The 52247-nt window shown below is 59.5% G+C and carries 56 protein-coding genes and 1 tRNA gene (1 of these 57 running past the window's edge); 35 read left to right on the top strand and 22 right to left on the bottom strand.

The window, feature by feature from the left end:
- A partial coding sequence (locus tag J2D73_RS12575) for a hypothetical protein (protein WP_207881884.1) occupies nt 1-356 on the top strand: 356 nt, incomplete at its 5' end.
- Here the strand turns inward: J2D73_RS12575 and J2D73_RS12570 are convergent.
- From J2D73_RS12570 to J2D73_RS12555, 4 genes are all read right to left on the bottom strand, one after another.
- Nucleotides 331-621, bottom strand: a complete 291-nt coding sequence (locus J2D73_RS12570) for a hypothetical protein (RefSeq protein ID WP_207881883.1) — start codon at nt 619-621, stop codon at nt 331-333. The two genes, J2D73_RS12575 and J2D73_RS12570, sit on opposite strands and share 26 nt — an antisense overlap.
- A gap of 518 nt (nt 622-1139) precedes the next feature.
- Nucleotides 1140-1355: a hypothetical protein gene (locus tag J2D73_RS12565; RefSeq protein WP_207881882.1), complete on the bottom strand. Its 216-nt coding sequence runs from the start codon at nt 1353-1355 to the stop codon at nt 1140-1142.
- A gap of 410 nt (nt 1356-1765) precedes the next feature.
- On the bottom strand, nt 1766-2044 hold the full coding sequence (locus tag J2D73_RS12560) for a hypothetical protein (RefSeq protein ID WP_207881881.1): 279 nt from the start codon (nt 2042-2044) through the stop codon (nt 1766-1768).
- Nucleotides 2045-2087: 43 nt separating this feature from the next.
- Nucleotides 2088-2537 carry an Arc family DNA-binding protein gene (locus J2D73_RS12555; protein ID WP_207881880.1) on the bottom strand — a complete coding sequence of 150 codons (450 nt, stop codon included), beginning with the start codon at nt 2535-2537 and terminating at the stop codon, nt 2088-2090.
- 11 nt (nt 2538-2548) lie between these two features.
- On the opposite strand from J2D73_RS12555, the gene J2D73_RS12550 reads away from it, so the two are divergent.
- The 11 genes from J2D73_RS12550 to J2D73_RS12500 all read left to right on the top strand — a co-directional run bounded on the left by J2D73_RS12550 (nt 2549) and on the right by J2D73_RS12500 (nt 6647).
- Entirely contained in the window at nt 2549-2740 is a 192-nt protein-coding gene (locus J2D73_RS12550; protein WP_207881879.1) for an Arc family DNA-binding protein, read from the top strand.
- Between the two features lie 16 nt (nt 2741-2756).
- Entirely contained in the window at nt 2757-3602 is an 846-nt protein-coding gene (locus J2D73_RS12545; RefSeq protein WP_207881878.1) for a KilA-N domain-containing protein, read from the top strand.
- Complete coding sequence (locus tag J2D73_RS12540) at nt 3599-3841, top strand: hypothetical protein (RefSeq protein WP_207881877.1); 243 nt, start codon at nt 3599-3601, stop codon at nt 3839-3841. The genes J2D73_RS12545 and J2D73_RS12540 overlap by 4 nt, the downstream gene beginning before the upstream one ends.
- Before the next feature lie 116 nt (nt 3842-3957).
- Complete coding sequence (locus tag J2D73_RS12535) at nt 3958-4584, top strand: hypothetical protein (RefSeq protein WP_207881876.1); 627 nt, start codon at nt 3958-3960, stop codon at nt 4582-4584.
- Nucleotides 4584-4901 carry a hypothetical protein gene (locus tag J2D73_RS12530; RefSeq protein WP_207881875.1) on the top strand — a complete coding sequence of 106 codons (318 nt, stop codon included), beginning with the start codon at nt 4584-4586 and terminating at the stop codon, nt 4899-4901. The genes J2D73_RS12535 and J2D73_RS12530 overlap by 1 nt, the downstream gene beginning before the upstream one ends.
- A complete protein-coding gene (locus tag J2D73_RS12525) occupies nt 4889-5389 on the top strand; it encodes a hypothetical protein (RefSeq protein WP_207881874.1) in 501 nt (166 codons plus the stop codon). The genes J2D73_RS12530 and J2D73_RS12525 overlap by 13 nt, the downstream gene beginning before the upstream one ends.
- Nucleotides 5386-5649, top strand: coding sequence for a hypothetical protein (locus tag J2D73_RS12520; protein WP_207881873.1), 264 nt, complete (start codon nt 5386-5388; stop codon nt 5647-5649). Before J2D73_RS12525 ends, J2D73_RS12520 begins: the two co-directional genes overlap by 4 nt.
- A 39-nt stretch (nt 5650-5688) precedes the next feature.
- Entirely contained in the window at nt 5689-5892 is a 204-nt protein-coding gene (locus tag J2D73_RS12515) for a hypothetical protein (protein WP_207881872.1), read from the top strand.
- The gene (locus J2D73_RS12510) at nt 5885-6217 is read left to right on the top strand and encodes a hypothetical protein (protein ID WP_207881871.1); all 333 of its coding nucleotides are present in this window, start codon (nt 5885-5887) and stop codon (nt 6215-6217) included. The genes J2D73_RS12515 and J2D73_RS12510 overlap by 8 nt, the downstream gene beginning before the upstream one ends.
- Nucleotides 6214-6462 carry an Acb2/Tad1 domain-containing protein gene (locus J2D73_RS12505; protein WP_207881870.1) on the top strand — a complete coding sequence of 83 codons (249 nt, stop codon included), beginning with the start codon at nt 6214-6216 and terminating at the stop codon, nt 6460-6462. Before J2D73_RS12510 ends, J2D73_RS12505 begins: the two co-directional genes overlap by 4 nt.
- Nucleotides 6459-6647 (top strand): hypothetical protein, encoded by a 189-nt coding sequence (locus J2D73_RS12500; protein WP_207881869.1) that lies wholly within the window; start codon nt 6459-6461, stop codon nt 6645-6647. Before J2D73_RS12505 ends, J2D73_RS12500 begins: the two co-directional genes overlap by 4 nt.
- A 147-nt stretch (nt 6648-6794) precedes the next feature.
- On the opposite strand, the gene J2D73_RS12495 is transcribed toward J2D73_RS12500, so the two are convergent.
- Nucleotides 6795-6870 (bottom strand) — tRNA-Glu (locus tag J2D73_RS12495).
- A gap of 110 nt (nt 6871-6980) precedes the next feature.
- Nucleotides 6981-7289 carry a hypothetical protein gene (locus J2D73_RS12490; RefSeq protein WP_207881868.1) on the bottom strand — a complete coding sequence of 103 codons (309 nt, stop codon included), beginning with the start codon at nt 7287-7289 and terminating at the stop codon, nt 6981-6983.
- 47 nt (nt 7290-7336) lie between these two features.
- On the opposite strand from J2D73_RS12490, the gene J2D73_RS12485 reads away from it, so the two are divergent.
- On the top strand, nt 7337-8314 hold the full coding sequence (locus J2D73_RS12485; RefSeq protein WP_207881867.1) for an RluA family pseudouridine synthase: 978 nt from the start codon (nt 7337-7339) through the stop codon (nt 8312-8314).
- Between the two features lie 247 nt (nt 8315-8561).
- A complete protein-coding gene (gene rpoH / locus J2D73_RS12480; RefSeq protein ID WP_026397074.1) occupies nt 8562-9443 on the top strand; it encodes an RNA polymerase sigma factor RpoH in 882 nt (293 codons plus the stop codon).
- Nucleotides 9444-9478: 35 nt separating this feature from the next.
- Here the strand turns inward: rpoH and J2D73_RS12475 are convergent, their stop codons facing one another.
- Nucleotides 9479-10525: an aldo/keto reductase gene (locus J2D73_RS12475; protein ID WP_207881866.1), complete on the bottom strand. Its 1047-nt coding sequence runs from the start codon at nt 10523-10525 to the stop codon at nt 9479-9481.
- Between the two features lie 363 nt (nt 10526-10888).
- Here J2D73_RS12475 and J2D73_RS12470 point away from each other — a divergent pair, with 363 nt between their 5' ends.
- On the top strand, nt 10889-13213 hold the full coding sequence (locus tag J2D73_RS12470; protein ID WP_243429902.1) for a TonB-dependent receptor: 2325 nt from the start codon (nt 10889-10891) through the stop codon (nt 13211-13213).
- Complete coding sequence (locus J2D73_RS12465; RefSeq protein ID WP_207881865.1) at nt 13200-13847, top strand: tetratricopeptide repeat protein; 648 nt, start codon at nt 13200-13202, stop codon at nt 13845-13847. The genes J2D73_RS12470 and J2D73_RS12465 overlap by 14 nt, the downstream gene beginning before the upstream one ends.
- A 44-nt stretch (nt 13848-13891) precedes the next feature.
- Here J2D73_RS12465 and J2D73_RS12460 read toward each other — a convergent pair whose 3' ends face one another.
- From J2D73_RS12460 to accD, 4 genes are all read right to left on the bottom strand, one after another.
- Entirely contained in the window at nt 13892-15403 is a 1512-nt protein-coding gene (locus J2D73_RS12460) for a hypothetical protein (protein WP_207881864.1), read from the bottom strand.
- Between the two features lie 108 nt (nt 15404-15511).
- On the bottom strand, nt 15512-16561 hold the full coding sequence (locus J2D73_RS12455; RefSeq protein ID WP_207881863.1) for a hypothetical protein: 1050 nt from the start codon (nt 16559-16561) through the stop codon (nt 15512-15514).
- Between the two features lie 94 nt (nt 16562-16655).
- On the bottom strand, nt 16656-18005 hold the full coding sequence (locus J2D73_RS12450) for a bifunctional folylpolyglutamate synthase/dihydrofolate synthase (protein WP_207881862.1): 1350 nt from the start codon (nt 18003-18005) through the stop codon (nt 16656-16658).
- A 163-nt stretch (nt 18006-18168) separates the two neighbouring features.
- Nucleotides 18169-19104, bottom strand: a complete 936-nt coding sequence (gene accD, locus J2D73_RS12445; protein WP_207881861.1) for an acetyl-CoA carboxylase, carboxyltransferase subunit beta — start codon at nt 19102-19104, stop codon at nt 18169-18171.
- Nucleotides 19105-19556: 452 nt separating this feature from the next.
- Between accD and J2D73_RS12440 the strand changes: the two genes are divergently transcribed.
- The 4 genes from J2D73_RS12440 to J2D73_RS12425 all read left to right on the top strand — a co-directional run bounded on the left by J2D73_RS12440 (nt 19557) and on the right by J2D73_RS12425 (nt 24653).
- Complete coding sequence (locus J2D73_RS12440) at nt 19557-21593, top strand: NAD(+) synthase (RefSeq protein WP_207881897.1); 2037 nt, start codon at nt 19557-19559, stop codon at nt 21591-21593.
- A gap of 136 nt (nt 21594-21729) precedes the next feature.
- Nucleotides 21730-22305 (top strand): hypothetical protein, encoded by a 576-nt coding sequence (locus tag J2D73_RS12435; RefSeq protein ID WP_207881860.1) that lies wholly within the window; start codon nt 21730-21732, stop codon nt 22303-22305.
- Nucleotides 22302-22919, top strand: a complete 618-nt coding sequence (locus J2D73_RS12430; RefSeq protein WP_207881859.1) for a T6SS effector amidase Tae4 family protein — start codon at nt 22302-22304, stop codon at nt 22917-22919. Before J2D73_RS12435 ends, J2D73_RS12430 begins: the two co-directional genes overlap by 4 nt.
- Before the next feature lie 462 nt (nt 22920-23381).
- The gene (locus J2D73_RS12425) at nt 23382-24653 is read left to right on the top strand and encodes an autotransporter strand-loop-strand O-heptosyltransferase (RefSeq protein WP_207881896.1); all 1272 of its coding nucleotides are present in this window, start codon (nt 23382-23384) and stop codon (nt 24651-24653) included.
- A gap of 239 nt (nt 24654-24892) precedes the next feature.
- Here J2D73_RS12425 and J2D73_RS12420 read toward each other — a convergent pair whose 3' ends face one another.
- Nucleotides 24893-25729, bottom strand: a complete 837-nt coding sequence (locus tag J2D73_RS12420; RefSeq protein ID WP_207881858.1) for a hypothetical protein — start codon at nt 25727-25729, stop codon at nt 24893-24895.
- A 401-nt stretch (nt 25730-26130) separates the two neighbouring features.
- On the opposite strand from J2D73_RS12420, the gene argS reads away from it, so the two are divergent.
- The 7 genes from argS to serS all read left to right on the top strand — a co-directional run bounded on the left by argS (nt 26131) and on the right by serS (nt 33938).
- Nucleotides 26131-27918, top strand: coding sequence for an arginine--tRNA ligase (gene argS / locus J2D73_RS12415; protein WP_207881857.1), 1788 nt, complete (start codon nt 26131-26133; stop codon nt 27916-27918).
- The gene (locus tag J2D73_RS12410) at nt 27915-28853 is read left to right on the top strand and encodes an SPOR domain-containing protein (protein WP_207881856.1); all 939 of its coding nucleotides are present in this window, start codon (nt 27915-27917) and stop codon (nt 28851-28853) included. Before argS ends, J2D73_RS12410 begins: the two co-directional genes overlap by 4 nt.
- Before the next feature lie 4 nt (nt 28854-28857).
- Nucleotides 28858-29736, top strand: coding sequence for a segregation and condensation protein A (locus J2D73_RS12405; RefSeq protein ID WP_207881895.1), 879 nt, complete (start codon nt 28858-28860; stop codon nt 29734-29736).
- 506 nt (nt 29737-30242) lie between these two features.
- Complete coding sequence (gene scpB / locus J2D73_RS12400; RefSeq protein ID WP_341535088.1) at nt 30243-30974, top strand: SMC-Scp complex subunit ScpB; 732 nt, start codon at nt 30243-30245, stop codon at nt 30972-30974.
- A gap of 161 nt (nt 30975-31135) precedes the next feature.
- On the top strand, nt 31136-31846 hold the full coding sequence (gene tatB, locus J2D73_RS12395) for a Sec-independent protein translocase protein TatB (RefSeq protein ID WP_341535086.1): 711 nt from the start codon (nt 31136-31138) through the stop codon (nt 31844-31846).
- Between the two features lie 26 nt (nt 31847-31872).
- Nucleotides 31873-32634 carry a twin-arginine translocase subunit TatC gene (gene tatC / locus J2D73_RS12390; protein ID WP_207881855.1) on the top strand — a complete coding sequence of 254 codons (762 nt, stop codon included), beginning with the start codon at nt 31873-31875 and terminating at the stop codon, nt 32632-32634.
- Nucleotides 32634-33938 carry a serine--tRNA ligase gene (gene serS, locus J2D73_RS12385; protein WP_207881854.1) on the top strand — a complete coding sequence of 435 codons (1305 nt, stop codon included), beginning with the start codon at nt 32634-32636 and terminating at the stop codon, nt 33936-33938. The genes tatC and serS overlap by 1 nt, the downstream gene beginning before the upstream one ends.
- A gap of 17 nt (nt 33939-33955) precedes the next feature.
- On the opposite strand, the gene J2D73_RS12380 is transcribed toward serS, so the two are convergent.
- From J2D73_RS12380 to trxA, 4 genes are all read right to left on the bottom strand, one after another.
- Nucleotides 33956-34927, bottom strand: a complete 972-nt coding sequence (locus tag J2D73_RS12380) for a hypothetical protein (protein ID WP_207881853.1) — start codon at nt 34925-34927, stop codon at nt 33956-33958.
- Nucleotides 34924-35721, bottom strand: a complete 798-nt coding sequence (locus J2D73_RS12375; protein ID WP_207881852.1) for a hypothetical protein — start codon at nt 35719-35721, stop codon at nt 34924-34926. Before J2D73_RS12375 ends, J2D73_RS12380 begins: the two co-directional genes overlap by 4 nt.
- 8 nt (nt 35722-35729) lie before the next feature.
- Complete coding sequence (locus tag J2D73_RS12370; RefSeq protein ID WP_207881851.1) at nt 35730-37301, bottom strand: 2-isopropylmalate synthase; 1572 nt, start codon at nt 37299-37301, stop codon at nt 35730-35732.
- Between the two features lie 366 nt (nt 37302-37667).
- On the bottom strand, nt 37668-37994 hold the full coding sequence (gene trxA, locus J2D73_RS12365) for a thioredoxin TrxA (RefSeq protein WP_026397098.1): 327 nt from the start codon (nt 37992-37994) through the stop codon (nt 37668-37670).
- 247 nt (nt 37995-38241) lie between these two features.
- Between trxA and J2D73_RS12360 the strand changes: the two genes are divergently transcribed.
- Together J2D73_RS12360 and J2D73_RS12355 are read left to right on the top strand one after the other, a co-directional pair.
- On the top strand, nt 38242-39327 hold the full coding sequence (locus J2D73_RS12360) for a catalase family peroxidase (protein ID WP_207881850.1): 1086 nt from the start codon (nt 38242-38244) through the stop codon (nt 39325-39327).
- On the top strand, nt 39327-39872 hold the full coding sequence (locus J2D73_RS12355) for a cytochrome b (protein ID WP_207881849.1): 546 nt from the start codon (nt 39327-39329) through the stop codon (nt 39870-39872). Before J2D73_RS12360 ends, J2D73_RS12355 begins: the two co-directional genes overlap by 1 nt.
- A 2-nt stretch (nt 39873-39874) precedes the next feature.
- Here J2D73_RS12355 and J2D73_RS12350 read toward each other — a convergent pair whose 3' ends face one another.
- Both J2D73_RS12350 and J2D73_RS12345 read right to left on the bottom strand, forming a co-directional pair.
- Nucleotides 39875-40264 carry an ArsR/SmtB family transcription factor gene (locus J2D73_RS12350; protein WP_207881848.1) on the bottom strand — a complete coding sequence of 130 codons (390 nt, stop codon included), beginning with the start codon at nt 40262-40264 and terminating at the stop codon, nt 39875-39877.
- Nucleotides 40261-40911 (bottom strand): peroxiredoxin, encoded by a 651-nt coding sequence (locus J2D73_RS12345; RefSeq protein ID WP_207881847.1) that lies wholly within the window; start codon nt 40909-40911, stop codon nt 40261-40263. Before J2D73_RS12345 ends, J2D73_RS12350 begins: the two co-directional genes overlap by 4 nt.
- 96 nt (nt 40912-41007) lie before the next feature.
- On the opposite strand from J2D73_RS12345, the gene J2D73_RS12340 reads away from it, so the two are divergent.
- Nucleotides 41008-41934, top strand: coding sequence for an MBL fold metallo-hydrolase (locus J2D73_RS12340; RefSeq protein WP_207881846.1), 927 nt, complete (start codon nt 41008-41010; stop codon nt 41932-41934).
- Between the two features lie 99 nt (nt 41935-42033).
- The gene (locus tag J2D73_RS12335) at nt 42034-42807 is read left to right on the top strand and encodes a sulfite exporter TauE/SafE family protein (protein WP_207881845.1); all 774 of its coding nucleotides are present in this window, start codon (nt 42034-42036) and stop codon (nt 42805-42807) included.
- Nucleotides 42808-42836: 29 nt separating this feature from the next.
- On the opposite strand, the gene J2D73_RS12330 is transcribed toward J2D73_RS12335, so the two are convergent.
- Together J2D73_RS12330 and J2D73_RS12325 are read right to left on the bottom strand one after the other, a co-directional pair.
- On the bottom strand, nt 42837-43688 hold the full coding sequence (locus J2D73_RS12330; RefSeq protein WP_207881844.1) for a PhzF family phenazine biosynthesis protein: 852 nt from the start codon (nt 43686-43688) through the stop codon (nt 42837-42839).
- A 7-nt stretch (nt 43689-43695) separates the two neighbouring features.
- A complete protein-coding gene (locus tag J2D73_RS12325; protein ID WP_207881843.1) occupies nt 43696-44136 on the bottom strand; it encodes a UrcA family protein in 441 nt (146 codons plus the stop codon).
- 125 nt (nt 44137-44261) lie between these two features.
- Between J2D73_RS12325 and J2D73_RS12320 the strand changes: the two genes are divergently transcribed.
- Nucleotides 44262-45662, top strand: coding sequence for an aminotransferase-like domain-containing protein (locus J2D73_RS12320; RefSeq protein WP_207881842.1), 1401 nt, complete (start codon nt 44262-44264; stop codon nt 45660-45662).
- Between the two features lie 167 nt (nt 45663-45829).
- Here J2D73_RS12320 and J2D73_RS12315 read toward each other — a convergent pair whose 3' ends face one another.
- A complete protein-coding gene (locus tag J2D73_RS12315) occupies nt 45830-46630 on the bottom strand; it encodes a FecR family protein (protein ID WP_207881841.1) in 801 nt (266 codons plus the stop codon).
- Nucleotides 46623-47171: a sigma-70 family RNA polymerase sigma factor gene (locus J2D73_RS21270; RefSeq protein ID WP_207881840.1), complete on the bottom strand. Its 549-nt coding sequence runs from the start codon at nt 47169-47171 to the stop codon at nt 46623-46625. Before J2D73_RS21270 ends, J2D73_RS12315 begins: the two co-directional genes overlap by 8 nt.
- 242 nt (nt 47172-47413) lie before the next feature.
- On the opposite strand from J2D73_RS21270, the gene J2D73_RS12305 reads away from it, so the two are divergent.
- The 3 genes from J2D73_RS12305 to J2D73_RS12295 form a co-directional block, all read left to right on the top strand.
- Nucleotides 47414-49825 (top strand): TonB-dependent siderophore receptor, encoded by a 2412-nt coding sequence (locus tag J2D73_RS12305; RefSeq protein WP_207881839.1) that lies wholly within the window; start codon nt 47414-47416, stop codon nt 49823-49825.
- A gap of 102 nt (nt 49826-49927) precedes the next feature.
- Nucleotides 49928-51667: an ABC transporter ATP-binding protein/permease gene (locus tag J2D73_RS12300; protein ID WP_207881838.1), complete on the top strand. Its 1740-nt coding sequence runs from the start codon at nt 49928-49930 to the stop codon at nt 51665-51667.
- Nucleotides 51664-52247, top strand: the beginning of a protein-coding gene (locus J2D73_RS12295) for a thioredoxin family protein (protein ID WP_207881837.1). Its footprint extends 616 nt past the window's final position; 584 of the gene's 1200 nt are visible here — the first part of the coding sequence; its start codon is at nt 51664-51666; the stop codon falls past the right edge of the window. Before J2D73_RS12300 ends, J2D73_RS12295 begins: the two co-directional genes overlap by 4 nt.

The following is a 52247-nucleotide window of genomic DNA, read 5'->3' as shown; positions in this document are numbered from 1 at the left end:
AGCCCGGCGTGCGCGAGGCAGACAGCGTGACCGACGAGCAGATACAGGCGCTCACCGACCTTCGCGACGACATGCGCCTTGCGTCACGTATCGACCTAGGGAAGGCGAGGGGGTCTGACACCAACATCAATCTGACCACGACCGGGCGCGTGGCAGGTATGGCGCAGGGCTACGCGCCTAAGATTGCGGCCGGAGCGGCGGGCGCTCTGGAGGGCGGCGCGCTGGGCGGCCTGCTTGCGAGTGCGGCATCGAAGGTTGTCGAGAACCGTCTGCTTGGCCGCATCGCGAACACGCAGGCCAAGACCTATGACGCGCTGGATAACCGGCTACTCAATCCCTACGGGAGAGGAAACTGACGCCGTGGAGCATGCGCTCTTCCGCAGCTCGGCGTCGTTCGGAAATTGTCTGCCGGATATACCAAGGCGCGAGCGAGACACAAAAAACGGCGACTATCACCGGGGCCGTTCCTTCGGATAAGACGCTAATTCCATCTTTGCTGGTGGCGGCCAACACCACCATGGCAACGCCCGACCAAAACGCGAGGAAGGCTCCGGGCCAAACGCTACCGCGCACCCACCAGACGACGAATGCGAATATGGCGGCCAGATAGAGGAAGATCATGGCGGCGACCATACACCTATACGGGCGCATCCGCCACGAATTATGAAGAGCAGCATTGTGGTCTGCGCCTTATCTAAAGCTTGGATATATGCCAATGTCAGATTGTTCATTACTGCACAGACTGCATAGGAATTTTAAATGGACCAGACGGCACTGAAGAAAATCATCGAAGAATGCATGAGTGCAAACGGACTTGCGTCCCGACACTATCATACTGCCAAATTTTCAGTTGTTTTTGACCAATCACACGAGCCACTTATTCTGGTCTTCCATAGAGATTACGACGGAAATATATACGCTTATAAAGACGGCAATAATCTTTCGAGCAGAACATACATAAACACCAGCCGCATCCTATCTATTACTTTTCACGAGGCGGCATAGCCGCCAAGGGAATTATGAAGATACTTCCTCAACTCATTATGTTGGGGATGGAGGCGATCAGCACGAACCCCACGAAGCCGTAGAGAAGCGCGTGTTCGAGGAAGCTGTCGAATTGGTCGTGGGTCAATCAGGCATCACCACTCGAACTCCGCGAAGCGAGTGTTGATCTTATCGGCGGTCTCGAAGGACTCACCTAGGGATTGCTCGATCCGCTCGCGCGCTTCAGGGCTCATCTGCTCGTGATACTGCTCTAAAACGCTTTGCATGATGGCGATTGATCGCATCTGCGAGAGGCTAAGGCTGAATATTGCCTCAGCCATGTCCTGTGGGGTGGGCAGTTTATCCGTCATCCCCCACTTTTAGCTGGTACTTTGCCCGGAACGGAAGTAGAATCTGGGTATGACCGAAGACGAAAAAGTCAGCGCCGCTCGTGCTTATCAGGAGGGAACGCGGATTCTAGCTTCAATCGGAGGCTGCGAACCGTCTCGAGTGCTCGAACAAATGCGGCGTCGCGGTGTCCTCCCGATAGAACGACCCGGGTATGCAGACCGTTTTCGCAGGCGAGTATCGACTCTAGCGCGCCGCGCCGTCCATCTCTTCCGATAGAGCAAAGAGCTAGCGCCAATGCCTCGGACAGGGTGCGTGCTGCGAATGCTTCAGCGGCCACTATATCGAGGCGCTGCTTAAGTAATTCGATGGGGTCGGAGTTATCGCTCATCCCCCATCATCGTCACCCCGCAACGAGTCGGGTCAATGGGGGTTAGCGATCCCGCAGCTTGGCTTCAATCTCGTCCATGCGGCGGTCGATCTCGTTTTCGTAGCGCCCGAGCCGCCCCATGACTTCAGCCTTCATCATGGTTTCAAGATCGAGCGGCAGTTCGTTCGTGCGCCGGTTGAGGCGGTTGATATGCGCGGTGTTATCAGCGACCGCCTTCGTCAGTTCCGCCAGGGCGAGCTTCACTTCTGCCTTATCGCGCGCCATGTCGGAGCGGATCAGCTTCAACTGCTCAAGGATGAGGTTGGTCGGCTCGTCGGTCATGGGCGGAGTGTAGCACGGGGCTAGGGGCGGCGGGAGTGGGGGATTATTCTGCTATATTCTTTAAATCATTTATTTTATTTTTTAAATAAATAATGGTATCTTCTGCGCTTCTTATGTCAACCTCATAAAGTATAGACTCAAGATTACCCAATGGTTTTTGATCTTTAATTCGATTATCCCATTTCTCTACTAACCATTTTAATTTTGCCTCAGCTTGGAATAATTGAAGATCAAGATTATCTATTCTGTCTCTTGCTGCCCACGGCGACACTTCTTGTGCAAAACTTCTTTCCAATCGATGAACAATTTCAGCATTCATTGTCCTTCCGTTGGACGCGGATGATTGCTCAATCAGGTGCTTGAGCTGCTCAGGCGCTCTGAAGCGCATCATGGGATCGTCTCTGGCCATAGAGCACACCGTGATGCTTTTTTCCCCTTGCGGCAATGGCACCCGGTGTGCCACTCTCTGTTTTGCCGATGCTTCGTCGGCCATAAGGAAGGATCATGAAACCGAAAAAATGGACTCAGTTCAGGATGAGGATTCCGCCTGAACTGCACGACAAGCTGAAGCGTGATGCCAGTGCGGGCTATCGCACTATGAATGCTGAAGTCGTGATGATTTTTGAGAAGCACTTCGCAGAAACAGAAAAGGCGTCGGGAGCCCTAGGAAGCAACCCCGACGCCTCTGGCAAATGATCGGAAAACCAAAGCCATGAGTCATCTTACCACACTCACCTATAACAATGCACCCATCCATATCCGCGATGAGATGCTTTGCCTTACCGACATGTGGTCGGCGGCAGGGAAGCCGGACAACAAGCGTCCCGCCGACTGGATGCTTATCGATGGGACTAAGGGGTTTTTGGAATATTTGGCGGAATCCCTCAAAGTGGCCCCAGCCCACTTTGATAAAAATCAAGGGGTTAGCAGTTACGGAGGTCTGGTCGTTGCAAAGCGCGGCGGCTCTAGTCCCGGAACGTGGGCACACTGGCAGATCGGTTTTGCCTACGCGAAATACCTCAGCCCGGAATTCCATGCGTGGTGCAACACGGCAGCGCGCGAGAAGATGGAGGGCAGGCAGCTTCAGTCCTCAGTCTCGGTCGCTGAACTGGAAGCCGCCGTTCGGACGGTCGTTGGCGGTATCGTGAAGGGCGTCGTGAACAAGGCCCTGCGGGAGCACCTTGAGCCAGTCATGGCGCATCTGGCCAACCTCGACACGATGGCGAAATACGATCCGCAGATTAAACCCGCTCCCGTCGTGAAGTCTCGCCTTGAACAGGCCAGCGATCTGGTGCGGGAACTTTTGCGGGAGAAGGGGAGGGTTCATCGTTCCGCCGCGACGCGCGCCATTCAGGAGCTTGTCCCGGCGAAAGAAGAGCGTGGGAGAGTCTTCAACAATCTTGTGTCCTCGGGAGAGATCGTCACGGACGTTTCTATCGCGGGCGGCACCGGAACATCACGCGTCTACTTTACTGCTGGCAAGAACCTGTCACGCGCCGAACAGGAGACTGCTCGCGCAACCGCCCCTTTCGCCAAGACCCCGGAGCCAGCGTTATGACCGCGCTGACAGTCGCCAATCCCGGCGTCGACTTCGACCACCATTGGGCGCTGACAATGGCGAATGTTCCGGGGTGGAGCGAACTGCTCACCGCTGAACTGCGCAAGCTGCATCTGGCGCGGATAGGAGCGACGCCAACGCACCAGCTTTCTCCGAACGTCATGCAGGCGTTGACGTGTCTGCATCGTGAGTTCGGGTTCAAGGAAGACAGGAAAGTTCGCGCTCTCGAACCCGCGTAAAACGGAGAGCCCCTTAGCTGGGGCTCTTTCCCCTTGCGCCCGACTCCCGAGAGTACTAGGCTCAACCCACGGCCAGCATGCTGGTGACGGCACAATCTGTATTCGTGATTGCCGCCATGCGCCGTTTACTCGCCATATCCACATTCCTGCTCTGCGCTCCTGCATTTGGCCAGACGCGCGCCGCTGCACCTGTTGAGGCGTTCAGTTATGGGCAGCGCGTTGGCACATCATCCAATCCCCTAATCGCCGCCCTGTCATCCGCGATCCCTACTGCTGGCGCCGCGACGCAGGCAGGTGCGCCTGTCGAGCTATTTTCGTACGGGCAGCGTGTCGGCACGCAGGCGAACCCGCTCTACGTCAATCTCGGATCGGCGTTGGATGCCTACGTAAAATCCTCCGACCTGACGGCGACTCTCTCCAGTTACGAGACCAGCGCGCACGCGGCTGCGACGTATCTGCCGCTGGCGGGCGGAACGATGACGGGGCCTTTGCGTGTTGAGTCCTTAAAATATGCGGCGCTCCCGTCTCCGTGCTCTGCGGGCTCCATGGTCTACGTGACGGACGCCACAAAGATTTGGGGCACCGTAAGCAAGTCGAACACCGGGACGAACATCTATCTTGATACGAGCACGTCAGCGGCGACGAACGCGGGAATGCTTGCCGTATGCACGAGCAATTCGTCCGGCACGCTGACGTGGCTCCCTATCGTGCTTAACACCAGCACCATGGCTGTCACGCAATAATGGACACGCCCGACACGGATTCCATCCGCAGCCCATTCGCGACAACGCGCGAATTCGACAAGCTTGAGGCGAAAGTCGACACGCTGTCGCATGACCTTACGGCGTGGAAAGCGACCAGCGAAATCCGCGCGCAGGAGAGCAACCGGAAGCTTGATTTCCTGATTGATCGCGAAAAAAAGCGGGAAGATCGCGAGACTGAACAAGCTGGGGCCGTTAAATACGGCATCAAACTGTGGTCTATTGTCAGTAGTGGCAGTTTGTTCGGGGCGCTGGTCACGGCCTACACGATCGCCAAGCAGATGGGATGGGTCCATTGACCGTCCTCTCCGACCTCAAGCGCTACGTGATCGCGCCAGTCGTGCAGGCGCTGGACCTCCCAGGCGATATGATAGCGCGCATCCAGATCACGACGGGCATCGGAAACGTCGAGAGCGGGTATCGGGCCAAGGTGCAGTCCGGCGGCGGACCTGCTTTCGGTTTCTGGCAGATGGAGCCATCGACTCATGATGATATCTGGCTGCACTACCTGACCGCGCGCCCGGCGCTGGCGCAAGTCGTTCGCGGATATCTTCCGGCGCGGTTCAAGTCTGTCGCCATCGGCAACGCCCGCGCGATGATCGAGAGCGACGCCTACGCGGCGGCCATGACCACCATCCTTATCCGTCGCTCGCCTGTCGCACTCCCGCCGCGAAACGACGCGCTGGCGCAATGCACGGTCTGGAAAGCGGCATACAACACGGCGCTCGGAGCGGGAGCGGTGGACGCCAGCCGGATCGCGCTCTTTCAGCAGGCGATTGACGCATGAACAACATCGCAAAGATCGGCGTCAGCACTGGCAGCGTCGCGCTGTTTCTGGATTTCATCCCGGCGCAATACGCGATCTATCCCGCCGGGCTGATCATCCTTTGCGTCGTGCTGTCGGCTGCAATCGAGCCGCCGCTGCCGGCAAGCCGGTGGACCGGTCTCTACCAGATCATGACGGCGCTCGCCGGAAACGTCGGATGGGCCACGAACCACATCCGCCCGGTCGCCGACACGAAACCCCCGCCTGACGCGCCGACGTGACTGCGCGGGCCATCCGAAACACAGCAAGGAAATATCGCCATGAGCGACACGAACACCACCATCGCCACTCTCGAAAACCTCGGCTCTCAGATCGTTCCGGTCATCGTCGAGGCGCTTCTGAACAAGCTGGACCCGACGTGCGACGTCGCAGGCGCGAAGTCTGCCGTTACCGATCTGATCAGCGCGGGCATTGCGCTTGAGAAGGCCCTGACCACGAAGACGGAGACCGCGACCAATGCGTAAGGCGTTCCTCCTGCCGGTCCTGCTACTCGCCGCGTGCGGCACGTCGCAGACCACGTTGCGCAAGGCCGGATACGACACCATCCAGGCATACAACGCCACCGCGCCGCTGGCTCTGGCCTACGCGCAGTCGGCGAGCGCGGACCCGACGATCAAAGCCGGGATCAAGACGGCCAGCGCCGACGCGATCAAGGTCATCGACCCGCTGGGCGCGGACCTGCAATCCGGCGACGTGCTGACCGCCGTCGAGATCAGCGCGGCGGAAGCGGCGGTCGCGGCGCTTGAGGCGAAGATTTCCACGACCAGCACGGGAGCGACCGCGCAGTGAACCACCTATTCACCGGAACGCCTGATGCACGCCAGTCGTCAGAGCGGAATGAAGTGACTTCTCGCTTCCGTCCACGTTACCGCGCCCTTTCCGACGAAGAAAAGGCCCTGCATGACGCTATCAAGAGTAAGGCCGCTGAGCTTGAGGAGTTGATCGAGGCCGTAAAGCCGGGACGTTACCGATCCCTCGGCATCACGGCCCTCGAAGAATCTATCATGTGGGCCATCAAGGAACTTACATCATGAACACCGCAGCAATCACGGCCATCGTGCAGCTTGTCGTAGCGATGGCGGAAGAGGTGCCGAATATCGTCTCCGTGATCGAGGACGCCATCGCTGCGTCGAAGTCAGGCGATGGCCCGACAGACGCGCAGATCGCCGCAGCGCTTGCGGCGGCTGACACAACGAACGCGTCGATCCAGTCTTCGTGACAGCGACGCTCATCTTCGGCGCGGCGGCGTGGGGGCTTCTGCTGCTCGCGCTGTTCGCGTTGTGTCAGGCGGCGGGGCGGCTTTAGTAATGGTCCAACTGGACCTTTACGCTACCTGTGGATAATTCAATTTCTCTTGAAAAATCAATGGCGTCCCATAGGGGATTCGAACCCCTGTTGCCGCCGTGAGAGGGCGGCGTCCTAGGCCTCTAGACGAATGGGACATTGGCCGTGGCGGGTTCTTAGTCGAACCCGACGTCGGACACAAGCGGTCAGGAAAAAATATTCCACAGGACGGGGCTGGGGTGCTTTCTGGATGAGTGCATGACCGGCCTCAGGGCCGAATGCTCAACCGACCGGCTTCGCGCCCGTGGGGCACGTCCCACAGGATCACGCGGTCCGGGCCGCCACCCGTGAGCTGCACAGCCAAAGTGTCGCCGTCGCGCCATGTGATTCCAGCGATATGGCTACCTTCCGGCTCATGCAGCGAGGCGGAGAGGCTCTGGGCGGTGGCTGGCCTTGTGGGGTGCGACAGCCGATGCGCGACCACCACTAATAAAACTACAGTTCCAACGACGATCATCGCGCCCATGCCAATCACGGCGGCTAGAAGCCCTCGGTGCGCCACGCTACCCTGCTCCATCCCAGATACGCCTTTCCGTTCGATCAAGCGGCCTGTAGAGACCTTCCATGACCGTTTCAAGCCAAGATCTGCGCACCCTGGTGGCCGCAGAGCAGCACGTCGGAGAGCGGATCGACCGGGCTCTCGCCGCCGCGTTCCCTGACCTTTCACGTTCACGGATCAAGGCGCTGATCGAAGCTGGCCATGTGACGCGGGACGGGGCGCCTGTTCACGAACCTGCCGACTCCCTTCGTATTGGCGCGACGCTGGTGCTGAGCGTCCCGCCGCCAGTGCCCTCCACGCCTGAGCCGGAGAACATTTCCTTGCCAGTTCTGTATGAGGACGGCGATCTGATCGTGATCGACAAACCCGCCGGGTTGGTCGTGCATCCGGCGCCGGGCAACGAGACCGGCACGCTCGTCAACGCGCTGCTGGCGCATTGCGGCGATTCCCTTTCGGGTATCGGCGGGGAGCGGCGGCCCGGCATTGTGCACCGCCTCGATAAGGACACGTCCGGCGTCATGGTCGTCGCCAAGACGGAGCAGGCGCATGTCGCGCTGTCGAACGATTTCGCGGCGCGACGAATCGACCGGAAATATCTCGCGTTGTGCTGGGGAGTGCCCTCCCCGGGAAATGGCGATTACGAGGGCGCGATAGGCCGGGACAAAGCCGACCGCAAACGGATGGCGATCGTCGCGCGGGGAGGGAAGGAAGCCCTCACGCACTACAAGGTGCTGAAAAGCTTCAACGCCTGTGCGGCGCTGATGGAGTGTAAGCTGGCCACAGGCCGGACCCATCAGATACGCGTCCACTTTTCCGCCAACGGACATCCGCTGATTGGCGACCCTCTGTATCTGCGGCGCATTCCGGCAGTCGCCAAACGTTTGCCTGTCGAAGCGCGCGGTACGGCGCTCGATTTTCCTAGGCAGGCGTTGCATGCGGCGCGACTGGGATTCGTTCATCCACGCACAGGGGAAGCGCTGTTATTCGAAACTATGCCGCCAGAAGACTTTCGGGCGCTTGAACTGCAGCTTGCAGAAAGTTAAGGAGTTAGATTTCTTGTAAATCTTGACTTTTTGGAGGCAGCGCCCTAGAAATCGGTTGTCTTTTCGACGCGCCGATGCGGCCGCCGGAATGGACGTTCCGGTCTCGTTCGCTCAACGGAGGGACGCAGGCCGGGAACGATGTGTCCAGTCCCAGCGTGTCCCGATCACGCAGGCGCGTGTCTCCGACAGTCCCCTACGAAGTCGGTCTCCACGCCCTTGCTATCGGGAGAGAAAGGAGAATCCTACCATGGCGTCGTCCGCCCTTACAGTAGGTCCCGATACCAGCCTCTCTCAGTATCTGCAGGAGATTCGCAAGTATCCCCTGTTGACCCCGGAAGAGGAAACGTCGCTGTCCCGCCGCTGGCGCGACAACGGCGACGTGAAAGCCGCCCATAAACTCGTCACCTCGCATTTGCGTCTCGTCGCCAAGATCGCCCTCGGCTACCGCGGCTACGGCCTGCCGCTGAACGAACTGATCAGCGAAGGCAATGTCGGCATGATGCAGGCGGTGCGCCGCTTCGATCCGGAGCGTGGTTTCCGCCTCGCCACATACGCTATGTGGTGGATACGCGCGGCGATTCAAGAATACATCCTTCACAGCTGGTCGCTGGTGAAGATCGGCACGACGTCGGCGCAGAAGAAGCTCTTCTTCAATCTGCGCCGCCTGAAAGGTCAGATGAAGGCCATCGACGAGGGCGACCTGCAGCCAGAGCAGGTGGACGCCATCGCCAAGGCGCTGGGCGTCCCCGAAGACGACGTGATCAACATGAACCGTCGCCTTGCTTCCGGCGACCACAGCCTGAACGCGCCGCTTCGTGCGGATGCCGACGGGGAGTGGCAGGACTGGCTGGTCGACGACGCCGAAAGCCAGGAAGACACGCTGGCCGAGCACGAGGAATTCTCGGATCGAAAGGCGCTTCTGGTTAATGCGATGAGTGCGCTCAACGAGCGGGAGAAGCGCATCTTCGAGGAGCGGCGTCTGAAGGACGACCCGAAGACCCTTGAAGAACTGGCGCAGCACTACGGTGTGTCGCGTGAGCGCGTTCGTCAGATCGAGACCCGCGCCTTCGAAAAGGTGCAGGCTCACATGAAGGCGGAAATCGAGGAGCGACGCGGCGCGGCGGCCTGAAAGGGCCGCCGGCGGCGCGTCGCTCACGCGGCTTCTTAGGGAGCCGGGTTGCTGTGGACCTGATGGATGGCGTTGATCTTCGCCTCCAGTTCCGGCGTGATCGTCACATCGACCGATCCGAGAATCGTGCGAAGCTGGTCCACGCTGGTCGCCCCGATGATATTCGAAGTGACGAACGCCCGTGACGTCACGAACGCCAGCGCCAGTTGCGTCGGATCTATCCCTTCCCCTCGCGCCAGTGCGATATACGCTTCAATGGCGACATCGACGCCCGGCTTTTCGTAGCGCTGACCGCGGTTGAACAGGGTCGTGCGCGCGCCCGCAGGTTTTGCGCCGTTCAGGTATTTTCCCGTCAGGTACCCTTGCGCCAGAGGCGAATAGGCCAGAAGCCCAACCTTTTCGCGGATCGCTATTTCGGCGAGTCCGATCTCGAAAGTCCGATTGATCAGGTTGTAGGCGTTCTGGATGGACGCTACGCGAGGCGCACCTGCTTTAGAGGCCGCAATGAATTGCGATACGCCCCAGGCGGTCTCATTTGAAAGACCGACGTGACGAATTTTTCCCTGCGTGACCAGGTCTTCGAGCGCGCCAAGCGTTTCCTCGATCGGCACTTCGTCCTCCATAGGTACGTCGCGGAACGTCGTGCCACCGTCGCCGAACAACCCGACTTTACGATCCGGCCAATGTAGCTGGTACAGATCGATGTAATCGGTCCCAAGACGGCGCAGTGATCCTTCGATGGCGTAACGAATCTGGGACGGGATCAGGCGCGTCGGCTCGCCGTTCGGTCTGAACCACGGGTTTGTCCCGCGTCCCACGACCTTGCTGGCGATGATCAGTTTGTCCCGACCGCCTCTTGCTTTCAGCCAACTGCCAATGATTGTTTCCGTCGCGCCATAGGTCTCCGCGCGCGGAGGGATGGAATACAGCTCGGCAGTGTCGATAAAGTTGACGCCATGATCTAGAGCCACGTCGAGTTGCGCGTGGCCTTCGGCCTCGGTGTTCTGCTGCCCGAAGGTCATGGTGCCGAGGCATATCTCGCTCACCATGACGCCGGTGCGGCCGAGTTCACGTTGCTTCATATCAATTTTTCCGCGTAGCCAGTGGTATGCGGCAGCCGACGGGGCGGAGTGTCTGACTGCCGAAGCCAAACAGTATCGCGTCCAATGCGGCGATGGCGCAAGTCGTCCTCGAGTAGCCTCCGGGGAACGGGGTTTCCCTGCGGACGTCTGATGAGGTTATCACGCGCTCCGCGTGGTTTGCGTCAGACGGAGGCGGCGAGTTCCGGGGTTATCTGTGATCGTGGCTGCGAGGCATCCAGTGGCCGAAACGGGCGGTGCATCCTGCAATCGCGATTGACATTCTGTAATGCGAACAGTAACGACACAGATGATAATGATTATCATTCGTGACATTGTATGTCATTCGTACGGAATGCGTGATAAATGAACATGAAAACAAAGGGTTGCGTAGACTCCCTGTTGAGTGCGGCGTCCGGTCCAGCCATCTGTAGCGTCGCTGTAATGATCGGCGCTCACGCTGCTGCGGCCGCAGATACACTGGAACACGACAAGAAAAAGAAGCGCCATCACTCAGCCGATATCGAACAGGGCAAGGCTATTCCGGCGCACGAAGAAATAGATGTCGTTGGGCAATGGCAGCATCGCTCGCCGAAATTTACGGCGCCTCTGCTGGATACGCCGAAAAGTGTTTCGATTATCTCTCGTGAATTGCTTGATCAAACCGCATCCCATACGCTTGTCGACGCCTTGAGGAATGTTCCCGGCATCACGTTGGGCGCGGGTGAGGGAGGAAACCCGGTGGGAGACCGGCCGTTCCTGCGCGGCTTCGACGCCCAGTCGAGCACTTTCGTGGACGGACTGCGAGACGTGGGCGCGCAGTCGCGCGAAACCTTCAATGTGGAAAGCGTAGAGGTCATCAAAGGAGACTCTGGCGCGATCAGCGGACGCGCCGGAGCAGGTGGCGCCATCGTCATCGACAGCAAAATGCCCAAACTCAAACAGTCGATCGAAGCCAGTCTCGGTTTCGGAAACGCGGACTACAAACGCGGAACCTTCGACGGAAACTGGAGAATTTCCGATACGGGCGCATTCCGGCTCAACCTTATGGGCGATGATGAGGGCAAGGCCGGGCGCGGCCCCTCACATTACAGGCGTTACGGCGTGGCTCCCTCGCTCTCTTTCGGTCTTGGAACGCCGAACCGCATCACCCTCATGTATTATCACATGCAGAATGACGACCTTCCGGATGTCGGCATTCCGTATGATAATCCGACGTTCAACGCTCGGACTGGCGGCGCCGCGCGCGTCAGCGTCGCTGGCAGCGGCGCCCCGGTCAAGGTTCCGTTCAACACCTGGTATGGTCTTGAGAGCCGCGATTCCAATCAGGATGGAATCGATATGGGGACGTTGCGCCTGGAGCATGATTTCAGCAGTAACCTGCATATACGAAACACTACGCGCTATTCAGAAACGACGCAGAACGACGCTTGGACCATGCCGGACGACAGTCAGGGCAATATCTATTACGGATATGTCTATCGACGTTTGAACAGCCGCATATCGACATTTGACACCGCGACGAACCAGACGGATTTCTACGGCGTCTTTCATTTACTAGGCTTCAGAAATCAGTTCTCGACGGGAACGGAATTCACGCGCGAGCAAGGCAAGAACGACACCTATACGGCCTATGTGAACGGCGTGAGCGTCACGTCGGGGACGAATTTTACGCATTGCGCGACTGCTCTGGCGTTTTCTTCCCACACCTGCACGAGCCTGACTAACCCCAACGGGAATGATTTGTGGACCGGGCAATTGCGGCGCACGGGAAATCCAAACAGCACGCGCATGGATACAAAAGCTGTTTACTTTACAGACACGATTACGTTCATGCCGCAACTTCTCGCCAATTTTGGCGTCCGGCTGGATAACGTGCAGAGCACATACAGAGCGTCAACCGGCGAGTACGGCCGTGGCGACAATCTATTCACCTATCAGGGAGGGCTTGTCTATAAACCCGCCCGAAACGGCTCCATCTACGCCTCTTACGCAACGTCGGCGATCCCTCCGGGAAATTCCGTTGGGCAAGGTTCTGACGACATTTCTCTTGGGGCGGATCGTTCAGGAAACGTCGGCAACGTGCTGAAGCCAGAAAAGGATCGTACGATCGAGGTTGGAACGAAGTGGAACGTTCTTCACGATCGTCTGACGCTTACCGGCGCGTTGTTCCAGATAGATACAACGAATTTCAAAATAACTACAGCGACGGGCGGCATTTCGAACGGCGGTAGCAAGCGGACGCGCGGTGGCGAGGTTGGCGTGTCAGGAAACATCACTCGTGATTGGGCGATCACGGCGGGTTACAGCTACCTCGACGCGCGTCTGGTGCAGGCGGGCGGCAGCGGCAGTGCGGCAGGTGTTATGAACGGTCGTCGCGCGCCGAACGTGCCGGAGCACAGCCTGTCGATCTGGACGACCTACAATATAACACCGGCGTTTAAAGTTGGCGGCGGCGCCTACTACATGGGCAAGGTGTACGGAACAGATTCGCCCACCGTCCCCAAATTCGTTCCCAGCTACTGGCGCTTCGACTTCATGGCCAGTTACCATTTCATGAAGCACTACGCTCTGCAGCTTAATATTCAGAACATCGCCAACAAACGTTACTTCAATCAGGCGTATACGACGCATTACGCGATGCAGGCTGCTGGTCGCACTGCTTACGTCACCCTGAATGCCCACTTCTGAAGCCCAGGAGGTCCTGTTTGGCGACGTAGCCCGACAGGCCCGCTCCGGTGATCCGCAAGCACAACTTGCATTGGGGCAAATGCTGCTCAACGGCGTGGGCGTTGCGCGTGACGAAAGCGCGGCGCTGCGCTGGTTTTTGGCCAGCGCAGCGCAAGGAACGCCGATGGCATGCAACATGATCGGCAGGAGCTGTGAACTCGGCAAGGGCGTTGCGATCGACTTGCATACCGCAATGCTGTGGTATGAGCGCGCAGCCCAAGCAGGTTTGGACTGGGGGATGTATAATTTCGCCACGGGTCTGACACTGGGGTGGGGAGGAGAGAAAGATCTGCCCGCCGCCCTCGCATGGTACAGGCGTGCGGCTGCGCTCGGTCATTGTAAATCATTCAACATTATCGGCGGGTTTTATGAAGATGGCTGGGCCGTCGCACGAGACCTGCGCCGCGCGCGCGCCTACTACGTACGCGCGGCGCGGTGCGGAGATTTTCGTGGCTGTTTCAACCTCGCCCGCTTTCTGTTTCAGGAGGGACGCGACGCAGAGGCGGAGCGTTACGTAGCGATGGCGCGTCAGATGGGGACGAAAGAATTTCTCGAAAAAATGGACGCGTTCCTGGAGCGCCGGGTCAACGCGTAGCGAGTGGCGGGTGCGCCCGTTGGCATCGGCGGACGGATCGGCGTTTAGGGCCGTGGAGCCAGATACAGCCGGGATTGTCCATCTGGCGAAACATCGGCTGCGCGAAAGGTGTCGAGCACAGGCTGCAGGAGCTTCCGCTGACCCTGCTTTTCCGGCTCCGGGCGGCCACGCCGCTGCGGCTGCTCGAATGTGGCGGGCAGCACGAACATGGCGAGTCGCCCACTCGCAAGCAACTGCCGGAACGCCGCATCCGAGCCGCCTCGCCGGACATATTCGGCGTAATTGAAGACGTCTATCTGGTTGCTCTTTCCCGCCCAGTAGCAAAGCGCGTTCATATGGCAGGCCACGTCGCCGGGCTCATCATGAATCTTGGCGATGAACGTGTTCCATTCCGATGAAGATCGGCCAACGGAGGCGATAGCGGCTACGCCCCGCGGCAGAAGTACCGGCGCACCGATCAAAAACGGCGCAATCGCAAGCAGCAACAGGACGACGGCGCTGCGTTCTCTCCTGGTGTCGCCCGAAGGCGTTGCGGGAGGCGAGAGCGCCACGCCCGTCAGGATGGACAGGGCGACAAGCGCCTCGAACCACGCGTTCAGGGCGACGCCTTCGCCGCATCTCTGAAGCAGGGCTGACGCCACCGCGAAAATAGCTGCGCTGACGGCGAACGTTCGGTGACGAAGCGGGCTCGCCCGCCGCGCCAGAGTCGTGGCGACAAGAGCGAGCGTCAGAATTTCAGACGTACGGCGCATCCCGCGCAGAGCCAGCGACGGGTCGACGACACGGGGATGTCGGAGCAGGGCGATGAGGAATTCCGGGCCATAAGTCGCTACGCACACGCCGACGGCGAACAGAACGAATGCGCTGGCGCTTGCCAGCCAGATAAACAAGCGTGTTCGCGCAGAGCGCCTGCCATCGGCTGTACTTGATCCGAAGGCGTCGACGCCCAGTTGCATCGTTATGGCGAGGGGCCACGCGATGAGGTTGTGCTTCACCAATCCGGCCGTCACCATCAACGCCGCCGCCGCAATCAGTCGCCAATTTCCGGCGTGACCGAGGAAGATTGTGACCCCGCCCAGCATCAACGCGATGCCCAGCCATTGTGGGTCGTCCATCGCGACGTAGTCATGGCTGAAGGCTGACACGTAGAGCAGGGGCAGGAGAGCGGCGCACAAGGCGCCGCGTGGCGTGGCGCCGCACCGGCGAGCGATCACCAAAGTCAGAAATGCCGATATGAACAGAGCGACGAGGGCCACGATACGGCCCGCAACAATCATGTCGCCGTTGAACCGTCCCAGTTCGCCGACGATCAGAAAAGATAGAGGAGGGTAGTTGTTGAAAATCAGGCCTCCCGGAGCGGGGTAGAGCGGCCCGCCGCCAAGTCCGACGGCCCTGAGCGCCGCATAGGCGTTCCAACCCTCGTTGTAATTGATCGGAATATGCGTGGGCAGCGCAAGCACCGCTCCACCGATCATGACGATAATCGACAGCGCGACGCCCAGCAGAAGCATGACGAACAGCGACCCGGAAAGGGATCGCGGTGGGGCTTCTGGCATGGGCTCGGCGTACTCCGGTCAGCAACAGGGCGGCGCCTGAGCGCCGGGATGGGCTCTTATGAACCCAGGGTCCGGGGGGAGCAATGTCGCGGGCCGCCTGCGCCGGGCTCAGAACGCATAAGCCAGGCCGGTGCGAAGCTGGACGCCATTGCTCCAACTGCTCGGTTCATAGATGCAGCACAGCGCATGCCGGTAAAGGAGGTTCTGGCTTCTGCCAAAGGAGCGGTAACGGTATTCCGCCTCGATCGTCCAATGCAACGCCGCCATCAGGCGATAATCGAAGCCCAGGGATGCTTCCCATTCGGGCCGGGGGCGTAGATGGAACGTGCCGTCCTGCCCGACGGCGTTCATGCGTGTCCCCACAAGTTCAGCCCAGCCGAGACGTCCCCGCACAACGAAAGCATCGGTCAGCGCGTAATCGAGACGCACTGTGATTCCGGCCAGGAACCCTCCATAGGTTTCTGTAGATCCAGAGACCGTATCGGAGCCGCCGACAGCGCGCCGCCATGACCAGTAGCCGCCCTGCATCGCAGGCGTAATCATGAATCGATCCGTGACCATGATACCCTTGCCGACCTCAAGCCGTGTGTCGGTCGTCAGGGAATCGCTGGTGGAGTTGAACGGGCTTATCGCCCCGGTTGCAAAGGATTGTGCGGAACCACGATATTTCACCGATCCGTCGCCAAGCGCGAAATGCAACGCGAGGAAGATATGTTCGACTTCGTATGTGTCGAACATCGCCGCAACGTCCGCCTGAAAACCGGGAACCCATCCGTTTTCCCTGTCGTATCCGGTGAAGGGGCCTTGGTACAACCCCTTCTCCTTGTAGTTGTTCCACGCGCCCGTCATCGACAGGCCGATCTCGCGGTTCACCTGCACGACAGCTGGAATCCACGATCCATAGGCGCGTCGATGGACGGGCATGGGGCGATACGGCGTGATGTCGGGGCTGACGGCGGCGTCGACCAGGGGCCGCACGTAACCGGGGTTTTCTCCCATGGTCATCAGCATCCGGGCCATGTCGCGGTGACGGAGTTCGTCGTCGCGCCGCTCGTCCAGAAACTGCGTCGTGTGGCTGGGAGCGAACTGGGCGAACGCAGCCTTGACCGGGGCCAAAGAGCAGGCGGCGACGCCAAAACACAGAGCAATCTTGCGCACGCGCGCCTCGTTCTCATCATGGACCGAGCCGGATCGAATCTCCGGCGAGCGTCATGATGTAGTCGCGTGCGGTTAAGCTAATCTTGACGCGGGCTTATTCCGCTCGCCACCCGTCGAGCTTCAGCGTCTCTCCTGCGAGATAGAGGCTGCCGCATATCAGCACGCGCGCAGGCGGCTCCTTCGCCAGAGCGGCCAGCGCGGCGGAGATGGTCGGGCCGACGCGGGCGACGCCGCCGCTGGCGGCGACGATATCTTCGACAGGAAGCGCCAGATGCTGTCCGGGCTCAGCGACTGCCCACAGCGTTGTCGCATGGCGGGCGACGGGCGTGAGGAAGCCGCGCGCGTCCTTGGTCTGCTTCATGCCGACTAGCACATGCAGCAGTCGATCGCTCCAGCGCTCGAGAAATGGTGCGAGAGCCTCGCCCGCGCCGGGATTGTGCCCACCGTCGAGCCAAAGCTCCCAGCCATCGGGCATGGACGTGGCCAGCGCGCCGTCGAGCCGCTGCATCCGTGCGGGCCAGCGCGCCCGCCCGACGCCCCCCCACGCCTGATCGGGAAGGTTCAGGCCGCTCGCGCGCAACGCTGCGACGGCGAGGCCTGCGTTGTCGGCCTGATGCTCGCCCACCAGCGCAGGGGCGGGCAGGTCGAGCGCGCCCCGGTGGTCGCGATAGCGCAGCGCGCCAGAAGCTCCGGCAGCCTCCAGTAGCCATTCATGCCCCTGCCGCAAAAGCGGTGCGCCCCGCGCCGCTGCTTCATGCTCCAGCACGGCCATGACCTCGGCGCCATGCCGCCCGGTGACGCAGGGAACGCCGGGCTTGATGATCCCGGCTTTTTCTCCCGCAATGGCGGTCAGCGTCGAACCGAGAAAGGCCTCGTGATCTAGGGAAATCGACGTGATCGCGCAGGCCGCCGGGCGCGCCAGTACGTTGGTCGCGTCGAAACGACCGCCGAGTCCGACCTCGATCACCGCAAGTTCGGCCGGATGGCGTGAAAACAGGAGCAAACCGGCGGCGGTCAGCACCTCGAACACTGTGATCGGGGCGCCGTCATTGACCTGCTCGATCTCTTCCAGGACGGCGGTCAGTTCATCTTCGCTCACCAGCTTTCCGGCGATGCGGAACCGTTCCGTAACATCAATCAGGTGTGGCGAGGTCATCACGTGCACGCGCCATCCCGCGGCCTCGCCAATGGCGCGGAGATTGGCGCAGGCGCTGCCCTTGCCGTTGGTTCCTGCGACGTGGATCACTGGCGGCAGACGCCGCTCCGGGTTGCCGAGACGCGTCAGCAACGCCTCGAGCCGACCGAGGGACAGGTCGATCAGCGCCGGGTATAGCCGGTTCAGCCGCTCAAGCACGACGCCGGTGCGTCCCGTGAACTCTGCGCCGAGTCCGCCGCCGGAGGGCTTTGTCGAAGGAGAAGCGGCTTGCGAGGGAGGCTGGGTCATCGGTTTTGTCCGCTTCTGGATCCGCCCGCCGCCGGTTGCGGACGCGTCCAGTGATTGTCCATAGGCGGCGAAAAATAGCCGGTGCCGTCGTCTGAACCGTGCACGTCTCCTACAGGCGGCGTGACGGCGTTCGCCCCCAACTCCGCGTCTGTAGGACGAGCGCTCAGGCCGCCGTGCGCGCGGCTCCGCTTTCGGGCTGGGGCGTCGCTCCGCCAGACGGCGCTCCTTCGGGGGCGGGCGACGCCTGTTCCGGCGTCTCGTTCGTCAGCAGACCGATCACCCTGCCCAGCGTGGCGCGCAGGTCGCGGCGCTCCACCACCATGTCCAGCATGCCATGCTCAAGCAGGTATTCGGAGCGCTGGAAGCCTTCGGGCAGCTTCTCGCGCACCGTGTCCTCGATCACGCGGGGGCCGGCGAAACCGATCAGCGCCTTGGGTTCTGCGATCTGCACGTCGCCCAGCATCGCGAAGGACGCGGTGACGCCGCCCGTGGTCGGGTCGGTGAGGACGACGATATAGGGCAGGCCTGCGTCCTTGAGCATCTGCACGGCCACGGTCGTGCGCGGCATCTGCATCAGGCTGATCAGGCCCTCCTGCATGCGTGCGCCGCCGGACGCGGTGAACACGACCAGCGCTGAACGCTGCAATACTGCCAGGCGCGCGGCGGCGAGGAACGCCTCGCCCAGCGCCGAGCCCATGGTGCCCGCCATGAATTCGTAAGCCTGCACGGCGACCACGGCCGGATGCCCGGTGATCTTGCCGTGGGCCACCACCAGCGATTCATTGATGTGGGACTTCGCGCGCGCGTCCTTCAGGCGGTCGGAGTAGCGCTTCTGGTCGCGGAAGCCGAGCGGGTCGTTCGGAACCTTAGGCAGTTCGATCAGCGTGTAGCTGTCCCTGTCGAACGTCCATTCCAGACGGTCCGCCGCCACGACCTTCATATGGTGGCCGCAATGCGGACAGACGTTCAGCGTACGCCGAAGTTCCTTGTTCAGCACCATCTGATGGCAGGAGGAGCAGTTGGTCCACAGATTATCGGGGACCTCCCGGTTGAGGAGCCCCCTGATCCGGGGGCGGACATATGTGGTCAGCCAGCTCATGCCTGAACTCCATCTGCGGCCTTGTCGCCATAGCGGCGGCCGTGGCCTCAGCTTGTTAAATGTTTGGGCGCTGTGTCCGGACGGCGTGAAGACCAAGCGACCGGGCGGCGCCCTGCGGGTGCGGCGCGGCCGCTCGTCGGCCACGCTCATCTGCGCGGGGGCAATTGCATAGCGTCGCCGTGGCGCGCTGCCAAGTAAGCGGTCGCCTGAAAAGGTTGGGCGGCGCCAATCCGACCTTTGCTCAGCGCGTGGCGCAGTCCTGCGTGGCCTTCGCCGTCACGAAAATGTTCGAAACACACGAAAGGAGGTGCATGCTCCGCCTACCTCGCAGCGCGTCGGGCTCAGGGAGGCGACGTTTTGTCGGGCCGCACGGTCACGATATAATGGACGACACACTCAATCCCGCCGACCTCAACGTGCGGCGGGAGGCCAACTCCAGTGCGAGGCGCCCAATGTGGGACTTCCGATCCCTCTATCGTCATGGCTTCGCCCGCGTCGCCGCCTGCACCCTGCCGGTGACGCTCGCTGATCCGCGCGCCAACGTCGCGCGCGTCATCGAAGCTGCGACGGAATGCGGAGACGCAGGCGCCGTTCTTGCGGTCTTCCCCGAGCTTGGTCTGTCCGGCTACGCGATCGACGATCTGCGTCAGCAGGACGTGCTGCTCGACGCGGTGGAGGAAGCGATCGCCAGTCTCGCCGCCGCGAGCGAAACATTGCTCCCGCTGCTGCTGGTCGGCGCACCGCTGCGTCATCGGGACGCTCTGTACAACTGCGCCGTCGCGATCCATCGTGGTGAAATTCTTGGCGTCGTGCCAAAATCTTTTCTGCCGAACTATCGCGAGTTCTATGAGGCGCGGCAATTCACGCCCGGAGCCGGGTTGCGCGGGGAGAGCATTCGCGTTGCGGGCGCGGAGGTTCCTTTCGGCTGCGACCTGATGTTCGAGGCTAGCGACATCGCCGGTTTTCGCGTCGGCGTCGAAATTTGCGAAGACCTGTGGGTCGCGTTGCCTCCGAGCACGCACGCAGCGCTTGCCGGAGCTACGGTGCTGGCGAACCTGTCCGCCAGCGACATCACCGTGGGCAAGGCTGACGAGCGCGACATGTTGTGCCTGTCGCAATCGGCTCGCTGTCACGCCGCCTATCTTTATGCGGCGGCGGGCGAGGGTGAATCGACCACCGACGTCGCCTGGGACGGGCAGGTCTCGATTTTCGAAAATGGGCGCAAGCTGGCGGAAAGTGATCGCTTTCCCGCAGGCGTCAGGCTTGTCATGGCCGATATCGACCTCGACCTGCTGCGGCAGGAACGTGCGCGCATGACGTCTTTCGCTCACAACGCATCTGCTGCGGGAGACGCAGGGTGGCGAAGGATCGTGCGCCGTTTTTCCCCTCCGCCGGGTGATCTGGGCCTGCGCCGCGTCGTGCCCCGCTTTCCCTTCGTGCCGGACGATCCGGCACGACTGGCGCAGGACTGTTATGAAGCCTGCACCATACAGGTCGCGGCGCTCCGTCGCAGGATGGAGGCCAGCGGCGCCAGGACGATGGTCATCGGCGTTTCGGGCGGTCTCGATTCGACACAGGCGCTTCTGATCGCAGCCCGTGCTGCTGACGAACTGGGCATCGGGCGGAAATCGGTTCTGGCGTTCACCATGCCGGGCTTCGGCACCAGCGACGGGACGCGCGCCAATGCGCACGCCCTGATGAACGCGCTGGGCGTCACTGCCGAGGAACTGGATATCCGGTCTTCCGCGTTGTTGATGCTGGAGCAGATCGGCCACCCATACGCCGACGGCGAACCGCTCTACGACATCACCTTCGAGAACGTTCAGGCGGGGCTGCGGACAGACTATCTCTTCCGGCTGGCGAACCGGCACAATGGCATAGTAATCGGCACCGGGGATCTGTCCGAACTCGCGCTCGGCTGGTGCACCTATGGCGTCGGCGACCAGATGTCGCACTACAACGTCAATGGCGGCCTGCCGAAAACACTGATCCAGCACCTGATCCGCTGGTTCATCTCTTCCGGGCAGTTTAATGTGGAAGCGGCGGAGATTCTGCGCGCAATTCTCGCGACAGAAATTTCACCGGAATTGATCCCCGCAGGTGAAAATGGCGCGCAGAGCACCGAGGCGACCATCGGGCCATATGCGCTGCACGACTTCACGTTATTTCACGTCCTGCGTTACGGTTCTCGGCCATCGAAGATCGCGTTTCTGGCGGAGGCCGCGTGGCGCGACGCGTCGCGCGGCGCATGGCCGCCGGGATACCCCGACGCTGATCGACGCGAGTATGATCTGTCCGTTATTCGTCACTGGCTGGGCGTCTTCCTGAGGCGGTTTTTCGCCACCAGCCAGTTCAAGCGCTCCGCCATGCCGAATGGCCCGAAGATTGTCGCAGGCGGAGCGCTGTCGCCGCGTGGAGACTGGCGCGCGCCATCTGACGGGAACGCGCGGGCGTGGCTGGAAGAACTGGAGCGTGGCGTGCCGGAATGAAGCGCGCATGATAAGTTGCAGGATTCGAAGAATACAAATTTGATATCATATATTATTTGAAACAAATTTTGGACGCTTGGCGATGCTAGGACTCTTTTGGCTGCGTTTTGAAATGTGACGCAGTCTTGGGGGCTTGATGCGTCGTCTTGTTTTGTTGGTCGCTATTTTTGTTCTGCACCTGTCGTCCGTCGCGCACGCGCAGCTTCCGACCAGTGTGTCCGTTACTTCGGGTGCAGGAGTTTCCGCGAAAACATTGTCGCGCATTGATGACAGCGGCGGGACGATGCTGGTCTTCAAAGTTGGCGACGAACGCGAGGCGTTGACGGTTCAGGGCGAGGCGCTTGACGCGCTGCTTGGAAAGATGATCGTGCAACGGGCTTTACCGGACAGTTTTTCCGTAAGACTTGCGGGTTCCCGGACGGCTTTGATCCACCAGTTGCAGGACGAATTGCAGCGTCCGGACGCCAACTGGAATGTCGATACAGGGCAGCCCAGGCACGGAGCGTTGCCGGACGTTTTGACGGGAGAGTTGAACTCTGTCCTGAAAAGATCGCCCATAGCGAACGCATTTGCGCATCATGGATATGTTCTGACTGTCGAAGGTCTCGAGCATATCGAGGAAGATCCCGGAAGCTTCCCCAAGCCACACGTTCGTGTGCCAACGGATATTCTTGTGATGGAAATCACTGCTGGCAAGGAGGCGAGTAAATGACGCGTCGTGCGCTTCCGTCTTTTGACAGGCTGGTCGCCAACTACCCATACCGGCAAACGGTGCTGGCGTTGAAGCACATGATCGGCGGGTCGGCTGACGACACGACCGCGCCGCCAGCCGACCAGTGGCTGGGCGGTGCGTCCGGCGACACCTGCACCCTGCGTATGAGCCGAGCTTTTAACTACAGCGGGGCTCACATTCCGCAACCCGCACAACACATGGTGACGGTCCGTGGCGCAGATCGTCTGCGATACGGATTTCGGGCGAGGGAGTTCGACGCCTGGGTGCGATCCTATTATGGACCGCCGGATATCGAGGTGAAGGGCAAGCCGGTTTCCCGCGAGAAATTTCGCGGGAAAGTGGGTTTCATCAGTTTTGATATTACGTTTGGCCTTAACCCTGACGGCCGGACGCGGGCTACGGGTCATATCGACCTGTGGGACGGCGTGACCTTTTTTGATGAGATAAACGGCATCAGTCGCCCTGATAGAGATTTTTCAATGTCGCGAACGGAGTGGCGCTATGGCTCGCGCCAGGGAAAGCCAATCTGCCACGGTTCTGATGAGCGGCGGATGTCGAGAGCTTACGGTTTGTTGCGCCGCGTCTCTTTTTGATTTTTAGTGGCTATCGATCCAATATCGTTTGACAAAGTTTTTGTTTTAAAATGGTATTTTTATTTATTGGGCGTAATTTTTTCTGCATGCGCGAAGCGTAAAGTAGTGTCCAGATTCACTTTTTATCCGTGTGTTGGAGCGTCTGTTTGGAAATTCATGCTGGCGGGCGAGTGTGGCCCGGTTCGGGCCGCTTCCGACGTGTATTCCGGATGTCGGCGCGCGCCGCCTCGACGACCGTGAGCACCGAAGACGCGCATTGGGTCGCTGCCAGCGCGAATTTCCAAACAGGCTCGAAGGGCGGCTTGACGCGTCCGCGAGACGTAAATAAACCCAAGCCCGGGCGGTTTCTTAGGGTTTTGTTTTCTATTTTGCCCACATTTTGGGGCGTTCGATCAAATCCGCAAAGTGAATGGGTCTATGTCTGGGGCTGCTCATCCTGAACACTCATCGGCTGCCGATGACATGATCGCGACGGACGACAACACGACGTCTGGCGTAACTTCAGCGTCGATCAAGCCATATCCGGATCCGGCATCCCGGCCGACGCAGGGAGGACCATTCGGCGTTCGGTTCGATTTCAACGTCGGCTGTCGTGTCGCCGTGCCTCATCCTGAAAGCGGATCCTGGCGTGTTCAACTGCGGGATTTGAATACGGGCAACATTCTTTTCGATCAGACGGGTATTAAGGGCGCTACGATCCATTCCAGTAAGCGCTGGTTCGTGCGCTTTGGCGTGACTGTGTGGAAAAACGAGCGTGAGGGATGTCTGGGAGAGGAGGTTTTTCGTCACGAATACGACGCGCGGGGAAAGAGCGTTCTGGTCCAGTTTCCAATCGGAACGCTTGGCGACACGCTTGCCTGGATGCCTTACGCGGCGCGCTTCGCCGAGGCGCACGGCGCGAAGGTCACGTGTGGATTGTCCTCTTTGATCGTTCCACTTTTTCGTGACGCATATCCTGATATCGACTTTGTAACGCATGAAGAAATCGTCGAAAGAAATCTCGCCGAGACGTTCTATGCGACGTATAGTCTGGGGCTGTTTTTCGACGATGCGGACTGCAACCATCAGCCCACCGATTTCAGGTTTGTCGGTTTGCACCGAACCGCAGCCTATATTCTCGGTGTTTCTCCGGAGGAAGACCCTGCCCGGATAGCCTTCCCGGACGAAGGACGTCCAATTGATGAGCCTTACGTGTGCATCGCCGTGCAAGCGTCTTCGCAGTGCAAATACTGGAACAACCCGAGTGGCTGGCTGGACGTCGTGGCTCATCTCAAGACGCAGGGATATCGCGTCGTTTGCATAGACCAGAAAAAGGTGCATGGAACTGGCATCGTCTGGAATCACATCCCATTTGGGGCGGAGGACCAGACTGGCGACCGGCCTTTGGCCGAGCGCGCGCGGTGGCTGAAACATGCCGATTTTTTTATAGGCAACAGTTCAGGGCTGGCGTGGCTCGCCTGGTCAGCGGGCTGTCCTGCCGTCCTAGTTTCCGGCTTCACGCATCCGAACAATGAATTCCACACGCCTTATCGCGTCATTAACTGGCATACGTGCAACTCCTGCTGGAACGACCCTAGGGAGCGGTTCGACCACAAGGACTTTCTGTGGTGTCCGAAGCACAAGGAGACGCCAAGGCAGTTTGAATGCACGCGGCTCATCACCGGTGAGATGGTGATCGGGAAGGTGGATGAGGTTATCCGTGACGTTCGTGGGAGTTCTGTGGGCGCCTGTTGAATTTCAGCCGAAGTTTAAATCGTGATCGGCGGTAGTAGACCCAAGAGGAAGGGGGACGAACGTCAACGACTGTAGAGGTCTGGCCCAAGTTGTTAGTGATCCGTTGTGGCGACAAAGAGCCCCGCTTTGTAAGACGCGTATCTGTTGTCCGGTTCGATGAGACGGTAAGTGGCGGTAGACAGGGCGGTTACGGCTCGTTCGTTCGCAGGTTGTCCCTCGTCGTATGTCCTGTCATTGCGCTATAGGGCAGCGTCTGCTTCTCGCCTCCGCTTGTTGTTGGGGATTTCTTCGAATTCGACGAATCCCGCACTTGTTTCAACAGACTCTCTGTCGCGTTTTTTTTGATTTTTTACTGTTTTAAGAACCATAGAGTAGGGAGATGTTTTTTTTCCGGATTCTGTTTTCTTGCTTCTGGTTGTAAATCTGTTTGACGCACCAGCCTGCTCATAGCTCGATGCGCCTTCGGCGCTTTTTCTGTCGACGCGCGTAACTTTAATCAGGGTCAGGGATTCGGGGGGCACCACTCCCTTTATCAGGACCTCTTGGGAGCTTGTGGCGAATGAGGTGGCTGTAGGGCCACTGCTTCTATCGTTTCCACTTTCAAAGCCCAGGGCGTCTCTGACGCTCGTGTCCGTCAAGTCGAATACTTTTCCGTCATAGTCAGCCTCATCCAGCTCTATCCGTGCGATGTGGCCGGTTTGGCCGCCTGATACGGCCCAAGCGCAGGCAAGCTTTTTACTTCTTGACGCTGATATATATTGGCTCTTAGCAGCTTTACTGGAGTGCCTTACATGTTGATATTGGGTCACGCCCGGGTCTTCGGGGATGGGAGTGACAGTAGATACTCCCTTTCTGGACGTTTGTTCTTTATAGGCAATGGGAGATAGTCCAGTTACGTAAACGTTGTTCGTTTCGTCGGGCCGTAACGCCCGATAAAAAACAAGAGGATCGTCGCTGTCTGAGTCTTCGTCGTCAGAGTCAACGTGCAAAGGACGTGACGTCAGATTTCGACGTCTCCCTTTGAGGGCGTCGCGCATAGCGGAGAACTGAGGAACTTTATTCGCAGTGTCGGACATCTGTCGCCGCTCGCTTCATTGATCGCCCTGCGTCTCAGGCGAAAGAGGTAACGTTTCGTTCCTTTCCCAAGAATTGCAAGGGCCATCAGTGTGCAAGGGGACGGCGCGAGGTCGAAATCGTCACAGTTTTTTCTAGTGTTGCCGTGTCGGGTAGTGCGTTGCGGGCGTCTGTTGTACGCTATGGTCGGTTTATTGTCTGCGCTCCCTCCCCCCCCTCCCTCTCTGACAGCGCGACACCCGGTGAGTGGGAGCTTCCTTCGCTTGGCGTGATCACAGTCCTGCCTTTTGGGGTGAGAACCCCTTATCTCATCCCCCGTCGCATTTCGTCGCGTTGCGCTGTATGACGGCATCCGCTTTGCCGTCCGTCTGGCGGCGAGAGCGCAGGGAGGGAGCCCTTACGCATGTCCGATTGTCTGTTCCACCGCTACCGCGCGCATGTCCTCGACGTGCTGCGACGCGTCGCGCCCGAGGTGGGCGATGACGTCCTCGCCCGCGTGGAACTGACGCCGACGCGCGATCCCGCTCACGGGGATATGGCGACCAATGCGGCGCTTCTGGCCGCAAAGGCCGCGCGCCGCAAACCAGCGGACATCGCGAAGGATCTGGCTGCTGCGCTGGCCGATGTCGATGGAGTGGCGCGAGCGGAAGCCGCCGGGCCGGGTTTTGTGAACCTGACACTGGACCATGCCGTACTGCAGAGCGTCGTGCCCTCCGTACTGCGCGCGGGCGAAGGTTTCGGCGATTCCCGCGTTGGCGGTGGAGAGCGGGTGAACGTCGAGTACGTCTCCTGCAACCCGACAGGGCCGATTCATGTCGGTCATTGCCGTGGCGCCGTGGTTGGCGACGCGCTGGCGAACCTGCTGCGCAAGGCGGGCTACGCCGTCACCAAGGAATTTTACATCAACGACGCCGGCGCGCAGGTCGCTGCGTTGGCCTGGGCTGCTTACTGGCGGTACCTGGAGGTCATCGGGACAACGATGACTGAAGCGGAATATGACGCCGTAGTCCCGGGCGGCCTGCAATATCGCGGCGATTATCTGATCCCCATTGGCCAGGCTCTGGCGGAGGCGCACGGGACCAGTCTTGCGGAAGATGGCGCGCGTCCTGCCGCGCCGGAGCGCTGGTTCGATCTGGTGAAGGCCTTCGCCATTGGCCAGATGATGGCCGGGATTCGCGAAGATCTTGAACTTCTTGGCGTGCGCCACGACGTCTTCACGTCCGAAGCCAAGGTGCTGGCCGACGGCGTGACCGATCGCGCGATCGGCGTTCTGGAAACGAAGGGTCTGCTCTACGAAGGCGTGCTGGAGCCGCCGAAAGGCAAGCTGCCGGATGATTGGGAAGCGCGGCCTCAGACGCTTTTTCGTTCGACCGATTATGGCGACGACGTGGATCGTCCGTTGCGCAAGTCGGACGGATCGAACACCTATTTCGCCAATGATATCGGCTACCATCTCGACAAGGTGGAGCGCGGCGACGCGACGCTGATCGACGTGCTCGGCGCGGATCACGGCGGTTATGTCAGCCGTATGAAGGCCGCCGTCAGCGCGTTGACCGACCGGCGCGTGGCGCTTGACGTGCTGCTCTGCCAGATCGTGCACATCGTGCGCGACGGGCAGCCGGTGAAGATGTCCAAGCGCGCGGGAACCTTTGTGACGCTGCGCGATCTGCTGGATGAGGTTGGACGCGACGCGGTGCGGTTCACCATGCTGACGCGCAAGAGCGACGCACAGATGGAGTTCGATCTGGACGCGGTCGTCGCACAGACGCGCGACAATCCGGTTTTCTACGTTCAATACGCGCACGCCCGTTGCCGCTCTGTCCTGCGTTCGGCGGAAGAGATGCTGGGGGCGGAGGCGGTGACGCCTGTGGCGCTTGAGGCCGCTGATCTCGCCAGCCTGACGGCGGACGCCGAGATCGCCCTGATCCGTCGCATCGCAAGCTGGCCGCGTACGGTAGAGGGCGCTGCGCAGGCGCACGAACCGCACCGTATAGCGTTCTATCTTGGCGACCTTGCCGCCGACTTCCACACGTTGTGGAATCGTGGGCGCGACGACGCGGCGCTGCGGTTCCTGCAGGCGGACGAGCCGGAGGCGACGCGCGCCCGCCTGGCTCTGGTCGCGGCGACCGCGATGGCGATCCGCTCGGGGCTGGCCGTTCTGGGCGTCGAACCGGTGGAGGAGATGCGATGACAGACCGCGACGACACGCCGCCAGATCCGCACGAAGATCGGCTGAACCGTGCGCGCGAGCGCATGGCGACTGATTACGAGGACGCGCCGCCGCCGCGCCGGTCTGGCGGCAAGCTGGCGCTGGGCGCGTTGCTGGCGGGCGACGCGAACACACGTCGCCTGACCTACGGCGTCGCCGGGTTAGGTGGGCTGCTGGTGCTTGGTATCGGCGGTTGGTCCCTGCTGGGTCATCATCAGGGAGGCATTCCTGTTCTTGGCCCGCCGCCGGGACCGGTGCGTGAAAAGCCAGCTGATCCGGGCGGCATGCAACTCGATGGCGTGATGGCGCCTGCCGAAACGCCTGAGGGCGCCACCCACCTGGCGCCGGGGCCGGAGCAGCCGGACCCGGCGGCGCTGGCCGCACGTTATGGAGGGAAAGCTGCGGCTTCTGAAGAGCCGCCCGCCGTCGCTCCTGCGCCAGCGTCCGCTCCGGACGCTGCTTCGGCTCCCGCGAAGGACGCCCCGTCGCAGGACGCGTCAAAGGCGACCGAAGCATCGCCGTCGCCCACGCCTGCTGCGCCTCCTTCGACCGTAACCGCCAAGCCGTTGCCTGATACGGCAACGACACAAACGAGCCACGCCGATCAAGCTGACGCACCGCCGGTCCAGTCGAAAGCGCCGCCCGAGGAGACCGCCAAGCCGGTTGCAAGCGGACCGTACGGCGTGCAACTGGCCGCGCTCGACTCCGAAGCGAACGCCCGCAAGGAGTGGGATCGCGCAAGAGCGACCGCGCCCGACCTGTTCGCCGGTCATGCGCCCGAGATCGAGAAGGTGACCAACAAGACCGCGATCTTCTTCCGTCTGCGGATGCGGGGCTTCGACAGCATGGCCGCAGCGCAGTCCTTCTGCGAGAAGCTGCGCGGACACGGGCATGCCTGCAATCCGATCCGCCCCTGAGGACATGGCCTCAGACAGGGCGAGGGCAGATGGTGGGGTGCGCGGCAACGATGCGGCGGCCGGTGTCGTGACGGATTCCGCCGCGCCGCCACTTGCTGAGGCTGTCGGGGACGGGGTTGAGGGGCTCCCGCGCTCTCCGGTGCTGCGACTGGAAGGGTTCGAGGGACCGCTGGACCTGCTGCTCGATCTGGCGCGGGCGCAGAAGGTGGACCTCGCCCGGATTTCGATCCTGCAACTGGTCGAGCAGTATCTGGCGGTCGTCGAATCCGCGCGCTCCATTCGCCTTGAACTGGCGGCGGATTGGCTGGTGATGGCGGCCTGGCTGGCGTGGCTCAAGTCGCGTCTGCTGCTGCCGCCCGAGGATGGTCCGGACGAAGAGGCGGAGGACGCGGCCGAGCTGCTTGCGGCGAGGCTTGAGGAACTGGCTCGCATCGGAGCCGCCGCAAGCTGGCTGGCGGAACGGCCGCAACTCGGCCGAGACGTGTTCGCGCGCGGGGAGGCAGAATCCCTGATTGAGATTGATCGATCAGGACTCGTGCTTGACGTGCCGCAGCTGATGCGGGCGTACCTCGCCGCGATCCGCCGGTCCTCCCGCACCCGGGTTTATACGCCGCGTGCGATCCGCTTCTGGACGGTGCAGGACGCGCTTTCCAGACTGAAGCGCCTGTTGGGCGACACTCCGCCGGGCTGGAGTTCGCTCGACGCCTATCTTCCTGATCTGCCCGCCTCGGGCGATGAAATCGAGAGCATGAGAATACGTCGGGCGGCCATGGCCGGAACCCTGATCGCCGGACTTGAGCTGGCCAAAAGCGGGACGCTGGAACTGCGTCAGGACGAAGCTTTCGGGCGAATCATGTTGCGTCCGCAGGAGAGCGGAGCGTGAGCGGGGCCGATGAAACTATGGGCGCCGACGACGCGCGCTGTGACGACGCTGCGCCTGAAGCCGCGATAACGCTGTCTGGCGCGGGCGAGACATGCGTTGCGAAGGAGCCAGCTGACGCGACAGACACCCCGAAGGCGGCAGGGGCCGCCACAGACATGTCAGGGGGCGCAGGGTTCGAATCTGACATGCGGCAATCTGACGCCTCCGCGACACAGGAATTCGAAGCTGGCGCCTCGGAGGCTGATGCTCCCGGAGTTGCTGACGCTGGAGCCGGCGCACTGTCGGAGGAAGGCGCCGGCGTCGCTATTTCTGCGGCTGAAATCCGTCACGCCGAGAGCGCGCAAAAAGACGGTTTCGCGTCTGACGCGGACAGGCGCGAAACCGCCGAAGACCCGCCAGTGGTCGTCCCGGCGGCGAATGTTGCGCCACTGGCTGAGGCGAACGGAGCCGAAGTCCAGACCGTCGACTCGCGGCCCGCAGAACCTCCCCGGCCGCCCAGCGAGCAGGTGATCCGAGCGGTGGAGGCGCTGATCTTCGCCAGCACGGAGCCGGTCAGCGCCCGGACGATTCTCGGTCTTCTGGAAAGCCGCGCCATGATTCCGGAAGCGGTGCAGGACGTCGGCGCCTATGTGCGCGAGACCCTTGTCGCGCTTGTGGCGCGCTATGACGGGCGAGGGGTGGCTCCGGTTGAAGTCGCCGGCGGCTGGCAGTTTCGTACCGCCCCGGATCTGGCCCCAATGCTCACAAAGGTGCTCGCCAAGCCGCGCCGATTGCAGCGCGGCACGATGGAGACGCTGGCGATCATCGCCTATCACCAACCCTGCACCCGGGCGGAAATCGAGGAAATTCGCGGTGTTAGCCTGGGGCAAACCGTACTCGACACATTGATCGAGGAGTCCCTGATCGCGCCGCGCGGGCGGAAGGAAGTGCCGGGACGACCGGTATTGTGGGGCACGACCGCCGATTTCTTGCGGCATTTCGGACTGACCAGCCTGACGGCGCTGCCGCGTCGTGAGGAACTTCTTGGCGACATGCCGACCTCGCCGCGTCTGCCCGTCACACATAACGCACAACAGAGCTCCGCCGATCTGCTGACGCACGGGACGGAAAGCTCCGAAGAGTCGTCTTCTCCGGAGGAGGAGGACATGGGTGGGCGCTCCGTGCCCGATGATGATACGCGCAAGCCATCAGAGGGAGACGCAGGCGCATCGGAGGCTCTGTCTGACGACGAGGACTGATGCTTCATCCTCCGCCGGTGGTTTCCACATCGCTGCGGTCAGGGTAAGCGTGGTCCGAATTCCACCTCTTCCGCTCGGGGGGGGCTGGTCGGCGGCAGGTCGCGCAATGACCGGCTGTCGTCTTCATGCTATGCGCGAGACCCCTCGCGCACTGGTAGGTCATGCCGCCGCGTCGTGGGCGGCTGTTCGCGTGGGCGGTGACGATGTTTGATTTCGCATGGTCGGAATTCGCCCTGATCGGGATGGTCGCCCTGTTGGTGATCGGCCCGAAGGATATGCCGACCGCCATTCGCGCCGTCGCACGTATGGTGCGAAAGGCGCGTGGCCTCGCCACCGAATTCCAGAGCCATGTTGATGAAATGGTGCGAGAGGCGGACCTCGGTGAAGTGCGGGATCATGTCCGTGACCTGCGCAATTTCGACGTGCGGGGTCGAGTCATGCGTGCGGTCGACGGCGACGGCAAGATTCGCCGCGCCTTTGACGATCCGCTGGCGCGGTCGGGTCTGCTGACGGGACCGGCGGCGCAGAACACTAGTTCCGCCCTGTCTCCCCATACGCCGTCATCTGACGGGACCCTCGCTGGTGTAATCGAACCGCCACTGCCGCCGGCGATCGAGATCGGTTCTCCGGCGCCGCCGCCCGTGGCCAATGTGTCGGCGGACCACGACCAACGCCCGAAATCGCCGCCAGCAGTGTTGCCGCCCTCCACCGCGCGCCGTGTGATGGCTGAGCGTCGTCGTCTGGCCGCGCCGTCGATCCTGCCGCCGATCCGCGTTCTGCATGGAACGCATCGCGTGGCTCCGTTCGCGGCGTCGGCCGCACAGACAAAAAAGAGCGCCGACCATATGGCTATCGGGGAGGAAGGGCTCTGAAACAGGACGCCATCAATGACGAGCCCATGCCGCTTCTTGAGCACCTGCTCGAACTGCGGCGCCGGTTGCTCTGGTCCGCCGTCAGCTTCGGCCTGTGCTTCGCGCTGTGCTACCACTACGCAGGCGACATCTATCTGTTTCTTGCGCGGCCGCTTGGCGAGATCATGCGGCAGAAGGGCGAACAGCCGCATCTGATCTACACGGCGCTGTACGAAGCGTTCTTCACCTACATCAAGGTCGCGGCCTTCGGGGCCGCGTTCCTGTCCTTCCCCGTCGTTGCGATACAGGCGTGGATCTTCATCGCGCCGGGGCTTTATCGCTCGGAGAAGCGCGCCTTCGCGCCGTTCCTGATCGCGACCCCGATTCTGTTTCTGCTCGGGGCGGCGCTGGCCTATTACTTCATTTTCCCGGTGGCGTGGCGCTTCTTCCTGTCGTTCCAGACCTCCGGCGGCGATGACGGGTTGCAGATCCAGCTTCAGGCCAAGGTGTCGGAATATCTGGCGCTGGTCATGAAGCTGATCATGGCGTTTGGCGTGGCCTTCGAATTGCCTGTGGTGCTGACGCTGCTGGCCCGCGCCGGGATCGTCACCTCCGCGCAGTTGAAGAAATTTCGTCGCTACGCGATCGTCGGCGCTTTCGTCGCGGCCGCTATCCTGACGCCGCCCGACGTGATCACGCAGACAGGTCTCGCCGTGCCGTTGATCATCCTTTACGAGATTTCCATCATCTCGGCCCGCCTCGTGGAGCCACGGAGCGAGCCGACACAGACAGACCAAGAGGCTTCCTGATGCACGACCTTCGCGCGCTGCGCGCCGATCCCGCCGGATTCGACGCCGACCTCGCCCGCCGTGGACTGGAGCCCGTGTCCGTCTCGATTCTCGCGCTCGACGAAGAACGTCGCGCCGCCCAGACCGCGCTGCAGGAGAAGCAGACGCGTCGCAACGCGCTGTCCAAGGAAATTGGCGTCATTCGCCGCAACAAGGGCGACAGCGCGGCGCTGGAGGCCGAAGCGGTCTCCCTGCGCACCGAGATGGAAGGGCTGGACGCACGCGCGCAGGCGCTGGACGTGGAGACGCGCGATCGCCTCGCCGTGCTGCCCAACCGGCTTGATGCCAGCGTGCCGGCTGGCGCGGACGAGACCGCGAACGTCGTGGTCCACGAACGCGGCGCCGTGCGTAACTTCGCCTTCACGCCGAAGCAGCACTTCGAACTTGGCGAGGCGATGCAGCAGGACGGTTACGCGCAGATGGACTTCGCCACAGGCGCGCGTCTGTCCGGCGCGCGCTTCGTCATGCTGCGCGGCGGGATCGCGCGTCTGGAGCGCGCGCTGGGCCAGTTCATGCTTGACCTGCATGTGACCGAGCATGGCTACAGCGAAACCCATGTGCCAGTTCTGGTGAACGAACCCGCCATGTACGGCACCGACAAGCTGCCGAAATTCGCGGATCAGTCTTTCGTTACGACCGACGGCCGCTGGCTGGTGCCGACCGCTGAAGTGCCGCTGACGGCCTCCGTCATGGGCGAGATGGTGGACGCAGCGCAACTGCCGATCCGCCTGAGCGCGCTGTCGCTCTGCTTCCGCTCCGAAGCAGGGGCGTCCGGTCGAGACGTGCGCGGGATGCTGCGCCAGCACCAGTTCGAGAAGGTCGAAATGGTGTCGATCACCACGCCGGAGGGGAGCGACGCCGAGCATGAGCGCATGACGCGCTGCGCCGAGCGTGTGCTGGAACTGCTGGAAATCCCGTTTCGACGCCTGTTGCTCTGCGCGGGCGACACGGGTTTCGGCGCCGCGAAGACATATGACCTTGAGGCATGGTTGCCGGGCCAGCAGGCCTGGCGTGAAATCTCATCCTGCTCCAACACGCGCGACTTTCAGGCGCGGCGGATGAACGCGCGTTATCGCCCCGGCGAAGGCGCGCCGGTGTTCGTGCACACGTTGAACGGGTCGGGCCTTGCGGTCGGGCGCACGCTGATTGCGGTGATGGAGAACTGGCAGGAAGAGGACGGTAGCGTGACCGTGCCGCCTGTGTTGCGGCCGTATATGGGTGGGGTGGAGCGCTTGGGGTGCGGGGCGAGTGTTTCTGATCCGTGAGAGAACGTTCTTGCAAATTATTTGAGAATGGACTTCGGATCTAAAGATCTTTGGGTGTATAATAAAAAAGCGCGGTAAGATTTATCGACGACATCGCCAAAACTTAAATTGAGCGGTTGGAAAAAGTTCACGGGAGATGTCGTGTCCCATGTAGTGGGCAGTGCCGCGAGGGTTACGCCGCGCATCCAAAACAAGGCGGAGCTTTCTCGTTTATTGAGTAAATCTGTGCATGTCATGATGTCGACTGCCTGCTTGCAGGCGGCTGCGGTGGAATTTTTCCATGAAAAGGAAAGTTTTTCGATTAAAAACGTTATTGATTGTCCAGCGTAAAAAGAAATGACGGCAGAGTTCGTTGCAGTGTACGCAGTGAATGCGGGAGCGGTTGGTGCGCCCGGCAGTTGAGATATTCGTTGTTGTTGCGTGGATGATTGTAGGCCAAGCTTAAAAAGAATCGCCTTGCGTTCGGGAGCGAAGCTGTCCCATGCGACGCTTATTATGTCGCCGCTCGTAAGCATTTCGTTCCATAATTGCGCTGCATTTGCATTTCGTGATGTGGTTGTTCCGTTGTCTGCATCGGGGTAGGTGGCCCCGGAGGCCAGATCCAAAGGTATTCCTGCTGTCCATGCGTAGGCTGGCAGTCCGTGTTTTCTAAATACGGCATAGTGATAATCGCGGATTGCGTTCCACGGGAGGTGGCGAGCTTCGCCTTTGGCCCCGCTTTGCGCTTCACGTGCATCAAAATCAGCCAGCATAAGATCGTTGCTGATTTGCAACCAAAGGTTGTCGTTTAGATTAATTCCGGCGCAAGCGGCTCCGAATTCGGCAAAATGTTTTGCCGTGCGGCCCGAAATAAGTGACTGCTCAACGACGCCTAACGCCAGTTCTCCGTAAGGGTCGCCGGCTTTTGACAAAGTTCTATAGTAAGTTGATCTATCTCGCTTGTTTCTGGAAACGGACAGCGCATCTATGAGTATGTCTGAATTGCTCATCGAGTTTCCTTTGTTGAGTCTGGGTTAAGGAATACGTCGAGGTGTTCTTTCGTTGTTAATTCCATTTTGTAAAAATCTGAAACATATTTTCTGTCAAAGGTAAGTTTTACTAAAATTTCCTTATAAACAAACCAGTATTGGCATTGTGGCGCGTTCGATAAATGCATTTTGTCGCAACGTAAAAAACTTTTTGGTTGGGTTGCTTCACCCAAAATAAAATTCTCGACCCGTATTGGGTCGTCATTCGCGGTAGGAAAATATCTTGTAATTTCACGCAAGCCGTAACCAGAGGGGTAAGGGGCGTCGAGCGAGGAAACCTGAGGGGCCCGTAGCCCCAGATCGAAATTTATCTGCCTGTTATGGGCGCGGTCGCTGATAAAGGCTTTCATAATTCCGGAAACAATTTTCTCAGGACCGAAGGATGTATTGGTTGGTTCGAGTAGGATTCTAAGATATTCTGATGAAGATGGATCGTTGTTTGTTGTCCAGGAAGGCCACGTCACGAACAGAAGCGCGCTATCAGCAGTGCTTTCGGTTGCGGGGCTGACTCCATCTTCAAAAAAATCTCTCGGGATAGTCAGAATAATTGAGGAAGACGCGCCCCCTAATTCTGGGTCTTTCATAAGGAAACGTATAGTTTCAGCGTGTCGCTCCCGGCCGTTCGCTCGTGCATTGGGCTGATGAAAACTGACGAGCAGCAGGGCAATGGTGCAGATAGTCTGTTTTTTCATTAAAAATTTTTGCCTGCGCCAGCATGAGAAATTTTCTGATGCTGGCGTTGTCGAATTCGTCATTCGACCCTTCAGGCCGGCAACGCCTCCGGCTCACTCCGAGCCCGCTTCACCAGCAGCTTGTTCAGCCCGTGGACATACGCGCGGACGGCGGAGACCACCGTATCGGCGTCAGCGCCCTGTCCATCGACCATTTTGCCATCCTCTTCCAGACGCACCGTCGTACGGGCCTGCGCGTCAGTGCCTTCGGTGACGGCGCCGACGGAATACAGGGCCAGACGCGCCTCATGCGGGAACGCGCTGCGGATGGCGTTGAAGGCGGCGTCGACGGGGCCGTTGCCGGTGGCGGTGGCTTCCACCAGTTCGCCGTCGATTTCCAGCTCCAGCGTGGCTTCCGCCGGGCGGCGCGAGCCTGCGGAAACATCCAGCGCCAGGAAGCGGATGCGGGCGTGGTCGCGAACCTCGTCATCGACCAGAGCGACGATATCGTCGTCGTAAACGACCTTCTTGCGGTCGGCCAGATCCTTGAAGCGTTCGAACGCGTCGTTCAGTTGGTTGTCGCCGATCGTGTAGCCCAGCGCCGTCAGCTTGTCGCGGAACGCGGCGCGGCCTGAATGCTTGCCCAGCACCAGCGAGGATTTGGACCAGCCGACGCTTTCCGGCGTCATGATCTCATACGTCGCGGCGTTCTTCAGCACGCCGTCCTGATGGATGCCGCTCTCATGCGCGAAGGCGTTGCGGCCGACGATGGCCTTGTTCGGCTGTACGTCGAAACCGGTGATGGTCGACAGCATGCGCGAGACCTTCAGCAGCTTCTCGCTCTGCACGCCATTGGTGTAGGGCATCTGGTCCTGACGCGTACGCAGCGCCATGACGATCTCTTCCAGCGCCGCGTTGCCTGCGCGCTCGCCAATGCCGTTGATGGTGCATTCGATCTGCCGCGCGCCGCCGCGCAGGGAGGCCAGCGTGTTGGCGACGGCCAGACCCAGATCGTTGTGGTTATGCGCGGAGAAAATGACCGTGTCGGCGCCGGGCACGCGCTCTTTCAGCATGGAGAAGATGCGCTCCATGTCTTCGGGCGTGGCGTAGCCGACGGTGTCGGGGATGTTGATGGTCGTGGCGCCCGCCTTGATCGCGGCTTCGACGCAGCGGCACAGGAAGTCCGGCTCGGTGCGCGATCCGTCTTCGGCGGACCATTCGACGTCGGCGGTGAAGTTGCGGGCGGCGACGTTGCCTGCGGTGATGATCTCCAGAACCGTCTCCGGCTCCATCCTCAGTTTGTATTTCATGTGCAGCGGGGAGGTGGAGATGAAGTTGTGGATGCGTCCGCGTTCGGCGCCGGCGATGGCCTGTCCTGCGGCGGTGATGTCGTTCTTGCCGCCGGAACGGGCCAGCGCGCAGACGACCGACCCGCGCACGATGCGGGCGATTTCACTGACGGATTCGAAGTCGCCTTTGGAGGCTACGGGGAAACCCGCCTCGATGACGTCCGCGCCGAGATCGGCCAGCGCCTGCGCCATGCGCAGCTTCTCGTCCAGATTCATCGAGAAGCCGGGGGATTGCTCTCCGTCACGCAGGGTGGTGTCGAAGATGATGACCCGGTTGTCTTCGATGCGGCCGAAGGAAGGATGATCGATAGCCATGGTAACCTCGGTATGGTCTGCGCCGTCATAACGGCTTGCGCGTTGTCCCGGTTCCGGCGTCGAAATGACGAACGGAACGCTGATGCTGTCTTCGAACCCCTGGGCGCGCCGACGTCCTGTCGGCCCGATCGCTCAGGGGCGGATAAGTCGAAGGAGAAGCTGGGGAAGCTGACCGAGGGCGTGGACGCGCGTCATCGGCGCGCTGTGGCGCGGCATCGAATCAGAAAGGACGCGGGTCGAAACCATGCGGGGCAGGATACAGGACCGCATCGCGGACGCAAGGAAAATTCTCGCACGGGGTGGGCCTGAACCGGGAAACGGTCCCCGTCGCGCAGCCGGTCTGGCGCGCGGCGGGGAGGGGGTGCTTCAGAGCGCGCCCTGAACCCAGGCCTTGAGCTGGCTCTTGGGTAGTGCGCCGACCTTGGTTTCGACCGGCTTGCCGTCCTTGAACAGGATCAGTGTCGGGATGCCGCGAACGCCGAAATTGTTCGGGGTGACGGGGTTGTCGTCGATATTGACCTTGGCGACGGTCAGCTTGCCCTTCAGTTCAGCGCCGATTTCATCGAGCGCCGGAGCGATCATTTTGCAAGGGCCGCACCACTCCGCCCAGAAGTCGACAAGGACCGGTCCCTCCGCTTTGAGGACGTCGGTTTCGAAGGTGCTGTCGCTGACTGCGACGGTGTTCTCGCTCATGTTGGCGCTCCAGTTGTGTCCCCGAACACTTGGGGTGAGACGCGGCGGGGTCAAGTCCCCCTCTGCTGCGCGCTCTTTCCTGCGGCGGACGCCCACCGGAAAGTAAAAAAATGTATCGCAGGAAAAATACGATGCGCGCTAGAAATGATGCGCATCGTCACGACAGCGCGACGCCGTTTCGAGCGCCCTGCTTTGGTATCTGATCGTCAGATCCGGGGTGTCGGACCGCCAGGGAGCATCGTCCCGAATGTTGGCACTGATACGTAAAAATCTGACTGAAAAGGGGGGCGCGTTGCGATTGGCTGCGGTGGTCGCGGCCCCTGCGGCTGTCGCGGCGGCGTTCGTCGCGACAGCCGGGTGGCTGTCTCCCGACCGCCTTACACCGGCGACGTTCATGCGTGATTTTCACGCGGTAGATGGGGCGCATCCGGGTTTCAGGCGTAATCATGCAAAAGGCGTATGTGTGTCTGGCTGGTTCGACGGGTCTGGCGCCGCGACGCCTCTGTCGCGCGCGGCGCTGTTCGGAAAAGAGCGTTCGCAGGTCGTCGGACGTTTCGCCCTAGCGGGCGGCGCGCCGAACCAGCCAGACGCGCCGGGCAAGGTGCGCAGTCTGGCGTTGCGGTTCATGCCGACGAATGGCGCCGAATGGCGCATGGGCATCAACGATATTCCGGTCTTCCTTGTCAGAAACGCGGCGGATTTCAGTGATTTCACGCTGGCCACTGCGCCTGTTCCCGGAACGGGGCAGCCGGACCCCGCCCGGATAGGGGCTTTTCTGGACAAACATCCCGAAACCAAAAACGCGCTAGGCCTTCTCAAGGCGCGCGCGCTGACGTCCGGCTTCGCTAACGACACGTATAACAGCCTCGACGCCTTTCTCTTCGTGAACGCTGAGGGGGTTGCGACGCCCGTGCGGTGGGCGATGGTCCCGGAGCAGGCGGTGGAGCCGCCTGCGGCCGGAGAGGGCGGGCAGGATTACTTGTTCGACGATCTTCTGAAAGCGCTGGCGCAGGGACAGCTTCGCTGGCGCCTGATGGTGACGGTCGGCGAGCCGGGCGATCCAACGGCCGACCCGACCGCCGCCTGGCCAGAGCAGAGACGCAAGATCGACGCGGGGACGTTGACGCTCACGAAGGCGGAGAGCGAGGACGGCGGCCCATGCACGGGCATAACTTTTGACCCGCTGATTTTACCGGAGGGCGTCGCTCCGTCCGACGATCCGATTCCGGCCGCACGTTCGGCTGTTTATTCCCGCTCCTTCGCCCTGCGCTCCGGCGAAACCAAGCCGCCCAGCGAGATTACGCCCGCCGCCGTTCGCTCCGGAGGACAATAATGCGCAGTGTCGAGAGTTTTCCGATTTCCGCGCGAGTGCTGCACTGGCTCATGGCGGCGATGATTTTGGCGATGCTGTTCATCGGCGTGTTTATGGCGGCGACCGTCGGTCCGGCCTATCACACGCTTGTCGATCTGCATCGGCCTTTGGGAATAGCAATCCTGTTGCTGGCGCTCGTCCGGCTTGCCAATCGGTTCCTGTTTCGTGCGCCTCAGTTGCCTGACACCTTGCCGCCTGTGCTTAGACTAGCCGCGCGAGCGTCCCATGTCGTGCTTTACGTCCTGATGATCGCGCAGCCTCTGGTGGGGTGGGGAATGCTTTCGGCCGGCGCGTATCCGGTGACGATGTGGGGCGGTGCGTCTCTACCGCCTATCCTGCCTCACGACACGGAGTTGTTTGCAACGCTGCGCCATCTCCACTCGTGGCTCGCTTTTTCACTGCTCGCCGTCGTGCTCGCTCATCTTGGGGCCGCGCTGTTGCACGGTCTGGTACTGCGAGATGATGTGTTCCCGAGCATGACGGTCCGGCGCGGTGGCAAGAAATAACGTCAGAGCAGGGGGTGTACGCGGGCGAAACTGGCTCCGGACTCACGTCGAGGCGATGATGCTGTGCAGAGGTAGGGCGACCCCGCATCGGCGGGAAGCGAGGCGTCGTTGGCGACGCCAAGCAACAGGCGCACCCGCCGTGTCTCGGCGTCGCTGGCCAGAGCGTAGAAAATGGCGCGGGACTTCCGCCGAGCCACGATCACTCCGGCGCGCCGCAGGGTTGCGAGTTGCTGGCTGAGTGTGGGTTGCGTGACGCCAGTTTGGCTCTCGATATCGCTGACCGCGCGCTCGCCGCGCAGTAGCGTATCGAGGATCAGCAGGCGTTGGGGCTGCGTATATACTTTCAGAAATTCAGAAAGTGTTCGCGCGCTTTCGGGGGTCAGGGCGCTCATGAAGCGGAAACCTCCCGAAGAAACCACCGCGGGCCCAGTCGTGCGAGGTCTCGCTGCTTCTCCGGAGGTGGCGCTATGGGCGGTTCGCCTGGGCGCCAACCTTCCGGCGTTAGCACGGGTCTGGTCGACACCAGTTGCAGCGCGGCCAGCAGGCGTTTGAGCTCATCGACAGAGCGGCCGACGGTAGGCGGGTACCACTGAATGGCCCGGATCACGCCCTCCGGGTCAATGACATACATCGCGCGGATCGTCGCGCTGTTTTCAGACGTGTCGTCCAGCATGCCGTAAGCCCGTGACACCGCCATCGAGGGATCTTCAGCTATGGGGAAGGGAATCGATACGCCGAATTCAGATCTGATGGCCTCAATCCAGGCCAGGTGGGAAAAGACGCTGTCGATCGAAAGGCCGATCAGCACGCAATCCATGGCGGCGAATTCCGGAGACGCAGCGGCGAGGGCGATGAATTCGCTGGTGCAGACAGGCGTGAAGTCGGCCGGGTGCGCGAACAGGATCACCCACTGGCCACGTATGTCGCTGAGCGTCAGCTCCCCCAACGTCGTGCGAGCCGAAAAATCAGGCGCCTTGTCCCCGATCTTGGGGAAAGGGCGGAAGGTCGTCGCTGCGCTCTGGCTGGAGAAGTCGTTCATGGCGTTCTTTATAAAATTCTGATTGCCTTGACGCAATATAGTTTCAGGATTAATTAAATTAATCAATTCATTTTTCCGTCGATGGGAGACGTCTTGATGTCGGACAGGGTGCTCGCGGAAGCTTTTGCTCAGATCGCTGCAGCGCGACGGGGCGAGCGCCCCGCGCCTGTGGTCAGAACGTTCTTTGATGAGAAAACCTTTACGGCGACGCATGTGGCTCATGACCCCGTCACTCGAGAAGCAGCGGTTATAGATAGCGTTCTGAATTACGATCAGGCGTCGGGCCGCACGCATCATGACGAGGCGCTGCGCGTGGTCGACTATATCCGTGCAGAAGGGTTGAAAGTCGCCTGGGTCCTTGAGACGCACGCTCATGCGGATCACCTGTCCGCAGCACCCTGGCTGCAAACGCAGCTTGGAGGCAAAATGGGCATCGGGGCGGAAATCGTCCGGGTGCAGGATGTATTCGGCAAAATTTTTAACGCAGGGACGGAATTCGCGCGTGACGGGTCGCAGTTCGATCGCCTGTTTCACGATGGCGACCGTTTTTCGCTCGGGGATGTGCAGGTGACGGTTCTCCATGTGCCTGGCCACACGCCTGCCGACATGGCGTTCGTCATCGGTGACGCTGCTTTTATCGGCGATACATTGTTCATGCCGGACTACGGCACCGCCCGCGCTGATTTCCCTGGGGGGGACGCACGGCAATTGTTTCAGTCGATCCGACGCCTTCTGTCCCTGCCAGGCGAAACGCGCCTCTTCCTCTGTCATGACTACAAGGCGCCGGGCCGCGACTGCTACGCGTGGGAAACCACAGTCGCAGCCGAGAGGGATAGCAATATCCATGTTCACGACGGGATAGAGGAAGACGCGTTTGTGCAGATGCGGTGTGATCGCGACGCCACGCTTTCCCTGCCAAACCTCATCGTGCCGTCGGTGCAGGTGAACATGCGAGGCGGGCGGATGCCGGAGCCGGAGAGCAACGGAACACGTTACCTGAAGGTGCCGATCGACACCCTGTAATGCGTATGGCGGCTTTTCCATTTATGTGCGGCAGGGGTGGTTCCGCGTTCGCGCAAGCGTCCGGGATGACGGGCGCGTTCGCCTGTGAGGTCGCCTGACATGGACTCAGTCATTCTGCACGCGGCGATTGAAATTGCCTGCGGAACTCTGGTTGGATTCACGCTCGGCCTTATCGGCGGAGGCGGTTCGATCCTCGCTGTGCCGTTGATGGTCTATGTCGTCGGCGTCGCCAATCCGCATGTCGCCATAGGCACCAGCGCCTTCGCCGTCGCGGTCAACGCCCTTGCCGGGCTGACGCATCACGCGCGCTCCGGCGTCGTGCAGTGGCGCTGCGCCGGCCTGTTCGCGGGGTGCGGCGTGGCGGGCGCTCTGCTGGGAGCCACGATCGGTAAAGCCGTAGACGGCCAACGTCTGTTGCTTTGCTTCGCGCTGCTGATGATTGTCGTTGGCGTGCTGATGTTGCGCGGCCGCAAGCGCGTCGCCTGTGCGGGAGGCGGTTTTACGTGGGCGGCGGCGCCGAAGGTCATGGGGTGCGGGCTTGGCGCCGGAGTCCTGTCGGGATTTTTCGGCATCGGCGGCGGATTTCTGATCGTGCCCGCTCTGATCGCCGCCACGGGGATGCCGATTTTGAACGCGATTGGCACGTCGTTGGTCGCGGTCTCTGTTTTCGGCTTCAGCACGGCCGCGAGTTATCTCGCCTCAGGCCTGATCGACTGGCGTCTGGCGGGGCTGTTCATTCTGGGCGGCGTCGCAGGCAGTTTCGTCGGAACGCGGGCCGCCCGGAGTATGGCCGGAAAAACTGGTCTTCTGTCGACGCTTTTCGCGTGCGTCATCTTTCTCGTCGCCACCTATATGATCTGGCGGAGCGTCTGACGCGCGCGCGATGGGTTGTCGGTGAGGAATCAGGGCGTGATCGTTCCATGAATTCTCGTGACGACGGTGCCGCCGATCCAGATATTGCCTTCGTCCTGCTCGACGAAGACGCGTCCGGCGCGTCCAAGCACTGCGCCTTGGCTGGCGATATAATGTGACGGCGCGAATCCTCCGCCGATAAGCCATTGCGCGATCGCCGCATTCAGGCTGCCGGTGACGGGATCTTCAAATCCTCTTCCGTTTCCTTCACTGTACAGCGCGCGGACTTCAAATTGCGCCGCATCTCCGTCGCGCGCCGGGTCCCATGCGCCGACGAGCCCCAATTTCATCCCGTCGAATGCGTTCCAGTCCGGTTGCACCGCCAGCACCGCTTCGCGTGAGCGTAGGCGTAACGCCAGCCAGCCGGGGCCGTTATCGGCCCATTCTGCTGCGATCACGTCTCCGGCGTTCAGCCGCAACGCAGCGGCCGCCTTGGCTACGGTCGCTGCGTCGGCCGGGCCGCTGCGCCGACGGGGTGGAGCGGCGAAAGAAAAGCGTCCCTCCCGTTCACGCACAGGCACCAGACCGACGCCGCATTCCTGCATGATGACGTCGCTTTTCGGTTGCCCACCGAGCGTGCGCCAAACGTGGGCCGTGCCAAGCGTTGGGTGCCCGGCGAAGGGAAGCTCCCCGTGCGGCGTGAAAATGCGGACATGATAATCTGCTTGTGGATCTCTGGGTTTGAGGATGAACGTCGTCTCGCTCAGATTCGTCCAGTTGGCGATCTGAGCCATCTGGGCAGCGCTCAGCGCATCGGCTCCGGCGATGACGGCGAGCGGATTGCCGCGGAACGCCGTGGAGGCGAATACGTCGACCTGAAGAAATGGCAGTGCAGTCGTCATGGCGTTATCAGTCCTGATCTGTGGTGTTTGCGGCGTCGGTCGCGTTGGCGAGGCGAGTCAACAGCGGGTTGTGAAAGGATTGTATGGCGCGCCGAAGACTTTCGCGGTGGCAGGCGGAGTTCTCGGCTACAGACTTCAGCGGCGCCGACGTGCTGCTGTCTCCGCCGCATGCGGCGATCGAAGCGGCGCTCAGACGTTGCAGAAGAGCTTTGGCGCGTGCAGCGTCCGCGAGGTCGCCCGGACGCCACAAAACGGCGACGTGTTCGGTGATTGTATCATCGTCCTGCGCCACTGCTGGCGTGCGGATCGCGAGTAGCAGGATCAGGCCGCCGATGACCGCCGTTAGCATCCACGTGGCGCTCATAACGTCGCGCGGAATTCTGATGTGCCGTCGGTCGAATTGAGCAGTGGGGGGCGGGAGGGTCCTGCCCATGAAAGTGGAAAGCATAAACGTTGTCCCGATTGTTATAGTACAATCAACACGAATCGATTCGATTGTTATAAATTGCCAGCTTCACAAAAGAGATCAATTCTTATATTGAACCAATACAATTCACCCGCAGGAGGTGCTTCATGTGGACGCCCGAGTTACCCGACGGCCACGCTCCGCTTTATGAGCGCCTTGTCAGCGCCATAGATCACGACATGCGCGCAGGCGTCCTTTCCGCCGGGGAGAGGCTTCCGCCGCAACGGGAACTGGCGTTTCGTCTAGGCGTCAGCGTCGGCAGCGTAACGCGGGCGTACGCCGAGGCGGAGCGGCGTGGATTGCTGTCGGCCCATGTTGGTCGAGGGTCGTTCGTGCGTGCGCAGGCCGACCCTCTGCGCGATGTGCCGACCCGGGAGAGGGGGGCGATGATCGCCCAAGATCGCAGCGTCGTTGATCTGCGGTGCAATACGCCCCCTCCGGTGTCACTTGTCGGGGCTCTGAACGCCGCGTTGGCTGACCTTGCTGTGCGCGGTGTTCTCGAACCGGCGTTGCAGTACGTGCAGGGAGCGGGATTGCCAGCGGTGCGGGAGGCGGCGACGTTGTGGCTGGACCGACAGTTCGGCTTGCAGGTCCAGGCAGGCGATCTGGTGCAGTGCAACGGTGGTCAGCACGCGCTGGCGCTGGTTTTTTCATCTCTCTGTCGCCCCGGCGATACGGTGCTGTGCGAATCCTCGACCTTCTACGGCGCACGGATGGCCGCCGAACACTTCGGAATCGCCATGCGTGGCGTCGCGATGGATGCGGAGGGATTGTCGCCAGAGGCGCTCGACCGCGCGGCGGCCGAAACGCGGTCGCGTCTGCTGTTCACAGTGCCGACGCTGCATAATCCGACGTCCCGCACCATGTCGGTTCAGAGGCGGAAGGAAATCGCGGAGGTCGCCCGTGCGCGCGATCTTCTGATTCTCGAAGACGACGCCTATTACTCATACTCGGGTAAGCCGCCGCAGATCGCACAGTTCGCGCCGGAGCGAACGATCTACCTCGCCAGTCTGTCCAAGGGCGTCTGCCCGGGGTTCAGGCTGGCGTTCCTTGTGTTGCCGCAATTGTTTCCGGTCGAAAGAATGCTGCGCGGCGTGAGGGCGCTGGGATATTGCCCCCCGGCGTTGGGTGGGTTGGTGTTCTCGCAATGGGTGGCGGACGGACGCGTCGACGCGATCATGGCGGATGTGCGTAAGGAAACGTCGGCCCGGTTCGCGATGGCGCAGGCGGCGCTTGGAACGGCGATGACGCAACCCGGCGGCCCATGTTCGCCGCATGTGTGGTTGCCTCTCTCGCCTCTGGCGGCAGAGCAGGTGGCTGCGCGTGCGTTGCGCAGCGGGGTCGAGTTGACGCCGCCCGATGCGTCGGCTGTGTCGCAGGATGCGGATTCAGGCCTGCGGCTATGCCTGGGCGCTCCGGATGATCGTACGTCGCTCGCGATGGCGCTTTCGGTGGTCTCGGAGGCGTTGGTTCGACGGGAGGAGCTGGCGTGTGAGGGGGTGGTTTGAAAGGCTCTCAGGTTTCGCTTAAATGTTTTGTATATCTTAACTGATATTGGTGATCGAATGGGCGTCGCGTGAGTGAGTGGCTAACTAACGACGCGGCAGCATGGGCCGCGCCCATTTTTTGTCGTCAAAGTGCAACGTCTATGAGCAATACGAAAATATGCTGAGGGTTAGCTCAAGTAGACGACTCCAAAAGGATATTGTCTGACAACGACATTGTAAATCGAGCCTATCTCCAAAAGGGTCTGCATGGGATTCGAAACCGAAAACGAGCCCGACACGCGTCGCGCGCGAATCTCGTTGGAGGCATAAATGTATCCACTCCAATACGCAGACAGATTGTCGAGCAATCTACCCAAAGGCGCATCCTGACAAACCAGAAAGCCGTTCTTCCAGGCCGACGACGCTCCCCAGCTTTTCGGCGCCATAACAATTTTCTCACCAGTCATCTGGAGCTCTGTTCCCGCAGCAAGTACGTAAGTCCGTCCGGACCGGGCGGTGAAACAGGCATTGTCTGGCGACGCGGCGGTGAATTCCTTGCGACTCAGGTGAAGACAGAAACTCTGCCGAGCGGAAAGAACGGCTCCAAATCGTCCAGTAATGCGCAGTAGCGGGGGCGATGCGTCCGGCGGGCAGGAGCCCAACACTCTGCCTGAGAGTAATTCGATTGACGGCTGTGAAGCGTCGTCTCGCAGATTGAGCGCAGTAAGCGGTCCAACAAGTAATTCTGTTTGTGCAAAAGAAACAGTTCTGGTTTCACCCGCAGCCGTCATCACATCAGCGTGGGCCGGTTGAATCATTTCAACCCCCAGCGTAGACGACAATCCCACTCCTGCTATTAGTGCGCCGCGTTTTAGAAAGCTGCGCCTGCGGTGCAGTTTGAGATACTCGTCCCCTATTGACCGCCCGTTCAGGCTGGCGCCTAAACCAGCCAGCCGTGTTTGGAATTCGTGGTCGTCCGAATCACTCACGCGGGAGCCCCGATATTGTCGTGTGTCCGTCTGCGCGCGCCCTTAAGGATTCGCGACACAACTGATCCCCGCGATCGATATATTTTCTTACGGAGCTTACGGAGACCCCAAGCTTATACGCAATTTGACTATGCGGAACCCCTTCGATTCTTGCGAAAATGAATGCGGCGCGCGCTTTCGCTGACAGTCCGGCGAGCGCAGACTCAACCAGAGCCAGAGTCTGCGCATGTTCAAGTTGCTCTTCCTGTGAAGGGCGAACTGTCTCCGGCAATGACTGTAAAGCGCGGGTATAGCTCGCCTCAAGCAAGGTTCTCCTGCGGAACTCCTCCATAAGACGGCGTGAGACAATTGTGAGAAATGCACGGGGTTCGTTTATCTGGCTGCCGCTTGCGGCGGCGCGGGCGAACACCTCGCTTGCGAGTTCCTCAGCGCGATCTCTGCTACCCGCTTTTCTCGTGAGCCTTTGCACCAGCCAAGAGTGATGCCGACGGAAGATAGCCTCCAGCGACACAGAATCAATATTTACTCCGTAATCATCCATTTCCAGCTCTCGGAGGCGAAGCGTGGACCGATGGGGTCCGGGTAAATAGCATCATGATAGCGCCCATTTCTTTGCCACCATATGAAGCAAAAAACTTGCGTCACATAAAATTTTTTTAAAGTCAACGATTAAAATATTTAATTCGATTGGAGAACATTATTTTCATTTCGGCATGTCACTTTCGTCGGGTCGTTCATCAAGTCAGGTGCAAATTCGTTTTCACCATAGGCAGCGACCTCAACATGACCTTACGTCTTCTGCGCCCGCGACTGACGCTAGCCATAATATTGCTGTCTTGTATGGGAACGTGTTTGCAGCCTGCCTGCGCGCAAACAGATTCCGTCGGTATTGTTCTGAAGGATTTTAATATACCCGCAGGCGCGCTGGACGACACTCTCATCGCGATATCCGAGCAGACCGGAACTGCGCTCGCCTACCGCCCGGAACTTGTCGCGGGCAAGAAGGCGGCGGCCGTTGTTGGGCGTCTCAGCACGTATGGGGCGATCAATCGCGCCCTGCAGGGAACTGGGCTGCAATTATTTCGGACTTCCGCAGGCGGATTGACCGTTCAGCCGATCAATATCCTCGCGCATCCTCTGGATACGTCGCAAGAAACCAGGAGGACTCCGGACTCTGTGACTGCGTTAAGTCCGGCTGAATATCTGGAAGTGCGCGGCGTCGTAAAAAGTTTTGTAGCAACAAACAGCGGATCAGCGACGCGCACCGATACGTCGCTGATGGATACGCCGCAGTCAGTGTCCGTCATTACGCGGGACGTTATTACAAGCACGCAAGCCATTACCGTGGAAGACACCTTGCGGCGGGTGAGCGGCATTACGATAGGGGCGGCAACGGGAACAGCCGGTGTGGATACGATCGTCGCGCGCGGATTTACTGCTGCAGTCACTACGGACGGATTGAATCAGGCGGACTCAACTTCGTCTTCCTCGGGCATTACGATGCCTGCAATTGGCATTGCAAGAATTGACGTTCTTAAAGGAGCAGATTCTATCCTGGCAGGAAATTCCCAGCCCGGCGGGGTGGTGAACGTAGTGCGCAAGCGACCGGAAGAGGAAAAAACGCTGCAGGTAAATGCGCAAATTGCAACGTTTGGAGATGGGCTGATTTCCGCCGATTACGGCGGCGCATTCACGACGGATAAACATTTCATGGGACGTTTTCTGATTTCAGGTAATCGGGCGGCAACGTCGTATCTTGGATACGAAGGCAAGAAAATAGGCTATGTGGCGCCGTCGCTGCGATGGAAATTCGACGCAACAGATGTGACGATCGGGTATGAGGTTAATTCGCAGAGAAATCCTCCGGCAGTAACGACGTATTTAGGTTTAGCCGGACCTGTGCGAATAGGCCGTCCATTGGGAAATCGCAGTGAAAGCAATTACTCAAACAATCAAACACCATATTTTGATTTTACTCAGAATTTACCGCTAGGCATTCAGTTGGAAGTTAAGGGTCAGTATCAGCGTACAGATCAGATTGCAAAAATATGGAGTTATATTCTTTATAACGTTGATGGAACTGGAGCGTATGTGGCTCAAGGGCAACGCAGTAAAACCATCGCGTATAGCGGATCTGTCACGTTAAAAAAGAAAATCATAACAGGACCGGTGAGTCAGAATGTAGTTGCGAATTTTTCTTACCAAAATTCGACAAATATATTTGCGGGCGCATTTGGATCTGCTTACACAGAGGCGGCTCCGTTGACCGAAGTATATTTGCCCAAGGTGAGAGGAATACCGAACTGGGCGGGGAGTCCTCAGTATACAAGGCAGAATCAAATTTCATTGCAAGATCAGATAACAATGTTTTCTAGATTCCATATATTAGCCAGTATCACGAGGGCCCATATAAGGAACGTTATATCGTTTGGTTACGGCGAGCCAAGCACGCCGCACGCACGCACACAATGGCTACCAAACATAGGCGGAGTTATAAATTTAACAAAAAATATAAATTTATACGCGAATTATATGCGTAGCTTTAACGATCAAAGCTCGTATCGCACCAGTGCGAACAGCGTCGCCGCGCCAAGTCGGGGCAAAACGATTGAGGCGGGCGTGAAAACTGAATGGTTTTCGAGACGTCTCCAAGTATCGTCTGATATTTATAAGGCGAGTGCAAATAATACGCCTTATTCAAATTTTCCTAGCTTATATTACATCATATCGCCATCTGGACAAACAACGCGAGGTGTCGATTTCAACGTGACTGGCAAGTTGTTCACTGGATTGAGTGTGATTGCGAATTTCAGTTACACAAATGTAAAGAAAAACGTTTCTAATCAAATGTCTCAATTTCTTGGAAAAGTTCCGAAAGAAACCTACAGCGTCTGGGCGACGTACGACATTGGCTTTAGGGCGCTTCCTGGTTTTGGCATAGGCGTCGGCGTTACCGGGAGGTCAGGTTATCTCGGAGGGGCGTCCGGTGAGGTAAGTGGCGCAAAGGCATACCGGATGCCGTCGCAACAGAGTGTCGATTTAAGTGTTTTCTACAAGAAGAAAAATATTTCTATGAACCTTGGCTTTAAAAACTTACTCAATTCCAAGTTGTATGGGGACTATGCTTACAGCAACGCCGTGCAGATGCTTCTCGGTCGGACGATCATGTTAACAATGACTTACAACGATTATTGACTGATGAAGAAAATTTCTGTCGATACGCGTACCCGACATGATACTGCACACCGATACTTTCCAAATAAAAACAATTAAGATTTAATTCAAAAAGGATGTAGTATGTTAAAAGGAAAAATACCATTCAGGAGGAACAGCCTGATGGGAAATATATGGGGAATCAGCATCGGCTATTGGGGTTCCAGGGAACGCATATTCGTTCGTTATGGTCTGGCCGCCCTCCTTATAGGGTTAACTTTTTTTCAGACGTACTGCTATACGTTGTCTAATGCGGCCATGAGTAATTATGCTGAAGTAATCCAGAATCGCGACGGCGCGCACTGGGTTTCCGCAATGTTGAGAAATTTTTTCGTTGAAAGCTTCGTGGTGACTTTTGGTGCAGTTGTTACGTTTGTGACGGCGTTGCTCTCGTTGCTCTGGAGAAGTTGGTTCACCAAGGATATGATAAAAAAATGGATCGAAAAAAACTCATTCTATAAAATAGAACGATTTGAAAATCTTGATAATCCTGATCAACGCATTGCGGAGGACTGTAATCAGTTCACCTCCAAGACAATCGACCTTAGTTTCGGTTTGGTTGGCACGCTTTCCAGTCTCGTAACCTTTTCCTACATCGCTATTACAAAAGGAGGTCCCCTGGATTTGTGGTATCACGGCCACGATTATCGCGTCCCGGGCGGAACATTTATGTTGTCATTTTTATGGTCAATGTTGGCGACCATTGTCACCGTCGCTTTTGGAAAAAATCTTCTCAATTATACAATAAATTTGCAGCACAGGGAGGCGAGTTTTCGATTCTCTACAGCAATGGTTCGAAAATACTCGGAGCAAATCGCCCTTATTCGGGGAAATACGGCTGAAATTGCGAGGTTGGATAAAGATTTTGACGACGCATTTTTGTCAAATTTAAAAATGTATTTATTCCACCTAAAATTCACTCCTGTTACTGGGATCATATCATGGCTGACCGGGATCGTTATCGATGTATTTCTGATGCCGCGCTATTTCTCGGGCGGTATCACTTTCAGCGATATGATGCGGGTGTCGGGAAGCGTTACGATGATTTCGCATTCCATGATGTGGATCGCCAACAACTTTTCCGGAATTCAGAATTATAGGGCGGTGGTTACCCGTGTGTCTGAGATGAATGCGGCCATCAAAGCTGCAGATGCTGTCGTGACGACTGTGCGCGGAACTCGGTCGATTTCTGATTTGATCGTTGAGGGAGTGTCGGTCAATCTTCCCAACGGAGATACTCTCATAAACGACGCCACGTTCTCCGTCAGAAGGGGGGACAGGATATGGGTGAAAGGCGCCTCTGGTGCGGGTAAAAGCACTTTATTCCGTGCGCTCGCAGGCATCTGGCCGTATAGCGACGGTGAGATCAACGCTCCGGAAGGCAGCGCAATCGCAATGCTGCCGCAGGAATCATACATGCCGCGCGGGACTCTGAAAGCGGCGCTCGTCTATCCCGACGATCAGGAAACTGTATCTGATCAGGATTGCGAGGAAGCGCTCGCGTTGTTCGATTTGTGGGAGCTCTCTTTCAGGCTGCACGAAACAGAAAAATGGCAGGACGTTCTTTCTCCCGGACAGCGACAGAGAATTGCACTCATAAGGATTTTACTGAAAAAACCTGATTTTGTTTTCCTGGACGAAGCGACAAGCGCGCTTGACATGGAAAACGAAGCGAAAATTTATCATATTTTTCGCGAAAGATTGTCAAATTCTGGCATAATCAGCATTTCACATCGTGTTGAACCCACGCAATTCTACGATCATATTCTGGAACTCAGCGATCGAACCGTAACTGAAAAAACCTTGACGTATGGAAACGTATGATGGAAATAAGAGAAGTTGATAACGCGTTCTTTTTGAACGAACTGGAACATCAAGTCGGGCCGGTAATCGTGGATTTCTGGGCGCCTTGGTGCGCGCCGTGCGTGGCGGGCTTGCCGCGACTAAAAAAAGCCGCCGAAAAATATTCAGATAAAATTTTATTTGTTAAAGTAAATACTGATGAAAATAATTATGGTTCATCTGTACTAAATATTAGGTCTATACCTGCTCTCATTGTGTTCGATCGTGGGCGTGAGGTGTTTCGCACTTCGGGGTTGTCGCCTGAGTCCATACAATCAGCTATTGACGCTGCACAGAAGGGACATCACGGTGAAAAAGAATCAAAAATAATTATTTGGAACGGCGATAACAGTGACGAATTGAATTCCCGTGTATCGAGTGCTTGTAAAAATATTGATGAAATAAACAAAGAATTGTCTGACGTCCTTTCTTTGGCGATATCTGACAACGATGTAAAAGACCTAATCCACGAAATTTTCGTCAAAAGTCCGATAGACGTTTTGCGCAACCACTATGAGCATATAGTCTTGGTGATGCCTGCAAAGCTGGATTTGAGGGCGTT

Source organism: Acetobacter sacchari (genome assembly GCF_017377715.1).
Classification (GTDB): domain Bacteria; phylum Pseudomonadota; class Alphaproteobacteria; order Acetobacterales; family Acetobacteraceae; genus Acetobacter; species Acetobacter sacchari.
The sequence above is the reverse complement of the archived record's forward strand: the minus strand, read 5'-3'. Positions and strand labels throughout refer to the sequence as shown.

Bases quoted from the DNA above. Each gene is read 5' to 3' on its own strand.
- J2D73_RS12525 (WP_207881874.1), top strand. From the start codon at position 4,889: ATGGGTCCATTGACCGTCCTCTCCGACCTCAAGCGCTACGTGATCGCG.
- J2D73_RS12335 (WP_207881845.1), top strand. From the start codon at position 42,034: ATGGACTCAGTCATTCTGCACGCGGCGATTGAAATTGCCTGCGGAACT.
- J2D73_RS12350 (WP_207881848.1), bottom strand. From the start codon at position 40,264: ATGAGCGCCCTGACCCCCGAAAGCGCGCGAACACTTTCTGAATTTCTG.
- J2D73_RS12320 (WP_207881842.1), top strand. From the start codon at position 44,262: ATGTGGACGCCCGAGTTACCCGACGGCCACGCTCCGCTTTATGAGCGC.
- J2D73_RS12410 (WP_207881856.1), top strand. From the start codon at position 27,915: ATGACAGACCGCGACGACACGCCGCCAGATCCGCACGAAGATCGGCTG.
- J2D73_RS12355 (WP_207881849.1), top strand. From the start codon at position 39,327: ATGCGCAGTGTCGAGAGTTTTCCGATTTCCGCGCGAGTGCTGCACTGG.
- tatB (WP_341535086.1), top strand. From the start codon at position 31,136: ATGCCGCCGCGTCGTGGGCGGCTGTTCGCGTGGGCGGTGACGATGTTT.
- J2D73_RS12435 (WP_207881860.1), top strand. From the start codon at position 21,730: ATGCGTCGTCTTGTTTTGTTGGTCGCTATTTTTGTTCTGCACCTGTCG.
- J2D73_RS12540 (WP_207881877.1), top strand. From the start codon at position 3,599: ATGACCGCGCTGACAGTCGCCAATCCCGGCGTCGACTTCGACCACCAT.
- argS (WP_207881857.1), top strand. From the start codon at position 26,131: ATGTCCGATTGTCTGTTCCACCGCTACCGCGCGCATGTCCTCGACGTG.
- J2D73_RS12405 (WP_207881895.1), top strand. From the start codon at position 28,858: ATGGCCTCAGACAGGGCGAGGGCAGATGGTGGGGTGCGCGGCAACGAT.
- J2D73_RS12425 (WP_207881896.1), top strand. From the start codon at position 23,382: ATGATCGCGACGGACGACAACACGACGTCTGGCGTAACTTCAGCGTCG.
- J2D73_RS12380 (WP_207881853.1), bottom strand. From the start codon at position 34,927: ATGAGCAATTCAGACATACTCATAGATGCGCTGTCCGTTTCCAGAAAC.
- J2D73_RS12570 (WP_207881883.1), bottom strand. From the start codon at position 621: ATGATCTTCCTCTATCTGGCCGCCATATTCGCATTCGTCGTCTGGTGG.
- J2D73_RS12345 (WP_207881847.1), bottom strand. From the start codon at position 40,911: ATGAACGACTTCTCCAGCCAGAGCGCAGCGACGACCTTCCGCCCTTTC.
- J2D73_RS12565 (WP_207881882.1), bottom strand. From the start codon at position 1,355: ATGACGGATAAACTGCCCACCCCACAGGACATGGCTGAGGCAATATTC.
- J2D73_RS12470 (WP_243429902.1), top strand. From the start codon at position 10,889: ATGAACATGAAAACAAAGGGTTGCGTAGACTCCCTGTTGAGTGCGGCG.
- J2D73_RS12515 (WP_207881872.1), top strand. From the start codon at position 5,689: ATGAGCGACACGAACACCACCATCGCCACTCTCGAAAACCTCGGCTCT.
- J2D73_RS12460 (WP_207881864.1), bottom strand. From the start codon at position 15,403: ATGCCAGAAGCCCCACCGCGATCCCTTTCCGGGTCGCTGTTCGTCATG.
- J2D73_RS12530 (WP_207881875.1), top strand. From the start codon at position 4,584: ATGGACACGCCCGACACGGATTCCATCCGCAGCCCATTCGCGACAACG.
- tatC (WP_207881855.1), top strand. From the start codon at position 31,873: ATGCCGCTTCTTGAGCACCTGCTCGAACTGCGGCGCCGGTTGCTCTGG.
- J2D73_RS12370 (WP_207881851.1), bottom strand. From the start codon at position 37,301: ATGGCTATCGATCATCCTTCCTTCGGCCGCATCGAAGACAACCGGGTC.
- J2D73_RS12465 (WP_207881865.1), top strand. From the start codon at position 13,200: ATGCCCACTTCTGAAGCCCAGGAGGTCCTGTTTGGCGACGTAGCCCGA.
- J2D73_RS12500 (WP_207881869.1), top strand. From the start codon at position 6,459: ATGAACACCGCAGCAATCACGGCCATCGTGCAGCTTGTCGTAGCGATG.
- rpoH (WP_026397074.1), top strand. From the start codon at position 8,562: ATGGCGTCGTCCGCCCTTACAGTAGGTCCCGATACCAGCCTCTCTCAG.
- accD (WP_207881861.1), bottom strand. From the start codon at position 19,104: ATGAGCTGGCTGACCACATATGTCCGCCCCCGGATCAGGGGGCTCCTC.
- J2D73_RS12440 (WP_207881897.1), top strand. From the start codon at position 19,557: ATGTGGGACTTCCGATCCCTCTATCGTCATGGCTTCGCCCGCGTCGCC.
- J2D73_RS12535 (WP_207881876.1), top strand. From the start codon at position 3,958: ATGCGCCGTTTACTCGCCATATCCACATTCCTGCTCTGCGCTCCTGCA.
- J2D73_RS12450 (WP_207881862.1), bottom strand. From the start codon at position 18,005: ATGACCCAGCCTCCCTCGCAAGCCGCTTCTCCTTCGACAAAGCCCTCC.
- J2D73_RS12375 (WP_207881852.1), bottom strand. From the start codon at position 35,721: ATGACGAATTCGACAACGCCAGCATCAGAAAATTTCTCATGCTGGCGC.
- J2D73_RS12475 (WP_207881866.1), bottom strand. From the start codon at position 10,525: ATGAAGCAACGTGAACTCGGCCGCACCGGCGTCATGGTGAGCGAGATA.
- J2D73_RS12485 (WP_207881867.1), top strand. From the start codon at position 7,337: ATGACCGTTTCAAGCCAAGATCTGCGCACCCTGGTGGCCGCAGAGCAG.
- J2D73_RS12545 (WP_207881878.1), top strand. From the start codon at position 2,757: ATGAGTCATCTTACCACACTCACCTATAACAATGCACCCATCCATATC.
- J2D73_RS12340 (WP_207881846.1), top strand. From the start codon at position 41,008: ATGTCGGACAGGGTGCTCGCGGAAGCTTTTGCTCAGATCGCTGCAGCG.
- J2D73_RS12520 (WP_207881873.1), top strand. From the start codon at position 5,386: ATGAACAACATCGCAAAGATCGGCGTCAGCACTGGCAGCGTCGCGCTG.
- J2D73_RS12560 (WP_207881881.1), bottom strand. From the start codon at position 2,044: ATGACCGACGAGCCGACCAACCTCATCCTTGAGCAGTTGAAGCTGATC.
- J2D73_RS12490 (WP_207881868.1), bottom strand. From the start codon at position 7,289: ATGGAGCAGGGTAGCGTGGCGCACCGAGGGCTTCTAGCCGCCGTGATT.
- serS (WP_207881854.1), top strand. From the start codon at position 32,634: ATGCACGACCTTCGCGCGCTGCGCGCCGATCCCGCCGGATTCGACGCC.
- J2D73_RS12550 (WP_207881879.1), top strand. From the start codon at position 2,549: ATGAAACCGAAAAAATGGACTCAGTTCAGGATGAGGATTCCGCCTGAA.
- J2D73_RS12330 (WP_207881844.1), bottom strand. From the start codon at position 43,688: ATGACGACTGCACTGCCATTTCTTCAGGTCGACGTATTCGCCTCCACG.
- J2D73_RS12510 (WP_207881871.1), top strand. From the start codon at position 5,885: ATGCGTAAGGCGTTCCTCCTGCCGGTCCTGCTACTCGCCGCGTGCGGC.
- J2D73_RS12420 (WP_207881858.1), bottom strand. From the start codon at position 25,729: ATGTCCGACACTGCGAATAAAGTTCCTCAGTTCTCCGCTATGCGCGAC.
- J2D73_RS12305 (WP_207881839.1), top strand. From the start codon at position 47,414: ATGACCTTACGTCTTCTGCGCCCGCGACTGACGCTAGCCATAATATTG.
- J2D73_RS21270 (WP_207881840.1), bottom strand. From the start codon at position 47,171: ATGGATGATTACGGAGTAAATATTGATTCTGTGTCGCTGGAGGCTATC.
- J2D73_RS12555 (WP_207881880.1), bottom strand. From the start codon at position 2,537: ATGGCCGACGAAGCATCGGCAAAACAGAGAGTGGCACACCGGGTGCCA.
- J2D73_RS12360 (WP_207881850.1), top strand. From the start codon at position 38,242: ATGTTGGCACTGATACGTAAAAATCTGACTGAAAAGGGGGGCGCGTTG.
- trxA (WP_026397098.1), bottom strand. From the start codon at position 37,994: ATGAGCGAGAACACCGTCGCAGTCAGCGACAGCACCTTCGAAACCGAC.
- J2D73_RS12300 (WP_207881838.1), top strand. From the start codon at position 49,928: ATGTTAAAAGGAAAAATACCATTCAGGAGGAACAGCCTGATGGGAAAT.
- J2D73_RS12430 (WP_207881859.1), top strand. From the start codon at position 22,302: ATGACGCGTCGTGCGCTTCCGTCTTTTGACAGGCTGGTCGCCAACTAC.
- J2D73_RS12325 (WP_207881843.1), bottom strand. From the start codon at position 44,136: ATGCTTTCCACTTTCATGGGCAGGACCCTCCCGCCCCCCACTGCTCAA.